At 70.0% G+C, this 56175-nt stretch carries 55 protein-coding genes (2 of these 55 cut by a window edge); 28 read left to right on the top strand and 27 right to left on the bottom strand.

The annotated features are described in order from the left end of the window. A protein-coding gene (locus ACYQPG_RS28505) for a calcineurin-like phosphoesterase C-terminal domain-containing protein (protein ID WP_461232239.1) crosses the window boundary here: on the top strand, positions 1-272 show its 3' portion. Its footprint begins 1387 nt before the window's first position; 272 of the gene's 1659 nt are visible here — the last part of the coding sequence; its start codon lies off the left edge, out of view; its stop codon occupies positions 270-272. Positions 273-276: 4 nt separating this feature from the next. Here ACYQPG_RS28505 and ACYQPG_RS28500 read toward each other — a convergent pair whose 3' ends face one another. Together ACYQPG_RS28500 and ACYQPG_RS28495 are read right to left on the bottom strand one after the other, a co-directional pair. Then, on the bottom strand, positions 277-1302 hold the full coding sequence (locus ACYQPG_RS28500) for a heparan-alpha-glucosaminide N-acetyltransferase domain-containing protein (RefSeq protein ID WP_461232238.1): 1026 nt from the start codon (positions 1300-1302) through the stop codon (positions 277-279). A 362-nt stretch (positions 1303-1664) separates the two neighbouring features. Beyond that, entirely contained in the window at positions 1665-4352 is a 2688-nt protein-coding gene (locus ACYQPG_RS28495) for a PAS domain-containing hybrid sensor histidine kinase/response regulator (protein ID WP_461232237.1), read from the bottom strand. A gap of 245 nt (positions 4353-4597) precedes the next feature. Here ACYQPG_RS28495 and ACYQPG_RS28490 point away from each other — a divergent pair, with 245 nt between their 5' ends. From ACYQPG_RS28490 to ACYQPG_RS28470, 5 genes are all read left to right on the top strand, one after another. Continuing rightward, positions 4598-5317, top strand: a complete 720-nt coding sequence (locus tag ACYQPG_RS28490; protein WP_461232236.1) for a cytochrome c biogenesis CcdA family protein — start codon at positions 4598-4600, stop codon at positions 5315-5317. A 191-nt stretch (positions 5318-5508) separates the two neighbouring features. Then, entirely contained in the window at positions 5509-7494 is a 1986-nt protein-coding gene (locus ACYQPG_RS28485; RefSeq protein WP_461232235.1) for a glycosyltransferase, read from the top strand. Then, on the top strand, positions 7491-8585 hold the full coding sequence (locus ACYQPG_RS28480) for a glycosyltransferase (protein ID WP_419830788.1): 1095 nt from the start codon (positions 7491-7493) through the stop codon (positions 8583-8585). The genes ACYQPG_RS28485 and ACYQPG_RS28480 overlap by 4 nt, the downstream gene beginning before the upstream one ends. Before the next feature lie 282 nt (positions 8586-8867). Next, complete coding sequence (locus ACYQPG_RS28475; protein ID WP_147906265.1) at positions 8868-10343, top strand: GumC family protein; 1476 nt, start codon at positions 8868-8870, stop codon at positions 10341-10343. Continuing rightward, positions 10336-11160, top strand: coding sequence for a WecB/TagA/CpsF family glycosyltransferase (locus ACYQPG_RS28470; RefSeq protein WP_419830787.1), 825 nt, complete (start codon positions 10336-10338; stop codon positions 11158-11160). The genes ACYQPG_RS28475 and ACYQPG_RS28470 overlap by 8 nt, the downstream gene beginning before the upstream one ends. 163 nt (positions 11161-11323) lie before the next feature. On the opposite strand, the gene ACYQPG_RS28465 is transcribed toward ACYQPG_RS28470, so the two are convergent. The 6 genes from ACYQPG_RS28465 to ACYQPG_RS28440 form a co-directional block, all read right to left on the bottom strand. Then, positions 11324-11890 carry an NUDIX domain-containing protein gene (locus ACYQPG_RS28465; protein WP_147855938.1) on the bottom strand — a complete coding sequence of 189 codons (567 nt, stop codon included), beginning with the start codon at positions 11888-11890 and terminating at the stop codon, positions 11324-11326. Positions 11891-11928: 38 nt separating this feature from the next. Further along, positions 11929-12186 (bottom strand): sulfurtransferase TusA family protein, encoded by a 258-nt coding sequence (locus ACYQPG_RS28460; protein ID WP_246692582.1) that lies wholly within the window; start codon positions 12184-12186, stop codon positions 11929-11931. Positions 12187-12232: 46 nt separating this feature from the next. Continuing rightward, on the bottom strand, positions 12233-12565 hold the full coding sequence (locus ACYQPG_RS28455) for a hypothetical protein (protein WP_461232234.1): 333 nt from the start codon (positions 12563-12565) through the stop codon (positions 12233-12235). Between the two features lie 215 nt (positions 12566-12780). Then, positions 12781-13173, bottom strand: coding sequence for a hypothetical protein (locus tag ACYQPG_RS28450; protein ID WP_419830786.1), 393 nt, complete (start codon positions 13171-13173; stop codon positions 12781-12783). Between the two features lie 103 nt (positions 13174-13276). Further along, positions 13277-14644, bottom strand: a complete 1368-nt coding sequence (locus tag ACYQPG_RS28445) for a glutamate--cysteine ligase (RefSeq protein ID WP_461232233.1) — start codon at positions 14642-14644, stop codon at positions 13277-13279. Positions 14645-14948: 304 nt separating this feature from the next. Next, on the bottom strand, positions 14949-15701 hold the full coding sequence (locus ACYQPG_RS28440) for a 16S rRNA (uracil(1498)-N(3))-methyltransferase (RefSeq protein ID WP_461232232.1): 753 nt from the start codon (positions 15699-15701) through the stop codon (positions 14949-14951). 230 nt (positions 15702-15931) lie between these two features. On the opposite strand from ACYQPG_RS28440, the gene ACYQPG_RS28435 reads away from it, so the two are divergent. Together ACYQPG_RS28435 and ubiA are read left to right on the top strand one after the other, a co-directional pair. Further along, positions 15932-16402, top strand: coding sequence for a hypothetical protein (locus ACYQPG_RS28435; protein WP_147854650.1), 471 nt, complete (start codon positions 15932-15934; stop codon positions 16400-16402). A gap of 81 nt (positions 16403-16483) precedes the next feature. Continuing rightward, positions 16484-17431 (top strand): 4-hydroxybenzoate octaprenyltransferase, encoded by a 948-nt coding sequence (gene ubiA, locus ACYQPG_RS28430; RefSeq protein WP_461232231.1) that lies wholly within the window; start codon positions 16484-16486, stop codon positions 17429-17431. A gap of 15 nt (positions 17432-17446) precedes the next feature. Here the strand turns inward: ubiA and ACYQPG_RS28425 are convergent, their stop codons facing one another. Further along, on the bottom strand, positions 17447-17914 hold the full coding sequence (locus ACYQPG_RS28425; RefSeq protein WP_147906256.1) for a DUF6101 family protein: 468 nt from the start codon (positions 17912-17914) through the stop codon (positions 17447-17449). A gap of 422 nt (positions 17915-18336) precedes the next feature. Between ACYQPG_RS28425 and ACYQPG_RS28420 the strand changes: the two genes are divergently transcribed. Next, complete coding sequence (locus tag ACYQPG_RS28420) at positions 18337-19152, top strand: 3'(2'),5'-bisphosphate nucleotidase CysQ (protein ID WP_419830784.1); 816 nt, start codon at positions 18337-18339, stop codon at positions 19150-19152. 231 nt (positions 19153-19383) lie between these two features. On the opposite strand, the gene ACYQPG_RS28415 is transcribed toward ACYQPG_RS28420, so the two are convergent. Then, positions 19384-19620, bottom strand: a complete 237-nt coding sequence (locus tag ACYQPG_RS28415) for an AsnC family transcriptional regulator (RefSeq protein WP_419830783.1) — start codon at positions 19618-19620, stop codon at positions 19384-19386. A gap of 156 nt (positions 19621-19776) precedes the next feature. Beyond that, positions 19777-19986: a cold-shock protein gene (locus ACYQPG_RS28410; protein WP_007565868.1), complete on the bottom strand. Its 210-nt coding sequence runs from the start codon at positions 19984-19986 to the stop codon at positions 19777-19779. Between the two features lie 316 nt (positions 19987-20302). On the opposite strand from ACYQPG_RS28410, the gene ACYQPG_RS28405 reads away from it, so the two are divergent. Next, the gene (locus tag ACYQPG_RS28405) at positions 20303-20692 is read left to right on the top strand and encodes a hypothetical protein (protein ID WP_147854655.1); all 390 of its coding nucleotides are present in this window, start codon (positions 20303-20305) and stop codon (positions 20690-20692) included. A 15-nt stretch (positions 20693-20707) separates the two neighbouring features. Here the strand turns inward: ACYQPG_RS28405 and ACYQPG_RS28400 are convergent, their stop codons facing one another. Continuing rightward, the gene (locus tag ACYQPG_RS28400) at positions 20708-20911 is read right to left on the bottom strand and encodes a hypothetical protein (protein WP_147854656.1); all 204 of its coding nucleotides are present in this window, start codon (positions 20909-20911) and stop codon (positions 20708-20710) included. 144 nt (positions 20912-21055) lie between these two features. Here ACYQPG_RS28400 and ACYQPG_RS28395 point away from each other — a divergent pair, with 144 nt between their 5' ends. The 4 genes from ACYQPG_RS28395 (at position 21056) to ACYQPG_RS28380 (ending at position 22991) form a co-directional block, all read left to right on the top strand. Next, positions 21056-21634, top strand: a complete 579-nt coding sequence (locus ACYQPG_RS28395) for a type 1 glutamine amidotransferase domain-containing protein (protein WP_147906253.1) — start codon at positions 21056-21058, stop codon at positions 21632-21634. A gap of 133 nt (positions 21635-21767) precedes the next feature. Continuing rightward, positions 21768-22277, top strand: coding sequence for a metallophosphoesterase (locus tag ACYQPG_RS28390; protein WP_147906252.1), 510 nt, complete (start codon positions 21768-21770; stop codon positions 22275-22277). Between the two features lie 194 nt (positions 22278-22471). Further along, the gene (locus tag ACYQPG_RS28385; RefSeq protein WP_461232519.1) at positions 22472-22762 is read left to right on the top strand and encodes a hypothetical protein; all 291 of its coding nucleotides are present in this window, start codon (positions 22472-22474) and stop codon (positions 22760-22762) included. Positions 22763-22850: 88 nt separating this feature from the next. Beyond that, the gene (locus ACYQPG_RS28380) at positions 22851-22991 is read left to right on the top strand and encodes a hypothetical protein (protein WP_187193395.1); all 141 of its coding nucleotides are present in this window, start codon (positions 22851-22853) and stop codon (positions 22989-22991) included. 463 nt (positions 22992-23454) lie between these two features. Here the strand turns inward: ACYQPG_RS28380 and pqqA (ACYQPG_RS28375) are convergent, their stop codons facing one another. Together pqqA (ACYQPG_RS28375) and pqqA (ACYQPG_RS28370) are read right to left on the bottom strand one after the other, a co-directional pair. Then, positions 23455-23544 carry a pyrroloquinoline quinone precursor peptide PqqA gene (gene pqqA / locus ACYQPG_RS28375; protein ID WP_007559223.1) on the bottom strand — a complete coding sequence of 30 codons (90 nt, stop codon included), beginning with the start codon at positions 23542-23544 and terminating at the stop codon, positions 23455-23457. A gap of 81 nt (positions 23545-23625) precedes the next feature. Continuing rightward, positions 23626-23715, bottom strand: a complete 90-nt coding sequence (pqqA, locus tag ACYQPG_RS28370) for a pyrroloquinoline quinone precursor peptide PqqA (protein ID WP_007559223.1) — start codon at positions 23713-23715, stop codon at positions 23626-23628. Positions 23716-24148: 433 nt separating this feature from the next. Between pqqA (ACYQPG_RS28370) and mgtE the strand changes: the two genes are divergently transcribed. After that, the gene (gene mgtE, locus ACYQPG_RS28365; protein WP_147906251.1) at positions 24149-25519 is read left to right on the top strand and encodes a magnesium transporter; all 1371 of its coding nucleotides are present in this window, start codon (positions 24149-24151) and stop codon (positions 25517-25519) included. Between the two features lie 109 nt (positions 25520-25628). Here mgtE and ACYQPG_RS28360 read toward each other — a convergent pair whose 3' ends face one another. From ACYQPG_RS28360 to paoA, 4 genes are all read right to left on the bottom strand, one after another. After that, positions 25629-27173 carry an acyl-CoA synthetase gene (locus ACYQPG_RS28360; protein WP_461232230.1) on the bottom strand — a complete coding sequence of 515 codons (1545 nt, stop codon included), beginning with the start codon at positions 27171-27173 and terminating at the stop codon, positions 25629-25631. Positions 27174-27267: 94 nt separating this feature from the next. Next, complete coding sequence (locus ACYQPG_RS28355) at positions 27268-29490, bottom strand: molybdopterin cofactor-binding domain-containing protein (protein ID WP_461232229.1); 2223 nt, start codon at positions 29488-29490, stop codon at positions 27268-27270. 23 nt (positions 29491-29513) lie between these two features. Next, positions 29514-30488, bottom strand: coding sequence for an FAD binding domain-containing protein (locus ACYQPG_RS28350; RefSeq protein WP_419830780.1), 975 nt, complete (start codon positions 30486-30488; stop codon positions 29514-29516). A 10-nt stretch (positions 30489-30498) separates the two neighbouring features. After that, entirely contained in the window at positions 30499-31152 is a 654-nt protein-coding gene (paoA, locus tag ACYQPG_RS28345; RefSeq protein ID WP_419831098.1) for an aldehyde dehydrogenase iron-sulfur subunit PaoA, read from the bottom strand. A gap of 204 nt (positions 31153-31356) precedes the next feature. On the opposite strand from paoA, the gene ACYQPG_RS28340 reads away from it, so the two are divergent. The 9 genes from ACYQPG_RS28340 to lptB all read left to right on the top strand — a co-directional run bounded on the left by ACYQPG_RS28340 (position 31357) and on the right by lptB (position 42343). Beyond that, entirely contained in the window at positions 31357-32187 is an 831-nt protein-coding gene (locus tag ACYQPG_RS28340) for an aldo/keto reductase (RefSeq protein ID WP_147906246.1), read from the top strand. A gap of 139 nt (positions 32188-32326) precedes the next feature. Beyond that, on the top strand, positions 32327-33337 hold the full coding sequence (gene nadA / locus ACYQPG_RS28335) for a quinolinate synthase NadA (RefSeq protein WP_147906245.1): 1011 nt from the start codon (positions 32327-32329) through the stop codon (positions 33335-33337). 2 nt (positions 33338-33339) lie between these two features. Beyond that, a complete protein-coding gene (locus ACYQPG_RS28330; RefSeq protein ID WP_461232228.1) occupies positions 33340-34863 on the top strand; it encodes an L-aspartate oxidase in 1524 nt (507 codons plus the stop codon). After that, positions 34860-35732 (top strand): carboxylating nicotinate-nucleotide diphosphorylase, encoded by an 873-nt coding sequence (nadC, locus tag ACYQPG_RS28325; protein ID WP_461232227.1) that lies wholly within the window; start codon positions 34860-34862, stop codon positions 35730-35732. Before ACYQPG_RS28330 ends, nadC begins: the two co-directional genes overlap by 4 nt. Before the next feature lie 281 nt (positions 35733-36013). Beyond that, a complete protein-coding gene (locus ACYQPG_RS28320) occupies positions 36014-37894 on the top strand; it encodes a potassium transporter Kup (RefSeq protein ID WP_461232518.1) in 1881 nt (626 codons plus the stop codon). 99 nt (positions 37895-37993) lie between these two features. Then, positions 37994-39832: a molecular chaperone HtpG gene (gene htpG, locus ACYQPG_RS28315; RefSeq protein WP_461232226.1), complete on the top strand. Its 1839-nt coding sequence runs from the start codon at positions 37994-37996 to the stop codon at positions 39830-39832. Positions 39833-40092: 260 nt separating this feature from the next. Beyond that, the gene (lptC, locus tag ACYQPG_RS28310; RefSeq protein WP_461232225.1) at positions 40093-40812 is read left to right on the top strand and encodes an LPS export ABC transporter periplasmic protein LptC; all 720 of its coding nucleotides are present in this window, start codon (positions 40093-40095) and stop codon (positions 40810-40812) included. Continuing rightward, complete coding sequence (locus tag ACYQPG_RS28305) at positions 40809-41486, top strand: LptA/OstA family protein (protein WP_419830776.1); 678 nt, start codon at positions 40809-40811, stop codon at positions 41484-41486. Before lptC ends, ACYQPG_RS28305 begins: the two co-directional genes overlap by 4 nt. After that, on the top strand, positions 41483-42343 hold the full coding sequence (lptB, locus tag ACYQPG_RS28300) for an LPS export ABC transporter ATP-binding protein (RefSeq protein WP_147906238.1): 861 nt from the start codon (positions 41483-41485) through the stop codon (positions 42341-42343). The genes ACYQPG_RS28305 and lptB overlap by 4 nt, the downstream gene beginning before the upstream one ends. Positions 42344-42408: 65 nt before the next feature. On the opposite strand, the gene ACYQPG_RS28295 is transcribed toward lptB, so the two are convergent. Continuing rightward, a complete protein-coding gene (locus ACYQPG_RS28295) occupies positions 42409-43560 on the bottom strand; it encodes a dimethylmenaquinone methyltransferase (RefSeq protein ID WP_461232224.1) in 1152 nt (383 codons plus the stop codon). Positions 43561-43755: 195 nt separating this feature from the next. Here ACYQPG_RS28295 and ACYQPG_RS28290 point away from each other — a divergent pair, with 195 nt between their 5' ends. Further along, positions 43756-45069, top strand: a complete 1314-nt coding sequence (locus tag ACYQPG_RS28290; RefSeq protein ID WP_147937968.1) for an MFS transporter — start codon at positions 43756-43758, stop codon at positions 45067-45069. A 7-nt stretch (positions 45070-45076) separates the two neighbouring features. Here the strand turns inward: ACYQPG_RS28290 and ACYQPG_RS28285 are convergent, their stop codons facing one another. Genes ACYQPG_RS28285 through ACYQPG_RS28270 form a run of 4 tightly spaced genes read right to left on the bottom strand, consistent with a single transcriptional unit; the run spans position 45077 to position 49905 of the window. Continuing rightward, a complete protein-coding gene (locus tag ACYQPG_RS28285; RefSeq protein ID WP_461232223.1) occupies positions 45077-46204 on the bottom strand; it encodes a glycosyltransferase family 4 protein in 1128 nt (375 codons plus the stop codon). A gap of 1 nt (position 46205) precedes the next feature. Further along, the gene (locus tag ACYQPG_RS28280) at positions 46206-47573 is read right to left on the bottom strand and encodes a right-handed parallel beta-helix repeat-containing protein (protein ID WP_461232222.1); all 1368 of its coding nucleotides are present in this window, start codon (positions 47571-47573) and stop codon (positions 46206-46208) included. Between the two features lie 11 nt (positions 47574-47584). Further along, the gene (locus ACYQPG_RS28275) at positions 47585-48526 is read right to left on the bottom strand and encodes a glycosyltransferase family 2 protein (protein ID WP_461232221.1); all 942 of its coding nucleotides are present in this window, start codon (positions 48524-48526) and stop codon (positions 47585-47587) included. Beyond that, a complete protein-coding gene (locus tag ACYQPG_RS28270; RefSeq protein ID WP_461232220.1) occupies positions 48523-49905 on the bottom strand; it encodes an oligosaccharide flippase family protein in 1383 nt (460 codons plus the stop codon). Before ACYQPG_RS28270 ends, ACYQPG_RS28275 begins: the two co-directional genes overlap by 4 nt. 320 nt (positions 49906-50225) lie before the next feature. On the opposite strand from ACYQPG_RS28270, the gene ACYQPG_RS28265 reads away from it, so the two are divergent. Beyond that, positions 50226-50747, top strand: a complete 522-nt coding sequence (locus ACYQPG_RS28265; protein WP_461232219.1) for a serine acetyltransferase — start codon at positions 50226-50228, stop codon at positions 50745-50747. Then, positions 50744-51361, top strand: coding sequence for a serine O-acetyltransferase (locus ACYQPG_RS28260; RefSeq protein ID WP_147937972.1), 618 nt, complete (start codon positions 50744-50746; stop codon positions 51359-51361). Before ACYQPG_RS28265 ends, ACYQPG_RS28260 begins: the two co-directional genes overlap by 4 nt. Before the next feature lie 28 nt (positions 51362-51389). Here the strand turns inward: ACYQPG_RS28260 and ACYQPG_RS28255 are convergent, their stop codons facing one another. Then, entirely contained in the window at positions 51390-52571 is a 1182-nt protein-coding gene (locus ACYQPG_RS28255) for a DUF1972 domain-containing protein (RefSeq protein WP_246692586.1), read from the bottom strand. A 36-nt stretch (positions 52572-52607) separates the two neighbouring features. On the opposite strand from ACYQPG_RS28255, the gene ACYQPG_RS28250 reads away from it, so the two are divergent. Further along, entirely contained in the window at positions 52608-53345 is a 738-nt protein-coding gene (locus tag ACYQPG_RS28250; protein WP_147937973.1) for a class I SAM-dependent methyltransferase, read from the top strand. Between the two features lie 13 nt (positions 53346-53358). Here ACYQPG_RS28250 and ACYQPG_RS28245 read toward each other — a convergent pair whose 3' ends face one another. The 3 genes in view from ACYQPG_RS28245 to ACYQPG_RS28235 are tightly spaced (each overlapping or abutting the next) and all read right to left on the bottom strand, a layout consistent with a single transcriptional unit that may run on beyond the window. Continuing rightward, complete coding sequence (locus ACYQPG_RS28245) at positions 53359-54291, bottom strand: glycosyltransferase family 2 protein (RefSeq protein ID WP_147906228.1); 933 nt, start codon at positions 54289-54291, stop codon at positions 53359-53361. Then, positions 54288-55901 carry an O-antigen ligase family protein gene (locus tag ACYQPG_RS28240; protein WP_461232217.1) on the bottom strand — a complete coding sequence of 538 codons (1614 nt, stop codon included), beginning with the start codon at positions 55899-55901 and terminating at the stop codon, positions 54288-54290. The genes ACYQPG_RS28245 and ACYQPG_RS28240 overlap by 4 nt, the downstream gene beginning before the upstream one ends. Beyond that, positions 55898-56175 carry the end of a CpsD/CapB family tyrosine-protein kinase gene (locus ACYQPG_RS28235; protein ID WP_147906227.1) on the bottom strand. Its footprint extends 361 nt past the window's final position, so 278 of the gene's 639 nt are visible here — the last part of the coding sequence; its start codon lies off the right edge, out of view; the stop codon is at positions 55898-55900. Before ACYQPG_RS28235 ends, ACYQPG_RS28240 begins: the two co-directional genes overlap by 4 nt.

Raw genomic sequence — 56175 nt, 5'->3', positions numbered from 1 at the left:
ACCTCGCGATTCGGATCGGCGACCGGGCGCCGGCGCCGATGGCGCGGACGCGCCGGCTCGATCCGTTCGTGACCGAACTCTACGCCCGCTATCCCGAGACCAGGAAGAGCTGGGTGCAGGCGACGCCCTCGACCCACATCTGGACCGCGGGCCTGCCCGACGACCTCGCGCCGGGCGCCCACCGGGTCACGGTCGCGGGCACCGACGAGTACGGCCGGCCGATCCGCGCCTGCGTCGTGCTCGAAGTCACGGGCGACGGCGCGCGCGGTTAGGAGGTCACGTCGGTGCGAGCATGAACGCGGCCTGCGTCGCACGCGTCAACGCCGCGCGGAGGACCGTGATCGCGGCCATCAGGACGATGGTGAGCGCCGCGGCCTCCCACGGGCTTCGAGCGATCGGACCCCAGACGTTTTGGACGGCGAATAGGCTCAAGTTCGACGCGACCAGATAGATCAGGACGTGCCGACCGGGGCTGGTCCAGAGGCGCGGGACCGCGATGCGCCGCACGATCGCCATGCTGGCCGCCCGGTAGAGCAGCAGGAACAGCGCAGGCCCGATCACCCACACGGTCGATGGCGGGAACCGCGAAGGCAGGCTCCCGGTGATCGACGCGACGGTCAGGAGGGCGTAGGTCGCCGACGCGGCGAGGCAGAGATCGATGCCGCCGAAAGGCTCCGTCCTGTCGGCGTAAAAGGCCCCCAGGAACAGCCACATCGCGTACGGGGCGAGTGGGAAATACGTGTTGTCCGGCGCGGGGACGAAGATCGCCAGCCAGGGCAGATCGGGACCGTCGAACGGGAGACATCCGAACGCGGCCGAGGCTGCAACGCACGCCATCAGACAGGCCGGCCTGCGGACGACGTGCCCGAGCCCTCTGCCGAGCCAAACCATCGCGAGGCTCAGGACGAAGAACGAGGCGAGGAATTCGCTGTGGCCCGGCAGGTCCATCAGCGTCACCACGCCGAGGATCCGCGCCGCCGACCACCCGTTGCCGTCGGTCAGGATTACGGCTCCGATCCCGGACAGGTAGAAGGCCAGCAGGATCTTGGCCGGCCCCTGCAGCCGCTCCCACACCGGCCTAACCCGGCCGGACCGGGCGGACAGGGCCGTCCCCCAGCCGAATGCGAACAGAAATCCCGAGAAGCTCACGAGGTTGATGACGTTGGACAGGCCCGCCGTGAACCCGTCGATCGGGGCCTGGACGATCTGGACGACGTGGGCGAACACCATGCCCAGTACGAGGAACGTCTTGAAGACATCGAGTTCGACGCACCGATCCGTGCGGACATTCCGGATGGACAAGACGTGGCCTCGGACTGCGACATCGAAGCGGCGGCGAGGCCACGCTGTGCAGTCCCCATGGTCGTCGGGAAGGGTAAAGATCGCATGCTGTGGGCCTGCCGCGCGATCCCTGGGCAGCTCCGTCGAGGCTGCTGCGCAGCACACGGTCGAAAGATGCGGTCGGATATCCGCCATGACCGGCCTCAGCCGGCCCGGCCGATTGGACCGGAACCCGTCGAAGTCGCGTTGATGGCGACCGTGGCGTTGCGGTCGGGAACGCCGCGACGCCGGGGATCCGACACCGCGGACGCGATGGCGTTCCGCGAGGCCGCATTCCTGGGACGGCAGCCGACGCAACCCGGCGATCACGCCCGCAACGGCCATCAGCGGGCGACGATCAGATCCTTGATCCGCGCGGCGAGCGCCTCCATCGGGAAGGGCTTGGTCAGCACCTGCATGCCGGGCTCCAGGTGGCCGTGCCCCAGCACCGCGTTCTCGGCGTAGCCGGTGATGAACAGAACCTTGAGGTTGGGGCGCCGCTCGCGGCCGGCATCCGCCATCTGCCGGCCGTTCATCCCCCCGGGCAGGCCGACATCGGTGACGAGCAGGTCGATATGCACGTCCGACTGCAGGACCTTGAGCCCCGCGGTGCTGTCGGCCGCCTCGATCGCGGTATAGCCGAGATCCTCCAGCACCTCGGTGACCAGCATCCGCACGGACGGCTCGTCGTCCACGATCAGCACGGTCTCGTCCTGGCCGGCCCGCGCCACGCTGGAGAGCTGCAGGGCGACATCGCCGCCTTCGGCCTCACCGCAATGACGCGGCATGTACAGGCACACGGTCGTGCCCCGGCCGACCTCCGATTCGATCCGCACCTGGCCTCCCGATTGCTGCGCGAAGCCGTGGATCATCGAGAGCCCGAGGCCGGTGCCCTGGCCGATCGGCTTCGTGGTGAAGAACGGCTCGAACACCCGGGCGATCACCTCCGGGGGCATGCCGGTGCCGGTGTCGGTCACGCTCAGCACGAGATACGGGCCTTCGGGGAGGTCGTGCCGGAGGGCCGCGGCCCGATCCAGGTGGGTGTTGGCGGTCTCGATGGTGATGCGCCCGCCCGCCGGCATGGCGTCGCGGGCGTTGATGCACAAGTTTAGGAGCGCGTTCTCGAGCTGGCCCGGATCGATCAGCGCTGGCCACAGCGCCGGAGCTCCTACGACGTCCAGGCCGATCTCCGGCCCGATGGTGCGCCGGATCAATTCCTCCATGCCCAGGATGAGCTGGTTCACGTTGGTCGGCTTGGGGGTCAGCGTCTGCCGGCGCGAGAAGGCGAGCAGGCGGTGGGTCAAGGCGGCCGCGCGCTTGGCCGCCCCCTGGGCCACCGTCATGTAGCGGTCCAGTTCGGCGAACCGGCCCTGGCCCATCCGGGTCTGCATCAGCTCCAGCGCGCCGGAGATGCCAGCCAGCAGGTTGTTGAAGTCGTGGGCCAGGCCGCCGGTGAGCTGGCCGACCGCCTCCATCTTCTGCGATTGCCTCAGGGCCTCCTCGGTCTGGCGCTGGCTGGTCGTGTCGATGCCGACGCCCGTGCGCCGGAGCGGCCGCCCCTCGGCGTCGTGGTAGGTATGGCCGCGGGACAGGACCCAGTGGACGGTGCCGTCCGGGTGGCACAGGCGATACTCGAGTTCGAGGTCGCCGGCATTCGCCAATCCGCCCGCCATGGTCGTCTTGAGCGCCGGGCGGTCGTCGGGGTGGACGTTGGCGAGGAAGTCCGGACGCGGGATGCCCTCCGATCCCCGGTCCGGATCGATCGCGTAGAGCTTGGCGATGGCGGCGTCGTAGAAGAATCGGTCGCTGTCCAGCTCGTAGGTCCAGACGCCGACCCCGCCGACCGCCGACAGGGCGAGGCGCGCGAAGTCCTGGGCGTCGCGCAGGAGGGCGTCGCGCTCCTTCTCGGCCGTGACGTCCCGGCCGGTGGCGTAGAGCATGTCTCCCGCCGGGACCGCGACCCAGGAGATCCAGCGCAGCGACCCGTCCTTGTGGCGGTAGCGATTGACGATCCGCGGCTGGGCGCCCTCAGCCGCCGCGGTGTAGGCGTCGATGGTCTCGGCATGGTCGTCCGGGACCACGAACGCGTTGACGTGGCGGCCCAGGAGTTCCTCGGGCGTGTAGCCGAGCATCTTCGTCCAGGCGGGATTGACCCGCCGGAAGACCCCCGCGAAATCGATGACCAGCAGGAGGTCCGGCGACGTGTCCCAAAGGGTGTTCAGCTCCAGGGTCCGTTCCTGCACCTGCTGCTCGAGCGTGTCGTTGAGCGTCCGGAGTTCCGCTTCCGCGACCTTGCGCGCGGTCACGTCGTTGAAGAAGATCGCGATATGCCGGTCCGCGGGCTCGCCGACCCGGATGGCGCGCACGTCGAACCAGCGCTCGAAGTTGTTGGCGTAGCTCTCGAAGTTGGCCGGCTCCCCCGTCCAGGCGACGCGGCCGTAGGTCTCGAACCAGAACCGCTCCAGGTCGGGGGCGAACTCCGTGACCCATTTTCCGCGCAGGTTGACGCCGGCCTGACGCTCGAAGGCCGGGTTGGCCTCGAGGAAGCGGTAATTCACCGGGTGGTCGCCGTCGAACTTCACCTCGACGATGGCGAAGGCCGTCTCCACCGTGTCCAGCAGCGTCCTGAACAGATCCTCCGTCTTGCGCAGGCGCTCGCCGGCCTCGCGCGGGCCGGTGCGGTCGCGCAGGATCTTAACGTAGCCGTGCCGCGTGCCGTCCTCGCGGCGCAGGGGCATCAACTCGCCGGAGGCCCAGAACTCGGAGCCGTCCTTGCGCACGTGCCACCGCTCGTCGGCGGCGCGGCCCTCGGCGAGGGCGACGTGCATCTCCTCGCGCGGCCGCCCGGCCGCCCGGTCCCGCGCGGTGAAGATGCGGTCGGCCGAGGTACCGAGGATCTCGCCGCTTCGCCAGCCGAAGATGTTCTCCGCGCCGGCGTTCCAGTCGGTGACGATGCCATCCAGGTCGGTGACGACGATCGCGAAATCGATCGCGCTCTCGATGACATGCTGGAGATGGCTGCGTTCGGGCATGACACCGTGTAGCGGCTTCCGCGGCAAAAGTTAGGTCGGCTCCTGGGCTCCGACATCCATTATAAACTGCTCCGTTCGGCGCCTTGCCTAACCCATATTGGTATTCGTTCCTGGGCTCGGCGTGACGGTCCCGACGGACACCTGCGCGGCGATCAAACCGGACCGTGATCGGCATCCCCGTTGACGCCGTCGCCCCCCGGCGCGAAGCCGGCGCGAGGGTTTAAGATCGCGGGAAGGTCGGAACGATGCTGGGGACGGTCGGGTTCGCGTTCCTGGCGGGGCTGCTGTCGGTGCTGTCGCCCTGCGTCCTGCCGCTGGTGCCGATCGTCCTCGGCACCGCGGCGTCGGAGCATCGGCTGGGGCCGGTGGCGTTGGCGCTCGGCCTTGCGCTGTCGTTCACCGCCATCGGGCTGTTCGTGGCCACGATCGGCTTCTCGATCGGGCTCGACGGGGACGTATTCCGCGGTGTCGGCGCCGTGTTGCTCGTCATCCTGGGCGTGGTCCTGACGCTGCCGCGTCTGCAGGCGCGGGTCGCCACCGCGGCGGGACCCGCGGGGGCCTGGGCCGAGGAGCGCTTCGGCGGGTTCGGATCCGGTGGCTTGTCCGGTCAGTTCGGCGTGGGCCTGCTGCTCGGGGCGGCCTGGAGCCCCTGCGTCGGGCCGACTTTGGGCGCAGCGTCGCTGCTGGCGGCCCGGGGCGAGCATCTCGGGGACGTCGCCGCGACCATGCTGGCCTTCGGGATCGGTGCTGCCGCGCCGCTGATGCTGCTCGGCTTCGTCTCGCGCGAGGCGCTGATGCGCTGGCGGGTCGGGCTCGCGGCGGCCGGCACGCGCGTCAAGGCGGCCCTGGGGGTCGTGATGGTGGTGCTCGGCTTGCTCGTCCTCACCGGCACCGACAAGCGCGTCGAGGCCGCGGCTGTGGCGGCCTCGCCGGATTGGCTGAACGCGGTGACAACCCGGTACTGACACGCTCTGCACCGGCGGCCTCGGCCGGAACGGAGCCCCGCTATGACCGACGCGCCCTGTCCGGTCGGCCTATGCCATGGCGGCCCGCACCGCCCGAATCCGCGTCGAGGGCCGACGGATGGCCCGGCCCGAGAGGCAATCTTCATCCTTCACGATCACGGTGCACGCCCCTTCGAACCCACGAACCGCCTTTGACCGACGCCCCCGCATCACCGCCCGCTCACGGGGTCGCCGGCTGGCCGTTCGGGGCCGCCGCGCCCTGGATGCGACGACCGGACACCCTGCCGGACGGACGCCCCTGGCCGCGGATCCGGATCGTGACGGTCGCCGCGGCCGGGGCGGATCTGCACGAGACCGCCGCCTCGGTCCTGCGCCAGGATTATCCCGAGCTGCGGCACGACGTCGTGCCGGCGCATCTCGGGCATGCCCATGTTGCGGCGCTGGTGGCCGATGCCGCCTGCGACGCCGTGCTCTGGCTCGCCGCCGGCGACCTGCTCGCCCCCGGGGCCCTCACCGCGCTGGCGCTCGAGGCCGCGCTGACCGGCGCGGTCGCCGTGGCGGGCCTGCGCGTCCTGTTCACCGACAGGGTGCTGGCGCTCGACACGCCCGGGACGGCATCGTCGGACGCGCCGGACGACCTGCCGTTCACCGGCGGCGAAGTGTTGTGGATGCGTGGTTCCCTAAGCGCGCAGACGATGCTCGACGCGAACGGCCGCTTGAACGCGGCTGCCGCATGGTCGGCGGTGACGGACGCCGTGCGCGGGACCATCGGCCGCCCGGTGCTGCTGCAGCGCGTGGACCGGGCGCCGGCTGAAGCGCCCGATGCCCTGTCGATCGTCTCGCTCACTGGCACCGGTACCCAGGGCGGTGCCGGCGTGGCCCAGCGACGGCTCGCCGAGGCTCTGGCGCTCGCGGGTCACCGGGTGACGCATGTCGCCCTGAGCGACCGACCCGAAGCCGCCGAATGGACCGACGATTTCCCGACGGCCGAGGCCACGGTCGCGGGTGCCGGCCCCGACCTGATCCTTGCCGGCAACCTGCACGGGGCGACCCGCAGCCTCGACGTGGTCGGGCGCCTCGCCCGGGGCGGCCCGGTGGCGCTGGTGCTGCACGATCTCTTTCCACTCACGGGCCGCTGCTGCCATCCGCGCGCCTGCACCCGCGCCATCGCCGGATGCGACGCGACCTGTCCCGGCCCGGACGAGTACCCGCAACTCGCTCCGAACCGGATCGCCGGGATGCACGCTCGCAAGCGTGCCGTCCTGTCCGGTCCCGCCGGGCCGTGGCTGCTGGCCAATTCCGACTGGACTTTGGCTCGCGCGCTGGATCTGGCACCGCCCGGTACCGTGGCCGAACGGATCCGGCTGGCCTTCCCGACCGCCGCGTTCCGTCCCGGCGACCGCGTCGCCCTGCGCCGCCGGCTCGGCCTGCCCGCAGACGATGTGCTGATCCTGGTCTCGGCGGTAATCGTCGATGGGCCCGACAAGGGTTTTTCCGATCTGCGCGACGCGCTCCAGGCCGTGGCGCGCCCGGGCGTCGGCGTCGTGGCGATCGGCCGGCTCGACGATCCCGCCCGGCTCGGCGTGCCGAACCTGTTCGCGCCGGGGCTGATCGCGGACGAGGAGATCCTGGCCGCCTGGTACGGTGCCTGCGACCTCCACGTCACCGCGAGCCGGCATGAGACCCTGGGGCAGACGCCGATCGAGGCCGGCCTGTGCGGGGTGCCGACGCTGGCCTATCGCACGTCCGGCCTGACCTCGTCGGTGATCGACGGCGTGTCCGGCCGCCTCGTCCCGCTCGAGCCCGGCGCCCTGTCCCAGGCCCTCGCCGAGCTGGTGGAGGATTCCAGGGCGCGGGCGCGGCTCGGGGCCTTCGCGCGCATCGCCCTGGAGAGTCGCCATAGCCCGGCGGCCGCCGTCCTGTCGCTCGACCGCATCGTCCGGGCGCGCGGGCTGCTGGCCGGCTCCGGGCGGCCTACCTTCACGCCCGCGATGCTCGGCCATTTCCCGTTCGCGGCGCAGCGGCAGCCGGGTGCGTCCGGCACGGTGCCGGCGCCCTCCCGGCCCCTCGTGCGCCGGCTGCGCCGAGCCAAGCAGATGCTGCTCGGACGGCGCATGCCGTTGTTCGTGCGCCGCTGCCTGTACCTCGCCGGCACCCTGCGGCGGAGCGTTCCGTGAGGCCGAGCCCAGAACCACAGGGCGTCCGGCGGATCTATCTCGACCAGACCCATCTGCGCGGCCACGTCACCGGGATCGAGCGGATCACCCTCGATCTGTTCGCCCCGGACCGGCTCGCGCCGCACGATGTCCGGCCGGTCACCAGCGGCTCGCTGCCCGGAATGATCGCGCAACAGCAGTTCGGCCTGCCGCTGCGCGCTCTGGCCGACCGTGACGCGCTCTTCCTGTTCCCCGGTTTCCCGCCGGGTCCGCTCTGTGCCGTCGCGGCCGAACGCTGCCTGTTCTACGTCCACGACACCTTCCTGCTCGACCGGCCGGAGGATCTGAGCCTGAAGAGCCGGCTCTACATGAGCCCGAGCTTCGCCCGGGCGCTGCGCTGGTGCCCGAACCTGTTCGTGAACAGCCGCACCACCGGACACGCCGTCCGGGCCGTCTGCCCGCCGCACGCACGGGTCGCCCTGCTGAGGCCGTCCGTGCGGGACGCCTTCGGGCTCGCCGACCTGCCGGGGCCGGCATCCTATGGTGCGGGCATGCCGCTGCGCCTGCTGGCGATCGGCACGATCGAGCCGCGCAAGGATTATGCGGCCTCCCTGGAACTGGTCGCCGCGCTCAACCGGGCCGGCATGCCGGCGGAACTGCACCTGGTCGGGCGGGTCGGCTGGGGCCGCCACGCCTTCCTGGACGACCCGCCGCCTTACCTCCACCGGTACGGGTACCTCGCCGACGCGGCGTTGCGGGCGCTGGCCGCCTCCTGCCACCTGCTGCTCTCGACATCGAAAGCCGAGGGGCTCGGCCTGCCCCTGCTGGAGGTCCAGCATGGCGGCTTGCCGGTGGTGGCGCCGGACGCGCAGGTGTTCCGCGAGGTGCTGGGCGCCTCCGCCCTGCTGGTCTCCCCCGAGGATCCGGCGGCCGCGGCGGCGGCGCTCGCCGTCTGGGTCGGCGAAGGCGGCCTCGTCCGGTCGGCGGCGGCAAGCCGCGGGAACGTGGCGCGGTGGAACGCGGCGGCGTCGGAGGACAAGGAGCGCTTCCGCCGCTTCCTGGGAGGGGATCCGGGCGCGTACGCGGAACCGGACACCACGCGAATCGGATGAGTCCGTTTACGTAGTCCCCAACATTTAAAGGCCTGATCGGGCCACAAAATCGTGACAGAGCGTTCTCGTTCTAGCGACGATATCTATACGGTTGCTGCTGCAGGGTGTGCATCAAGGCGAGAGTACTGGTTCGGTATGCTGGTTGCTGGAGTGTCGAGGAAGACACCGCCTCGGTGGAGGTTCTGTCCCGGATCGGCACGGTGGTGACCGGAATGGGGACGGGAGCAGGATGGCGGTGGAAGACGGCACCGGTCGTCGTCCGACAGGTCAGGAGCGAGGCGCATGTTCGACTTCTCGACACGCATGAGCGGTGAGCAGCCCGTCCGCATGGTGCTGCCCCAGGTGGAGTCTCGGCCGGAGCCGCGCGTGATCCTGCGCCGCCTCTGGCGGGGTAGCGGCTTCATCGTGCTGGGCGCCCTGTTCATGGTGGCGGCCGCGGTGGCGCTGCTCGGCCTCATCCCGCCGCGCTACACCTCATCCATCCAGGTCCTGGTGGATCCCAGCGACCTGCGGGTCGTCGAGAACGACGTGAACGCCCGCCAGCCCCAGGCCGATAGCGGCGTCTCCATCGCCGAGAGCCAGGTGCGGGTGATCCAGTCCGACAACGTCCTGCGCCGGGTGATTGCCAAGCTGCATCTCGATCAGGACGACGAGTTCGTGCTGCCCGACGGCAACAATCCGACGATCGCCTGGATCAAGGGGGCGCTCGGCATGATGCCGCCAGCCGCGAGCCGCGACCCAGTCAACATCGCCCTGGATACACTCCAGACCAAGCTCAGCGTCCGCCGGGCCGAGCGGACCTTCGTGATCGACGCTTCGGTGCAGTCGCGCGATCCCGAGAAGGCCGCCCGGATCGCCAACGCCATCGGCGACGCCTACTTCGCCGAGGAAGCCGCCGCCCGGACCGACACGGCCCGACGCGCCTACGACGCGCTGACCGGACGGCTGGGCAGCCTGAAGCGCGACGTCGAGCAGGCGGAGGGCGAGGTGGTGCGCTACCGCGAGGCCCACAAGCTCGTGGCCTCGAGTGGACGCCTGCTGACCGACCAGCAGCTCGGCGACCTGAACCAGCAGCTCGTCACTGCGTCGATCAAGACCGCTGAGGCGAAGTCGCGGCTGGACCAGGCCCGCAAGATGCGCACCTCGGACCCGAGCACCGCCCTCCCGGAGATGCTGCAATCCCTGGAGATGCAGGCGCTGCGGCAGCAATACGCCACGCTCTCGCGCAACACCGCCGAGCTCGCCACCCGGCTCGGCGAGCGCCACCCGGCCATGGCCGAGCAATACGCCCAGCAGCGCGACCTCCAGCGCCTGATCCAGCGCGAGAAAGAGCGGATCATCGATACGACCCAGAAGGATTACGACCGGGCCGCCGCCAGCGAGGCGGCGATCCGCACCAATCTCGACCGGGTGAAGACCGAGACCGTGAGCAGCGACCGCGCCTATGTCGGCCTGCGCGAGCTGGAGCGGACGCTGGAGGCCCGCCGGGGGGTCTACGAGGCCTATTTGAAGCGCGCCCGCGAGGCGAACGAGCAGGAGCGCCTCAACACCACCAACGTCCGGATCATCTCGGTGGCCACGCCCGCCCGCCAGCGGACCTTCCCGCCCTCGCCGAAGATCGTGCTGCCGGTGGCCCTCGTGCTCGGCCTGCTGCTCGGCGGAGCCATCGCGTTGGCGCTCGGCGCCGACAGCGACCGTCGGCGGTTCCGCCGCGCCGTCGCCCGCCCCGGGACCAGCTTCCGGGCCGCCGATGCGTGATGTCGAGGCTCCGAGCCTGGCAGACCCGGAGGCGGCGTTGCGGGACCGGGCTGCGCCGGAGCCGTCCACGACTGTCACACTGTTCGGCTACGGCTTCCACGTCGGCACCGCGTCCGCGATCGTGACCGCGGTGGCGGCACGGCGCTCGGACGGTCCCCGGACGATCGTCACCGCCAACGTCGACCACGTCGTCCAACTCGCCGAGGACGCGGATTTCCGGGGCGCCTACGCGCGCGCCGCTGCCCGGACCCTCGACGGCATGCCTCTGGTCTGGCTCGCCCGTGTCGCGAGCGGCCGGCCGGCGGAACGGATCACCGGCCACGACCTCCTGGCCTGCGTCCTGGCCGACCCGCCGCCCTACGCCCGCCGGGTGTTCTTCGTCGCTGCACGCCAGGACGTCGCCGACACGCTGACCACGCGCCTGCAGGCCGCCGGTCTGCCGGACGGCGCGGTGGCGAGTGCGGTGCCGCCCTTCGGCTTCGAGGACGACGCGTCTTACGGCAGCGCCCTGGCCGAGCGGATCCGCGCCCACGGCACCACCCTGCTGGTGATGGGCGTCGGCGCACCGAAATCGGAAGTGTGGGTCGATCGCCAGGGCCGGGCGCTCGGCAATCCGGTGGTGTTCTGCGTCGGCGACGCTCTGTCGGTCGCGGCCGGCTGCCTCCCCCGCGCCCCGTGGCTTATGCAGCGGCTCGGCCTCGAGTGGGTGTTCCGCTTCCTGTGCGCCCCGCGCCGGCTCTTCCGGCGCTACTTCATCGAATCCTGGCGCTTCATCGGCATCGCCATGCGCGACCGGGTTTCGGGCCGGCGGGATTGAGGGGGCGGGCCGGCGCCGGGTGCGCAAGCCCGATCCCATCGACGCCCAGATCGTCGGCGTGATTGGATGGAGGTTCGTCCGGGTTCGCTGCGCTCGCAATGACGGCGAGAAGCGTGGTCTGTCATTCCAACGTGTCGCGGGCGAGCTTGCGAGCTTCAGTCGGCTACGCAAACAGCTCCGGCCGTCGCAGTTGAAGCGCGAAGAGCAGCAGCAGCGACTTCATGTCGGTGAGGGCGCCGCGGCGGGTCATGGCCAGCAGTTCCGGCAGCGGGATCTCGTGCACGGCCACCGCCTCGCCCTCCGCGGCCAGGCCGCCACCGGCGCCGGTACGGTCGGATTCGCCGTAGGCGGCCAGGAACAGGTCCATCCGCTCGGTCGAGATGCCCGGCATCGTCCAGGCGCTGGCCACGAGGTCGAGGGCGCCGAGGCGCAGTCCGGTCTCCTCGGCGGCCTCGCGCCGAACCTCGTCCTCCGGCGCGCCGTCGTCGAGCAGCCCTGCCGGCACCTCGACATGGCTCGGCGGACCGCCGGAATAGAGCACCGGCGCCCGGAACTGCGAGACCAGCGTCGCCACGCGCCGGACCGGATCGTACGGCAGCACCGCGACGGCGCGGCCGTGATCCTCCATCTCGCGCGTGATGCGCGTGCCATCGTCCTGCATCACCTCGGCCACGAGGTAGCGGGCCCAACCCTCGTGCACGAGGCGCACGCCCCCGATCCGTGGTGCCATGCCGTCTCCGCCCTATCCCTGAGAACCGGACGGATCGCTCAGGAATGCGGCGGCTTCGCGGAGGCGGTCATGCGGAAACACAGGCGATCTCCGCAGCGCTCGGCCGAATCCAGCCGGGCGCCCTCCTCACGCACGAGGTTCGGGATGTCGATCATCGCCATCGGATCCGTGCAGACGACCACCAGGACCCGCCCGGTGCCCAGCGCGCGCAGGGCCTTGCGGGTGCGCAGGACCGGGAGCGGGCATTTCAGCCCGGTCAGGTCGAGTTCGACACGATCCGGTTCGTCGTCCTGCACGAGGTCGGCCTCATCCCGCACCGAGACCCTGGCTCGCGACGACTGACTACCACTCGTGATAGCCGAAGACCGGACCGCGATACGTGTCCGGCGCGAACACATAGTAGGTCGGGCCGTAATAGCCGTATTCCATGCTGCGGCCAGGGGTCGGCGCGTAGCCGTATCCGTAACCGAACGGCGCCGGATAGCCGTACTCGCCGTAATAGCTGTATTCCGGACGGACCGGGACCGCGGCGACGAACCTGCCGCCCACGTGCGGGCGTGCCACCGGGACGGCGCGTTGGGCACGATACGGGCCCAGATCCGCGGCGCAGCAAACGCCGCCGGCCGTCACGGCGGATAATACGCTGGCCGCGAGAGCGACGGTGTGGCGGGTCATGGCGTCGGTCTCCTGACGAGGACGATTCGGCCTCGGGGGGATCCGATCACATGGCCGGCGACAGACTAGCATCGCGGGCCTTGGCCGAAGCTTGCGCCTCCCGTTTAAGGTGATTCGGAGAACGGGCCAGGCCTCGGGCGACCGCGTCCGACAGGCGGCAAAAAAACTCCCGGCCGCGATGGGACCGGGAGTGTGGGGCAGGCTCGAATTCGGGCTTACCAGCCGTAATCGTCGTAGCCGTAAGCTGGGTAGCCATAAGCGGGATAGCCGTAGCTGCGGACCGGGGCGTAGCCGTAGGCCGGATACCCGTAGCCGCTGTCATAGCCGTAGCGGGGAGCCGCACTGGCGGCCAGCGCACCGCCGATGATGCCGAGGGCGGCACCGGCCGCGACGGCGCCGGCGACACGGCCGCCGTAGCCGCGACGGTATCCGTAGCCGCCACCGTCATAGCCCCGGCGCCAGCCGACGGTGTCGATCTGGGTGCTCGGGCCGCCGACCTGCACGGAATTCTGCGCCGGAAGGGGAGCCGCCTCAGCGGCGGTGAATGAACCGGCGATCATGGCCAGGGCCGAGGCGCCGGCGACGAGCGATGTGGTGATGCGAGACATGGAAACTTCCTCCACGCGCTGAACCAACGGCGTGAGGACCGTCAGATATCGCACTTCGTTCCGCGCCACGGTGTGCGGCCGCACGGTCCCGGGAGTTGCCGGTTCAGAACACGCATTCCGAGAAGGCCGGGCGCACGCAGGCACCCCAGCGGCCCTCGTAATCGGCCAGCAGGTCGTCGGCCCGGGTGCGCCCCGCCGTGACGATCGCCTCCAGGGGCTGGAGGTAGACGGTCTCGTCGCGGCCCTCGGCATCGCGGCGGGCCCGGGCGCGCAGACCCGCGCGGGCGATGGCCAGCGCCTCGGCGGCGACCGCGCCCAGCGTGGTGTTGGCGACCGGCGTGGCGAGCCCCAGACGCGGCGCCGTCGCCCGGGCGGCCTCCCGGTTGGCCGGGCTCCAGCCCTTCACCAGGTCGAGGGCCGCGTCGAGGGCCGATTCGTCGTAGAGCAGGCCGGCCCAGAACGCGGCCTGGGCGGCGATCATCCCGGGATCGCCGACATCGGCGCCGCGCATCTCCAGGAAGCGCTTGAGCCGGACTTCCGGGAACGCCGTGGAGGCGTGGTTGGCCCAGTCTGCGACCGTAGCGTACTCGCCCGGGAGCTGCGCCAGCTTGCCGGCCATCAGGGCGCGGAAGGAGGCGCCCGACACGTCGTGATAGATGTCGCCGCGCTTGACGAAGTACATCGGCATGTCGAGCAGCCAGTCGACATAGGCCTCGTAGCCGAAGCCGGATTCGAACGCGAAGGGCAGCATGCCGGTGCGATTGGGATCGGTGTCGCGCCAGATCTCCGAGCGGCGGGACAGGAAGCCGTTGGGCCGCCCGTCGGTGAACGGCGAGTTGGCGAACAAGGCGGTGGCCACCGGCTGCAGCGCCAGGGAGGCGCGCATCTTGCGCACCATGTCGGCCTCGGAGGCGAAGTCGAGATTCACCTGTACGGTGGCGGTGCGCAGCATCATGTCGAGGCCAAGCGAGCCGACCTTCGGCATGTAGCCGGCCATGATCTTGTAGCGGCTCTTGGGCATGACCGGGGTCTCGTCCCGGCGCCAGCGCGGGCTCATGCCCAATGTGAGGAAGCCGATATCGAGGGGATCGGCCGCACGCTTCGTGGCCGCGAGATGGGTGGCGAGTTCGGCCGCGGTGCCGTGCACGTCCGGCAGAGCCGCGCCGGACAGCTCGAACTGTCCACCCGGCTCGATCGAGATCGCCCCGCCTTCCTCGGCCGACAGGCCGATGATCTTGCCGAGGTCGAGGATCGGCTCCCAGCCGGTCTCGCGGGCGAGCCCCTCCAGCAGGGCGCGGATGCCGCGCTCGCCGTCATACGGCACGGGCTCACGGGTCTCCCGGTAGAACGGGATCTTCTCGTGCTCCGTGCCGATGGCGAATCGCGCGCGCGGCTTCTCGCCGGCGGCGAACCAGTCGATCAGTTCAGCGCGCGTGGTGAGCGGCGTGTTGTCGTTGCTGTCGCGCGCCATGCGCTGCCTGCCCGTGCCTGTGAACTATGCCTGGGATGGGAGCGCACCGGACTGCTCCAGCGTGTCCGTCCGGTTCGACCTCGTCCCGCCCCATCCAGCGGGCGGAGTCCGGACGGACACCCGCACCGGCCCTCTGGGGAGAGCGGCGCGGGCGAACATCCGTTCCGGGACATAATCGAGGCGCTCGGAACCGACAACGCGGCGCCGTGGACCCGGACGCCCGTTCGACCCGGTTCGACGGAACAATCCCGCGCCGCACCGCTCCGATGTGCGCCGGCACACATGCGCTCGGTCGGTGGCGACGTCAGCGCGCGTCGCCGAGCACCGCCTGGACCAGGGTCAGCACCACGACCGCGGCCGTGTCGGCACGCAGGATGCGCGGACCCAGCGACAGGGCCACGGTGTTGGGCCGGGCGCGGATCGTCGTCCGCTCCTCCTCGGAGAAACCGCCCTCCGGCCCGACCAGAACGGCCAGCGGCGGCGGTGCGGCGGGGTCGGCGGCCTCCCGGAGCGCCCGCACCGGGTCGCTCACCGGGGCGTCCTCGTCGCAGAACACCACCAGCCGCTCGGGCGCCAGGCCCGCAAGCGCGGGGCCGAGCTTGTCCGGATCGCAACACTCGGGGATCGCCAGGATGCCGCATTGCTCGGCCGCCTCGACGGCATTGGCACGCAGGCGGTCCATGTTGATCCGCTCGCCCTGGGTGTAGCGCGTGATCACCGGATGAATCGTCCCGGCGCCCATCTCAACGGCCTTCTGGGCCAGGTAATCCAGGCGCGCACTCTTCAAGGGCGCGAACAGGTAGTGCAGGTCGGCGCGTGGCGTCTGCGCGCGGGTACGCTCGGCGACGTGGAGGTCCGCGCCCTTCCGGCCGGTCTGGACCAAATGCGCGCGCCACTCGCCGTCCCGTCCGTTGAACACCAGCACGGGATCGTCCGGTCCCCGACGCAGGACGTTGAGCAGGTAATTCGCCTGGGCGCGGTCGAGCGGCAGCACGGTTCCGGCGGCGAGGTCCGGTTCGACGTGGAGGCGCGGGGCGGTGAAGTCGTAGGCCGGCATGGCCGGGTGGTCGCGCGGCCCGGCCGGGCTGTCAACGCACCGCGCCGTCGACCCGCGTCCAACGACATGTTGCCGAAAGGTTACGAGGGCGACTTTTTGGCGCTTCTCCCACACGCGCAACGCCTCGCCAGTTTGCCGCTCGATTGACGCCACATTCCTATGGCGAACCCAACGGAACGGAGTGGAGCCGGCGTCACGCGGGTTCCGGCAGGCGTCGAGGGAGTCGCAGGATGGCACACGGGAGCTTGAGTCTGGGGGCGGCGGCGCTCGTCGGCGGTCTGCTGTTCGGAACGGCGGCCTTCGCGCAGGGTGCCGCGCCGGAATGCGGCACGATCCAGAAGACCCTGGCCGAGCGCAAGGCGCTGGTCTCCCGCGCAAACGCGGCGTCGAACAGCAAGAAGAAGATGACCCCGCAGGAGGCCTGCGCGCTGTTCGGCAAGCTGCAGTCCAACGGCGCAGAAGGCATCAAGTGGATCACCGCCAACAAGGAATGGTGCTCGATCCCGGATTCCTTCGCCGAAGGCTTTAAGGCCGACCACCTGAAGGTCAGCGGCATCCGCACCAAGATCTGCAGCGTCGCCGCTCAGGCCACCAAGATGGAGGCGCAGGCCCGCGCCCAGGCGCAGAACGGCGCCAGCAGCGGCCTGCTCGGTGGACCGGGCTTGACCGGCAGCTTCAAGCTGCCGCAAGGCGCGCTGTAGAGCCGTCCGGGAGAATTGCGGGCGGCGCGACCTCCTCCGGGGCGGGGGGATGCGTACGTGGGACGACCGGAGATCCGACCGATGAGCGGGACGGCAGCGGGGGACGGGCGTCCGGCCGACGCGGTCACCGGACATTGGGTCGAGCGCGCGGCGCCACGGTCCTGGCGGCCCTATCTGCGCCTGGCGCGGATCGACCGGCCGATCGGCTGGTGGCTCCTCCTCCTGCCGTGCTGGTGGTCCTCCGCGCTGGCGGCGATCAAGGCGGACCTGTCCTTTCCCGATCCCTGGCACTGCCTGCTGTTCCTGGTGGGTGCGGTCGCGATGCGCGGGGCGGGTTCGACCTACAACGATATCGCCGACCGCGACCTCGACGCGCAGGTCGAGCGCACGCGCCAACGCCCACTTCCCTCCGGACAGATCCGGCCGCGCCACGCGGCCCTGTTCCTGCTGGCTCAGGCGCTGGTCGGGCTGGCGGTACTGCTGCAGTTCGGCGAGCAGGCCGTGATCGTCGGGCTCTGCTCCCTTCTCCCGGTGGCGATCTATCCGTTCATGAAGCGGGTGATGCCGATGCCACAGGCGGTGCTGGGGCTGGCCTTCGCGTGGGGCGCGCTGATGGGCTGGGCGGCCCTCTTCGCCCGGCTCGATGCCCCGGCGCTGCTGCTCTACGCGGGCACGATCTGCTGGGTGGTGGGCTACGATACGATCTACGCGGTCCAAGACATCGAGGACGACGAGATGGCCGGGATCCACTCCTCGGCCCGGCTGTTCGGCCGGCACGTGAGGGGGGCCGTCGGCCTGTGCTACGCGCTCGCGGCGGCCTTCGTGGCGCTGGCGGCCCGGGATGCGGGGGCTGGACTGGTCGGATCGATCGGGGTCGCCGCCTTCGCGGGGCACCTGGCCTGGCAGGTCCTGTCGTTCCGGGAACGTGACGGGCGCGGGGCGCTCACGCTGTTCCGCTCGAACCGGGACGCCGGCCTGATCCTGTTCGTGGGCCTCGCGGCGGACGCTGTGGTGCGCAGCCTGTCCTGAGTTCCGGCCGGGGTCTCAGGTGCGGGCGATGATCTCGTTCTCACCGCGAAAGATCTGCGGCCGGGCCGGCAGACGGCCGGTCTTGCGGCGGGCGAGGAAGCGCGGCCGACGGGCACCGAGTCCGGCATGCCGGCGGCGGATGCGCACGCGCCCAAGGATCAGCCGGCCGATCTGCTCGGAGACCGGGACCAGGACACCGTCCTCCCGGACGATCATGCGGACCAGCCCGGCCCGGGCGGCGATGTCGCGCCAGACGGCGACCACGTCGTCCTCGTCGAAGCAGCCGAGGCGATCCAGCTCCTCGCCCTCGGCATCGACCAGGATCAGGCTGAACCGGTCGGCGCCGCAGATCTCGGCATCCTCGGTGGCGTAGGCCAGGGCGATTCCAGCGGCCTTGCGGGCGCCGGAGATGCGGCCGATCACCGGAAGCGGCGATGCGACGATGGCGAAATCGGCCAGAGCAGCGGCCCCACGGGCATCCATCGAAGGTCCTTCGCGGCGTTCGTCCGTGAACGAGGAAGTGTTCATCTGTGCGCGTCCCTGGAGCAAGTGGCGACCCGCTCGGGGCCGTCCGTTATGCCAAGCAAAATCGCACCCGAACTCCTCCGCACAGCTTAATCACCGTCGTTAAGCGATTCTGGACGGGGATGTCATTTGAGGAATGCTCAATGCTTCCTTGAATGCTCAACACTTCCTTGCGAAGATCGATCGGTCTTGATCGATCCAGGGGGCAGAGTGCGGATCCTTGTGGCCGTGCCGGCTGCGCCCTACAACGGACGGTACCGGGCGGCATGGCCTTCCGGTACCCAACACCGCCTGCCGAGCCGGCTCACTTCATCCGACCTGCCGGGCGGAGGCCCCGATGTGGCCCGATCCCGGGCCTGACGCATGCCCCGCGGAGCGCGATGCCCGAGCCCATCACCGACGCGGCCGTCTCCGCCCTGATGCCGGACCTGCGCGCGGTCATGCGCGAGGCCGCCGACATCGCTCGCCCGTACTTCAAGCTGGGCGGACAGACCTCCGCGCGGATCTGGTCGAAGGCGGGCGGGTCTCCGGTGACAGAGGCGGATGTCGCGGTCGACACCTTCCTGAAGATTCGCTTGAGCGCCCTGGTGCCCGCGGCCGCGTGGTTGTCCGAGGAGACCGCGGACGATCCGGCGCGCCTCGGCCACGACCTCGTGTGGATCGTCGATCCGATCGACGGCACCCGGGCGTTCCTGTCCGGGCATCCCGACTGGTCGATCGCGGTCGCCCTGCTGGCCGGCGGCCAGCCGCGGATCGGCTTCGTCCACGCCCCGGTGGGGAACGCCGATTACGAGGCCGTTCTCGGACGCGGCGCGACCCGCAACGGCGAGCCGATCCGGGTCGATCCCAAGGAGACGCTTCAGGGCGCGCGCATCACCGGCCCCAAGCCGATGCTCGACCGGCTGTCGCGCGGGGCCGGCGCCGGCGTCGATTTCGAGCGGATCGACCGCATTCCATCACTCGCCCTGCGGCTCGCCCGGGTCGCGGAAGGCTCGGTCGATGTCGGGCTGATCTCTGGCAATGCCCGCGACTGGGACATCGCCGCGGCCGACCTGATCCTGCGCGAGGCGGGCGGAACGGTCTGCGACCTCAAGGGCGAGGCGACCACCTATAATCGGCCGGACCCCGTCCACGGCGAATTGCTGGCCACGCCGGTCGTGCTGCGCGCCCCGGTCCTGGCGGCCTGGGACCGATAAGGTCGAACCGACCCGCACCGGGCGCGACCCCTTTCCCGGACACCCGGCACTTTCGTGGACGGTGATCCGAACCGGCAGGCAAAGCGCTGCATGCGACGGGGAAAGCGACGGCGCGAGAGGAGCAGCGCCGCTGCACGACCTATAGCACGTAAGAAGCCGCGTTCGATCCGAGATCGAACACGGCCCTGTACGTCAGGCGTGCCTGGCAGATCCGCTGAGGAACGTCGGCCCTCAGGCCGCCGCCGCCTCGCGGATGACCACAGCGTTGGGGGCCAGCCCCAGACGCTCGGCCAGATGCCAGCGCAGTTCGCGGGGGGAGTGATAATTGTAGGACCGATCGATCAAGTTGCTCAGATCGGTCTTGGCTCCATTCGCGGAATTGGCCCGTGCCAGCCGACCGACCCGGAAAGTCGATGCATCGGTGACGGGAGAGCGGACGCCGCGGCGCCGCGTGTATTCGAACATCATTATCGCGTGTGTCTTTTCTTTTCTGGACCGAACGTCTGTGTGCGCCCGGCGTCGTTTCTGCTGGTTGCCTCCGACGCCCCTCGACCGAGCGGTCTCGCCCGGATGGAAGCGTCGGAAGGGGGAGCCGCCGCGCGGCCGGTAAGAACCCGCTGGGGTTCAGGCCGCCTGAAGGTTGCCGGCGGCGTCCTTGCCGCTGCGCTTGTCCGTCAGGATCTCGTACGAGAGCCGCTGGCCCTCGACCAAGTTGCGCATCCCAGCCCGCTCTACAGCGGAGATGTGAACGAAAACGTCCTTGCCGCCGTCATCGGGCTGGATGAAGCCGTAGCCCTTGGTCTCGTTATACCACTTCACAGTGCCGGTGTTCACGTAGGATACCTCGTCGTCCATAGGCCATGCGCACGGCGAAAAAGCCGCGCGATGCACCACGGTCTTGCTGGGTTGGCCAGTGTGGCAGGGCGCGAGACGCTGGGCGTTAAAAAGCACCGGTCTCGGTGGGTAAGCCCCCCGAGGCTCTATTTAGGCGTTGGCTGCGGCGGCAACAAGGCGTTTCGGGCACAACTTCTGCGTCGCAGGCCGCGACTGGGCCGGCGCGGCGGCGTGACGCCCCCTGGGATTTCCGCCGGGCCCGATGCATATACGGAACGCGGACAGGCAGTTAAGGCGCGAGGCTCCCGGGCGATACATGGCAGGCATTTCGGTCTCGCTGGACGGTGCGAACATCCAGCTGTCCTTTCAGAAGGACGATCAGGCGACGGCGGTGGTGATGGATGCCCGCGCCGCGCGCGCGCTGGTGCGCGCCGTCGGCCAGCTTCTCACGGCCATCGACGACACGGACGAGCCGGACCTGGGCGATGGCCTGGGCGACGAGGAGATCGCCATGCTGGACGTGACGTCCTCGGCGATCGAGATCGGCACCGACGAGGAGGGCCAGGCTGTCGTTGCGCTCCAGGCGGGCGCGTTGCCGCCGTTCCAGCTGCGCCTGACGGACGAAGAGGCCCGCCACGTGGTGACGAGCCTCTCCGAGATCCTCAGCGCGCCGCGCGACGTACGCACCTCACACGGCGGCCATTGATCACATCCGGGTCGATTACATCCGGGTTCCCGGGTCGGTGGGCGCACCCGGGAAGACATCGGGCTCCGAGCCCGGCCCGCCCGGCTCGCCGATGCCGGGATCGTTCACGGGATAGGGCGAGCGCGGTCCGGTCGGTCCGATATCCGGCTCCTCATCGGGCGTAGGCGGCGGAGGCGGCAGATCGCCGGGCGTAGGCTCGGGGAGGCCTGGATTGGCCATGGCGGTCTCCTGTTGGTTTTCGGGATGCCGGACCAACGGGCCGATTCTCCGGCGGTTCCAGGCGACGGCCTCGCGATCCGCCGCCATCGGAACACGGCCAATCGACCTCGGTTGTCCGGGCAAACCCCCAGAAGGAGGCTCGCCATGCCCGATATCCGCCAGGCCAAGATCCTGATCCTCGCAACGGACGGCTTCGAGGAGAGCGAACTGACCGTTCCGCAAGCCAAGCTGGCCGACGCTGGCGCCTCGGTCGCGGTGTCCGCACCGCAATCGCGCGAGAGCAAGGGCACGATCCGCGGCTGGGACAAGACCGACTGGGGCAAGGAGGTCGCGGTCGACATCGATCTCGAGCGCGTCGATCCTGCCGACTACGACGCCCTGGTGCTTCCGGGCGGCCAGATCAATCCCGACAAGCTGAGGCTCGAGCCCAAGGCTCTTGAGGTGATCCGGAGCTTCTTCACCTCCGGCAAGGTGGTCGCCGCCATCTGTCACGCGCCGTGGCTGCTGATCGAAGCCGGCGCGGCCAAGGGCCGCGACATGACCTCGTTCGCGTCCATCCGAACCGACGTGATCAACGCCGGCGGCCGCTGGCACGACCGGGAGGTCGTGACCGACCAAGGCGTCGTCACCAGCCGCAACCCGGGCGACCTCGATGCTTTCTGCGCGAAGATCGTCGAGGAGATCCAGGAAGGCGGCCACGGCACCCGGCAGCTGGCGGCCTGAGGATTTCGCACGGCGCAGGTCCTGCCGATCCCGCGGCGTGAACGCGGGGTCGGCCGCACCCGATGCGGTTTCCGATGGCCATCGCCATGGTCGGTCGTATGGACATCGGGACGAACGCTGAGGGATCGCACGGGTGGCCACCTTCTTCACGGGCGATACCCATTTCGGCGACCTGCGCGCCCTGCGGTTCGACCACAGGCCCTACCCGGATCTGGACGCCCACGATGCCGGCCTGATCGCCGCCTGGAACGCCGCGGTCGCGCCCGGCGACACAGTCTGGCACCTCGGGGACTTCGCCCTCGGCCCGAGCGGTGCGCGGATCCGCGAGATCCTCGACGGGCTCAACGGCGAAAAGCACCTAATCGTGGGCAACAACGACGGCCCCGACACCCTCGCAGCACCCGGTTGGGCCTCGGTGCGCCATTACGCCGAACGCGTGGTCGACGACCGGATGGTGGTGCTGTGCCACTACGCGTTCCGGACCTGGAACGGGATGGGCCGGGGTGCCCTCAACCTGCACGGCCACAGCCACGGCAAGCTCAAGCCGATGCCGAAGCAGTACGATGTCGGCGTCGACCCGATGGGGCCGGCCCCGGTGGGACTCTCCGCAATCCTCACCTCACGGCTCCGTCGGAAGGCGTAATCCGGCCGGAACCTTCACGCCAGCTTCACCGTTTCAGCGGACAGAGAGGGGGCGGACTTGATCCGCTCCAGAGAAACCCGGCGCCCCGCCTGCGGGGCTACCGAATTGACCGTTCCGTGAGTGATCCCGTGCGTATCCGTTCGGCCTCTCCCAAGACCGGCTTCTCCACCCTGTCCGGCCTCGCCAAGTCGGCGTTGGTCGGGGGTCTGTCTCTCCTCGCTCTGAGCAACGCGGCGCTGGCCCTGCCGGCATGCCTCGACGCTCAGCGCAAGGTGGACGAGGCCAGCGCCCTCCGCTTCCAGGCGCGCCAGGAGGCGCGGCTGGGGAACCATGACCGCGTCTGCGACACGCTGGACGAGGTCGGCGACCGCTACGACGACGCCCGTGACGCCTTCGAGCGCTGCGGCGAGGGCGTGGTGGCCATTGACCTGCGCAGCGAGCTGCGCGGTCTCCGCATCGCCAAGAAGATCAACCGCTGCGACTGATCGGGTGCGTTCGCGCACCGCATACGTTCAGGCCCTGCAGCATCATCCCGACACGAGCGACGCACGTCGCCGACAAGGTTATGCGCCGATGACCACCGCCCTGCTGTCGTCCGACCTCCAGGCGCCCACCGCCAACCGCACCGGACCATCCTTCGCAGCTGCCCTCTGCGGCTTCATCAGCACGACCGTCGCTACGACGATGCTTCTGGTCCTGATCGGCACGCTCTGAGCGCTCGCCGCGGAAGTGGGTACTGGATCGGCGTGCGCGAGTGCGTCGACACAAGGGCTGAGTGCGGTGGCAGCCGCATCACGCTGAACTTGATCGACGGGACGAACAGATTTGGGGCTGGTTCAGTGATCCCCCCATATCTCTGTTCTCACACGTAATATCTGCCTGGTCGGGCGTCAGTACAGACGGTAATGCGCCCTGGAGCGGGCATGGGCGCTGCCTATGCGACCGTTGTGCTGCACCGCGCGTGATGGATTCGAACCACCACTGGCTTTGCCGTTCCGGTTTATCGCGCGCCAGCTTCATCGGAGCAGTACAGGATCCGCTGCCGCGCAAGCTGAAGATCAGGCCGCCTGATGTTCGACAGACCGGTATCCGGCATCCTGACCGTGTGTTGCGCATGAAAAAGGCGCCGCTTCGAGTGAAGCGGCGCCTTCCTTCGTTCTGTCGAACGATAGACGTCTTAGTTGAAGGTGTCGATCTCAGCCGACTCGTAGCTGGTGACTTCCATGCCGACGCAGATTTCGGACACGATGGGGGCGGACCAAGCCATGATGTGACTCCAAAATGGAAATGATGGGACGAAGACGACCTAACTCCCCGGGTGGCAGAGCCAACCCAGGGTAGGGCCTGCTCAGTTGAAGGTGTCGATCTCGGCCGACTCGTAGCTGGTGACTTCCATGCCGACGCAGATCTCAGACACGATGGGGGCGGACCAAGCCATGGCGTTTCTCCTCGTTGTTGCTGAGATCCATATAGGCAATATCTTGGACGCAATACAAGCGAGCACAACACTTATATTTCTCATAGGGAGCTGGGGCGTAGGGCGCGGGTGCCGTCGCGGCTTCTCGGCCACGCCCCGGCGCGATCGTGAAAGCGAACTGGGAACACGCAGTGGTTTCGGCTTGACGGACTATTCCCGTAGGGGCACGAGGCAGCCGCGTCGGGCCTCCATGCGGGTGGCCCGCGCTCCCTTTCAGCATCGACAGCGAAGCGACGTGCCAGACCGATCGTGCCTGCCGTGCCCGGCGACGCGCCGTCATCCCGCCTGAGCCGCTGAGAGGCCCGGCCGCGGGGTGAGCGGCGTGGGCCGCCGGTCGCGGCCCTCAACCAGCAAGACCGGCGGCGCGCCGTCTCGTCATCCGCGAGGCGAGGCCATGAACGAGATCGCCCCCATCGACGCGCGCGTCGACCCCTCCGTGTTGGCCGCACGCCTCTCGGACGAGCGCGCCCCCGACATCGTCGAAGCATTGAACGACGAGGCCCCCGAGGTCGCCGCCGCGATCATCCTTGGCCTGCCGATGGATCGGGCGATCGAGGTGCTGGACCAGCCCGAACTCGATATGGCCGCCGACATCATCGAGATGCTGCCGCGCGACCGGGTGGCGGCCTACCTTTCGGGCATGTCGGCCGACCGGGTCACGGACGTGTTCCGGGAGATCGAGGAACCCGGCCGTTCCGACCTGCGCGCCCGCCTCGACGCCGAGACCCGCGGCGCCGTCGATCGGCTGTCGGCCTACGGCGAGGAGACGGTCGGCTCGCTGATGACCACCGAGTTCGTCACGGTGCCGGGCACCTGGACGGTGGGCCAGACGCTGGAGCACATCCGCCACGTCGAGAAGACCCGCGAGACCATCTACGCGATCTTCGTGCTCGATCCGCGCACCCGGGCGCTGACCAAGGCGGTACCCCTGCGCCGCCTGATCTCGGGCGACCCGAGCGACAACGTGCTCAGCGTCGCCCCGGGGCGGCGGCCGCTGGCGGTGTCGCCCACGGCGAGTCGCGAGGAGGCCGCCCGGCTGATCTCGAAATACGACCTGCTGGCGCTGCCCGTGGTCGACGCGGTCGGGCACCTGATCGGCATTGTCACGGTGGACGACATGATCGACGCCATGGTCGAGAAGCAGACCCAGGACGTGCAGCGCTTCGGCGGCATGGAGGCGCTGCCCGAGCCCTATATGGATATCGGCTTCTTCACGATGATCCGGAAGCGCGCCGGCTGGCTATGCGCGCTGTTCCTCTCCGAAATGCTCACCGCCTCGGCGATGCAGGGTTTTGAAGGCGAACTGGAGAAGGCGATCGTCCTGACCCTGTTCATCCCGCTGATCATGAGCTCGGGCGGCAATTCCGGCTCGCAGGCGACCTCTCTGCTGATCCGGGCACTCGCCCTGCACCAGATCCGCCTCGGCGACTGGTGGCGGGTGGCGCTACGCGAGCTGCCCACCGGCATCGTGCTGGGCAGCATCCTGGGGGTCATCGCAGTGATCCGGATCGTGGCCTGGCAGAAGCTCGGCCTCTACGATTACGGCGAGCATTGGCCGCTGGTGGCCGCCACGGTGGGTTCGGCCCTGATCGGGATTGTGATGTTCGGCTCGCTCGCCGGCTCGATGCTGCCGTTCATTCTGCAACGGATCGGCTTCGACCCCGCCACCGCCTCGGCCCCGTTCGTGGCCACGCTGGTCGATGTGACCGGGCTGGTGATCTACTTCTCCGTGGCGCTGCTGATCCTGCGGGGGACGCTGCTGTAGGGGCGCGTTTGCGGTTGCTTCCGGCCGGGAATGACAGGGCGGATGTCCGGAGCGCTCCGGATGTATTCCTCGGAGCTCTCCTTCCGCGGAGAGGTTTGAAGAGGCCGCTTCACCCCATGGCCTCGGCCAGCCGCTTGCGCTGCACCTTGCCATTGGCCGTTCGGGGCAGCGCGTCCAGGAACCGGATCTCCCGCGGCCGCTTGTAGGCGGCAAGCCGGGCCTCGCACCACGCGAGCAGGGCCTCGGCGTCGGGTTCGGCACCGGGCTGAAGCACCACGAAGCCGCAGATCACCGAGACATCGGCGCGCACCGGCAGCTCGGCCACCCCGACTTCCGCCACGGACGGGTGGGCCGAGAGCACGACCTCGACCTCGTTCGGCGAGACCCGATAGCCCATCGCCTTCATAAGGTCGTTGTTGCGGCCCTCGAACCAGACGTAGCCGTCGGCATCGAGCCGGGCGAGGTCACCGCCGACGAACCAGTCGCCGCGCATCACCTCGGCTTCCTCGTCGGGGCGGTTCCAATAGCCGAGCATCAGCGCGGGCTCCGAGCGGTGGACCGCCAGGAGACCGGTCTCGCCGGCGGGCAGCGGCACGGGCTCCCCCTCCACCGGGAGGATCGCGACGCGCCGGCCGGGCTGCGGCCGGCCCGGGGAGCCGGAGCGCACCGGGATGGTGGGCCCGCTGGAGATGTAGGTCGAGATCTCGCTCATCCCGAGCGCCTCGTAGAGGGGCTTGCCGGTGGCGCGGGTCCAGGCCTTGAGCAGCTCGATCGACAGCGGCTCGCCGGCGGTGCAGCCGTGGCGCAGGCTCGACAGGTCGTGGCTTTCGAGGGCGCCGTACTTCAGGATCTGGCGGTAGAGGGTCGGGACTGCGGCGAACAGGGTGGCCCTGTACGCCGCGATCAGACGCGGCCAGACCGACGGGTCGCGGGGGCCGTTGTAGAGCACCGCGGTGGCACCCACCGACCACGGATCGCTCAGGCCGACGCCCAGCGTGTAGGTCCAGTTCATGGTGCCGGCATGCAGCATCACGTCGGATTCGCCGAGCCCGATCCAGTGCTCGACCATGGGCCAGCGGCCATGGGCGGCCCTGTGGGCATGGAGCACCCCCTTGGGCCGGCTGGTCGTGCCGGAGGTGTAGATCAGCATCGCCGGGTCGTCTGCGGCGGTGTCGGCGTAGTCCGGAAGCGGGGCGGTGCCCTTCAGGGCGGTGATCGCGGCGGCGTCGAGCAGGATGCGGCTGCCCAGGGCCGCGGGCGGCACCGCGCAGCCGCCGCCGACCACGATCGCCCGGGCGCCGGAATTCTCCATCAGGAATTCGGCTTCGCCCTCGGTCAGCTGGGGCGAGGACGGCAGGGCCACCAGGCCGGCCGCTTGGGCGCCGAAGTAGATCAGGACGTAATCGGCCTCGTTGCCCATCCGAATCATCACCCGGTCGCCGGGCGTCAGCCCGAGCCCGAGCAGCCCCGCCGCGATGCTGCGCACCGCGCGGTCGACATCGCCGAAGCTGAGCCGGCTCGCGGTGCCGTCGCCGACCAGCACCAGCGCGGTCTTGTCTGGGCGCAGCCGCGCATTCTCCGCCAGGCAGTACCGGGCCGCGTTGAAGCGGGCCGGGGGATGGCGATGATCATGGAGCCGGAGGGCGTCGGACAAAGGGCGTTCCCCGCGTCTTGGGTTTTGCCCGGGTGTCCCGCATCGGCGCGCCGCCCGTCAACCTCGGGTGAGGCCAGCGCCGATGCGGAGCGCGTCAGGTCCGGCGTTGGGCCTGACCCTCCTGCTCCTCGAACCCTTTGAGCACCTTGTCGAGGGTCATGGGATACGCGCGGATCCGGATGCCGGTGGCATTGTGGATCGCGTTGGCGAGGGCCGCCCCGGCACCGCAGATGCCGAGCTCGCCGAGCCCCTTGCTCTTCAGCGGGTTCGTCTTGTCGTCCAGTTCGGGCAGGAACACCGCGTCGATCACCGGCACATCGGCGTGGACAGGGACGTGGTACTCGGCCAAGTCGTGGTTGACGAAGAAGCTGTAGCGGGAATCCACCACCGCATCCTCCATCAACGCCGCGCCAACGCCGAAGGTCATGCCGCCGATCGCCTGACTTCGCGCCGTCTTCGCATTGAGGATGCGCCCGCCGGTGAAGACGCCCAGCATTCTGCGAAGCCTGATCTCCCCGGTATCGGCATCGACGCCGACTTCCGCGAAGTGTGCGCCGTAGGAGTACTGCGAGAATTTCTGCTTCATCTCCCCCGGCTTGATCTCGCCGGAGGCCTCCAGGCCGGTGCCCGCGAGGTCTTTCAGCGATTCCGTGCGGTTGCCCGAGGTCACGGCGCCGTCCCAGAAGGTCGCGCCCTCCGGGTTCAGGTCGCCCGCCTTCAGCAGCGCCTGCCGGAGGTTGTCGCAGGCGACGTAGAGCGCGGATCCAGCCGATCCGGCCCCGAACGAGCCTCCCGAGCCGGACGCGAACGGGAAGTCGGTATCGCCCATCTCGACCCGGACACGCTCGACCGGAAGCCCCAGCATCTCGCCGGCGATCTGCGTGAGGATCGTGTAGGTGCCGGTGCCGGGATCGGTCATGGCCATGCGGACGACCAGCACCCCGTCGGGCCCAAGCCGCACCTTGGCCGAGGACGGCATCAGGGGGTTGAGCCTGGCGGCGGCCGACATGCCCATGCCGACGAGCCAGTTGCCCTCGCGCCGGCTGCCCGCCGCCTGCCGCTTGTCCCAGCCGAACAGGCGGGCGCCCTCGCGCATGCAGGGCACGAGCTGGCGGGTCGAGAACGGCACCTTCTTCTCGGGGTCCTCGGCGGGCTCGTTGCGCATCCGCAGCTCGACGGGGTCGATCTTCAGGTGCTCGGCCAACTCGTCCATGGCGCATTCGAAGGCGAGCTGCCCCACGGCCTCACCCGGCGCGCGCATGGCCGAGGCGATCGGCATGTTCAGGTTGACGAGCCGATGGCGCGTCACCCGGTTCTGCGCCGCGTAGAGCGAGCGGGTGACGTTGGCGGAGGTCTCGAAGAAGCCGTCGCCCTCGGCGGTGTCGGACCAGGATTCGTGCCCGATCGCCGAGAGACGTCCGTCCTTGTCGGCTCCCAGGCGAATCCGCTGGATCGTGTCCGTGCGGTGGGTCGCGACGTGGAATTCCTGCTGCCGGGTCATCGCGACCTTCACGGGCCGACGGATCACCTTGGAGGCCAGGATCGCCAGGGTCGCCTCGGGCTGCACCTGCAGCTTGGCACCGAAGCCGCCGCCGATATACGGGCTGACAATCCGCACCTTCTCGGGCGGCAGCTTGAGAACCGAGCCGAGGGCCTTCTGGCCGCGGTTCGGCATCTGGTTGGCGGTGTGCAGCACCACGCCGTCATCCTCCCAGGAGGCGATCGTGGCGTGCGGCTCCATCTGGGCGTGGATCTGCGGCGGCGTGGTGTATTCCACGTCGAGCTTCACGGGTGCCGCCGCGAAGGCGGCATCGAAATCGCCGAGCTTCGAGTCCGGGGGCGAGTTGACCGGCTTCGGCTCGTAGGCCGCCGCCATGTTGTCCTTCAGCAGCGCCTTGGGCTTGGCCGCATCGTAGCGGACCTTGACCAGCATGGCGGCGGCCCGGGCCTGCTCAAAGGTCTCAGCGACCACGAACGCCACGGGCTGCCCGTAGAACTTGATGTCGGTGCCCTGGAGCTGCGGCCAGACCTGCTCCTTCTTCTCACCCTGCTCTGGCACGTTCTCGTGGGTCAGGACAAGGATCGTCCCCGGGGCTCGGCGCGCGGCCTCGGCGTCGATCGCCCGGATCGTGCCGGCCGCGATGGTCGCCGGGACGATGTAACCGTAGGCGGGGTTCTTGAGCGCCCTGGTCTCGTAGGCGTAGGGCGCGTGCCCAGTGACCTTCAGCGGTCCGTCGACCCGGTCCAGCGGTTTACCGACGAGGCCGTCGGGACGGTCGTCGAGGGGCGTCCGGCCGATCGGCTGGTTCATCTCCATGGGACTTGTCCTTGCCGGGTTCTCTACGCGCGGGTCGCCTGCGCCATGACGGCGCGCAGGGTCCGCCGCGTCAGCGGGATCTTGAAGTCGTTGGCGCCGTAGCCGCGGGCGCCCTTCAGCACCGCGTCGGCGGCGGCATCGGCGGAGCCGGTCCGTACCAGCACCTCCTCGGCCTCGGCCACGCGCCAGGGTTTGTGCGCCAGGCCACCGAAAGCGAGTCGCGCCGCCGTCGGCTTACCGCCCTCAGCACCCGTGATGATCGCGGCCACCGACACGGTCGCGAAGGCGTAGGACGCCCGGTCGCGGACCTTGCGGTAGATGTGCTGACCGGCCACCGGCTTCGGCAGCGTCACCGCGGTGATGATCTCGCCCTTGCGCAGGTCGGTCTCAATCTGCGGCGTGTCGCCCGGCAGCCGGTGGAAGTCGGCGATCGGGATGGTCCGCGCCTGCCCGGCCGGATCCATGGTCTCGATGGAGGCATCCAGCGCCCGCATCGCGACATTCATGTCGGACGGGTTGGTGGCGATGCAGGCCTCGCTGGCGCCCAGCACGGCCATGATCCGGTTGAACCCGCCGATCGCGGAGCAGCCGGAGCCGGGCTCGCGCTTGTTGCAGGGCATCGCGGTGTCGTAGAAATAATAGCAGCGCGTACGCTGCAGCAGGTTGCCGGCGGTGGTCGCCTTGTTGCGCAGCTGGCCCGAGGCGCCGGCCAGCAGGGCCTTCGCCAGAACCGCGTAATCCTTGCGCACGCGCACGTCCGCGGCGAGGTCGGCGTTGCGCACCAGTGCGCCGATGCGCAGGCCGCCCTCCGGCGTCGCTTCGACTTTGTCGAGGGGCAGCCGGTTGACGTCGATCAGCGTCGCCGGGGTCTCGATCTGAAGCTTCATCAGGTCGAGCAGATTGGTGCCGCCCGCGATGAACTTCGCGTTCGGCCGCTCGGCCGCAAGCTTGGCTGCGTCCTGCACGGTGGCCGGACGCTCGTACGTGAAAGCCTTCATGTCCGCCCCCTCAGAGGTTGCTGGCGGCGGTATCGCGGATCGCCGCGACGATGTTCGGATAGGCACTGCAGCGGCAGATGTTGCCGCTCATCCGCTCCCGGATCTCGTCGTCGCTGAGGCTCGGGGTGGACGCGACGTCTTCGGTGACGTGGCTGGGCCATCCGGCCTTCGCCTCGCTCAGCATGCCCACCGAAGAGCAGATCTGGCCGGGCGTGCAATAGCCGCACTGGAAGCCATCATGCGCGATGAAGGCGGCCTGCATCGGATGGAGCGTGTCCCCGGTCGCCAGTCCCTCGATCGTCGTGACCGCGTCACCGTCGTGCATCGCTGCGAGCGTCAGGCAGGAATTGATCCTCCGGCCATCCACCAGCACCGTACAGGCACCACACTGACCATGGTCACAGCCCTTCTTGGTGCCGGTGAGGGCCAGGTGCTCGCGCAGGGCGTCGAGCAGGGTCGTGCGCGTGTCCAGGACCAAGTCGCGCGCCTCGCCGTTGATCGTGAGGCGCACAGGCATCGTCTGCGCGGCCAGATCGCCGGGGGCCGCGGTTGCGGCGGCCGCCGGCCGGAAGCCGAGGGCGCCGATTGCCCCGGCTGCGGCGCAGCCTTCTACGACAGCACGCCGCGTGAGAGCGAACGGCTTCGTCGGAGTGTCGTCTGTCATGCTGCTATCCCGCCCATGCGCGACGCTCACGGCGAAGCGCAGCCTGGAATTCAGTGTCCCAACGTCAGCGTCCGTAAATTAGATCCGGTCCAGACTGCGCCCCTTCACCGCGGCCATTCCCCGGGGCGTCAGATTTCAACCCTGGTCGATCCCTCGGCTCGATCCAGGTGACGCGGGCGCAACACCTCGTCCGGAGTGCTCAGTATGGCCGTCACAATCCCGACCTTGCCCCTCAACGACGGGCGTCGCATCCCGCAGATCGGCTTCGGATGCTGGCAATTATCGGAGTCACAGGCGCCCGATCTCGTCGGCCACGCGCTCAGGGCCGGGTATCGCCTGATCGACACCGCCGCCGCCTACGGCAACGAGGAAGGCGTCGGCCGTGGTATCCGCGCATCGTCGGTCCCGCGCGAAGACGTGTTTCTCACCACCAAACTGTGGAACGACCGCCAGGGCCGGGATGCGACGCGGCAGGCCTTCGACGAGAGCCTCAAGCGTCTCGGCCAGGATTATGTCGACCTCTACCTGATCCATTGGCCCTGTCCGCAGCGGCGCCTGTTCGTGGAGAGCTGGCGGACCATGATCCAGCTGCGCGACGAAGGCCGCGCGAAGTCGATCGGGGTTTCGAACTTCACCCCGGAGCACATCGTCACGTTGATCGGCGAGACCGGCGTCGCGCCAGCCGTCAACCAGATCGAACTCCACCCGCATTTCCAGCGGAAGGAGCCCCGCGCCGATGATGCCCGGCACACAATCGTCACCGAGTCGTGGAGCCCGCTCGGCCAGGGCAAGGAGCTGAACGACCCGGTCATCGTCGCCATCGCCCAGGCGCACGGCAGGAGCCCGGCCCAGGTGGTGCTGCGCTGGCAGGTGCAGATCGGCTGCGTCGCGATCCCGAAGACCGCCCGACCCGAGCGCATCGTCGAGAACGTCTCGGTGTTCGACTTTGCGCTCAGCGATCAGGAGATGACCCAGATCGCCGCCCTCGACCGGCCCGACGGGCGGATCGGGCCCGATCCTGCGACCTTCTGCTGAGCGCACGAGCCCTTTTGCGCCGCAGCATAACACTGCGCCGCAAAAGATTTATGCTCAAGGCTAGCATATCTAGACAGACGGGTGCGGCGCCCATAAGTTAGACGGCACAATGCTCAAACTGAGCATAATGGAGGACGCCATGACGGCGACCGTGTCACCCGTCTCTCGTACGTTGGTTCCAGGCCTGCCGCTGCCGGAACTCTACGCCCGTGTCAGCCGTCACGTTCCAGCAATCGAATGGCCGGCGCTCGCCCCCGATATCGAGGCGATCCTGCGGCTGAAGCGCGAGCGCAACGCGGTGATCCTGGCGCACAATTACCAGGCGCCGGAGATCTTCCACACGGTGGCCGACATCGTCGGCGACAGCCTGGCGCTGGCGCGCGAGGCGGTGAATGTCGATGCCGACGTGATCGTGTTGGCCGGCGTGCACTTCATGGCCGAGACCGCCAAGCTCCTGAACCCGAGCAAGACCGTACTGATCCCCGACATGGGCGCGGGCTGCTCGCTGGCCGATTCGATCACGGCCGCCGACGTGCGCGGCCTGCGGGCCAAATACCCGGGCGTGCCGATCGTGACCTACGTGAACACGTCGGCCGCCGTGAAGGCCGAATCGGACCTGTGCTGTACGAGCGGCAACGCCGTGGCCGTCGTGCGGTCGCTGAACGCGCCCCGGGTCCTGATGATCCCGGACGAGTTCCTGGCCCAGAACGTCCAGGCCGAGGTTCCCGAGGTCGAAATCCTGACCTGGGCTGGCCATTGCGAGGTGCACGAGCGCTTCACGCCCGCCGACATCCGCGACGTGCGGGACAGCTATCCCGGCGTCACGGTGATCGCGCACCCGGAATGCCCGCCCGACGTCGTGGCCGAATCGGACTTCTCCGGTTCCACCGCGATGATGATGGATTTCGTGCTGCAGAAGCGCCCGAGCCAGGTCGTCTTGGTGACCGAGTGCTCCATGGCCGACAACATCGCGGCGGCAAACCCGGACATCGAGTTCATCAAGCCCTGCAACATGTGCCCGCACATGAAGCGGATGAGCCTGAGCAACATCCGCAGGGCCCTGGAGACGTTGACCCACGAGGTCACCGTCGATCCCGCCTTGGCCGACCGCGCCCGGGCTGCGGTCGAGCGCATGCTGCTGGTGCGCTGACGATGAACGCCGTCACTCCCAACATGGCCGACCGCATCGTCGTGGTCGGCGGCGGCGTCGCCGGCCTCAGCGTCGCGTTGCGGCTCGCGCCGCGCCCCGTGACGCTGATCACTGCTTCGGCCCTGGGCCTCGGCACCGCTACCGGCTGGGCCCAGGGCGGCATCGCCGCCTCAGTCGGCGCCGACGACGCGGCGTCTCTCCACGCCGCCGATACCGTAGCCGCGGGCGCCGGGCTGACCGAGCCCGACGTGGCGCTCCGGGTCGCCCAGGCGGGCCCGGGGCTGATCGACTGGCTGGTGCGGATCGGCGTCCCGTTCGATCGCACCGAGGATGGCGCCCTGGCGCTCGGCCTGGAGGCGGCGCATGGCCGCCGCCGCATCGTCCGCTCGGGCGGTGATGCCACCGGGGCCCGCGTCCTCGAAGGATTGGTGCGCGCGGTCCTGGCCGCGCCGTCTGTGGAGGTGGTCGAAGCCCGTGCCTGCGACCTGCTGCGGGACACGCGCGGCGCGGTCGCCGGCATCGTGGCCGAGCGCGACGGCGCCCGGTTCCGCATCTTGGCGCGCGCCGTGGTGCTGGCCACCGGCGGCGTCGGCGCCCTCTACGCGGCGACCACGAACCCGCCCGGCGCCGTCGGCGGGGGGCTCGCGCTGGCCGCGCGGGCCGGGGCGGTGATGCGCGACATGGAGTTCGTGCAGTTCCACCCCACCGCGATCGCGGCCGGGGCCGATCCGATGCCGCTGGCCACCGAGGCGTTGCGCGGGGAGGGCGCCCGGCTGATCGACGGGGCCGGCGAAGCGGTCATGGCCGGAATCACCGGCGGCGACCTCGCCCCGCGCGACGTGGTTGCCCGGGGCATCTTCCAGGCGCTCCAACGCGGCCGCACGGTCTATCTCGATGCCCGCGGCGCCCTCGGGGCCGCGATGCCGAAGCGGTTCCCGACGGTGGCCGGCCTGTGTGCCGCCGCCGGCATCGATCCCGCCGTTCAGCCGATCCCGGTCCGCCCGGCGGCGCACTACCACATGGGCGGCGTGAAGGTGGATGCGCACGGAGCCACGTCGGTGCCGGGCCTCTATGCCTGCGGCGAGGTCTCCTCCACGGGCCTCCACGGTGCGAACCGGCTCGCGAGCAATTCCCTGCTGGAAGGGCTCGCCTATGCCGGCTTCATCGCCGACGCCCTCGACGTGCCGCTTCCAGGCGCGGTCGCACCCGAGACGATAACTCCCCGTTCGGTCGCGGATCTGTCGTCGATCCGCAGGCTCATGGAGGCCCAGGTCGGCGTGGTCCGCGATGCCGCCGGCCTCGAGCAGGCGGTCGCCACGCTCGAAGCTCACAGCGAGACCTGCGACGCCGCCCTGGTGGCGCTGATGATCGCCCGCGGAGCGCTCACCCGCCGGGAGAGCCGCGGCGCCCACTGGCGCAGCGACTTTCCGCATGTCGCCCCGGCAGCCCACACGGACACGACGCTCGCCACGCTGAACGCCGCGTACCGCGAGACCACGACCGCCGGGACGGAGTTGGCATCATGACGCAATCGGTCCTGACCGAAGAGATCCTGCCCTTGCCGCGGCTCCTGGTGGAGCCGGTGGTGCGTGCCGCCCTGATCGAGGATCTCGGCCGGGCCGGCGACATTACCACCGACGCGATCGTGCCGCCCGGGCAACGGATGCGCGGCGTCATCGCGTCCCGCCAGGACGGGGTAATCTCCGGCACCGACGCCGCCGCGATCGCGTTCGCGCTCATCGACCCGGCCGTGACCGTGACGGTCGAGCGCGGCGACGGGGCCCGGGTCGCGCCCGGCGACGTGGTGTTGCGCCTCGACGGCCCGGCCCGGGCGATCCTGACCGCCGAGCGCGTCGCCCTGAACCTGCTCTGCCGGATGTCGGGGGTCGCGACGGCGACGAACGGCCTCGTGGAGGCGGCTCGCCCGCACGGCAAGGCCTCGATCGTCTGCACCCGCAAGACGACGCCGGGCCTGCGCGCGCTGGAGAAGCACGCCGTGCGGGCCGGGGGCGGTTCGAACCACCGCTTCGGCCTCGACGATGCGGTGTTGATCAAGGACAACCACGTTGCGGTGGCCGGCGGCATCGTGCCGGCGATCCAGCGGGCCCGCGCACGGGCCGGCCACCTCGTGAAAATCGAGTGCGAGGTCGACAGCCTCGACCAGTTGGAAGAGGCGCTCTCGGTCGGGGTCGATGCCGTCTTGCTCGACAATATGGGCCCGGACCTGCTGACCCGTGCGGTGGCGATGATCGACGGCCGTGCCCTCTCGGAAGCCTCCGGCCGCATCACCCGCGAGACCGTGGGCGCGGTCGCGGCCTCGGGCGTGGACCTGATCTCCTGCGGCTGGATCACCCACTCGGCGGCGATCATCGACCTGGGGCTGGACGCCGCCTGATCGACAGAACCCTCTCCCGATGTGCGGGGGAGGGGGCCGCGCGCTTCATGCGGCCGTCATCACGTTTGGGTGACAAGTCTTCACCGTGTTGGTGGCGGCGACGGATCAAGTCTTTCGCACCGCATCCGGCTTGCTAAGGTCGCGCACGTCAGTGCCGCCCTCGACTGGATACGCCCGTGCGCCAAGTCTTCAGTCCCGCGGCTGGTCCTGCGGTCGTTCTGCCTGCTGCGCCGGTGGCGCGAAAGCCGGGCGCCGTTCGGCACGGGCCCGGGCCCGCGCTGATGATGGGGGCGCTCGGCGTCGTCTACGGGGATATCGGCACCAGCCCGCTCTACGCCTTCAAGGAGGCCGTGAAGGCGGCCACCGCCGGAGGCGCCGCGGTGCCGGCTGCGGCGCTCGGGGCCGTGTCGCTGATCCTGTGGTCGCTGATCCTCATCGTGTCGCTGAAATACGCGGTGCTGATCCTGCGCGCGGACAACCGGGGCGAGGGCGGCATCGTCGCCATGCTGGCGCTGCTGGGCGCCCGGCAGGCGCAGCCCGGCACGTGGAAGGCCGTGCTCCTGGTGGTCGGCCTCGTCGGCGCGGCTTTGCTCTACGGCGACGGCGCGATCACCCCGGCGATCTCGGTGCTCTCGGCGATCGAGGGGCTGAAGATCGATGCGCCGGTGCTGACACCGTTCGTGGTGCCGATCACCTTGGTGATCCTGGTCGCGCTGTTCGCCGTGCAGCACAAGGGCGTGGCGGCGATTGGCCGGGTGTTCGGTCCGGTGATGCTCGTCTGGTTCACGGTGCTGGTCCTGCTGGCGATCCCCAGCATCCTGCGGGCGCCGGAGATCCTCGGGGCGGTCAATCCCTGGCGGGCCGTGGACTTCCTGGCCCATGCCGGCTGGCACGTGAGTTTCATGATGCTGGGCGCGGCCTTCCTGGCGGTCACCGGCGGCGAGGCGATGTACGCCGATCTCGGCCATTTCGGCGCACCGGCGATCCGCGCGGCCTGGTTCGGCCTGGTCCTGCCGGCGCTGCTGATCCACTATTGCGGCCAGGGCGCCCTGCTGATCGCCGACCCGGGCGCGATCGAGAACCCGTTCTACCTGCTGGCCCCCGACTGGGCGCATTACCCGCTGGTGGCGCTGGCCACGATGGCCACCGTCATCGCCTCGCAGGCGGTGATCTCGGGCGTCTACTCGCTGACCCAGCAATCGATCCAGCTCGGCTTCATGCCGATGATGCGGGTGGTCCACACCGATCAGGACGAGCGCGGCCAGATCTACGTGCCGGCGGTGAACTGGCTGCTCGCCATCGGCACCCTCACGGCCGTGGTGGTGTTCGGCTCCTCCGATGCGCTGGCCGGCGCCTACGGCATCGCGGTCTCGGCGCTGATGGGCATCACCACCCTGCTGGCCGCCCTGATCGCCCTGCGTTGGGGTTACAACCCGATCCTGGTCGTGGCGGTCAACGGCTTCTTCCTGGCCATCGACGCTTTGTTCTTCGCCGCCAACAGCGTGAAGCTATTCGAGGGCGGCTGGTTTCCCCTGGTGCTGGCCGCGGCGGTCGCGTTCCTGATGCTGACCTGGATGAAGGGCAACCACGTCCTCGAGGCGGTGCGCGAGACCATGCGCCAGCCTGAGGCGACGTTCTTGGCCCGCCTCGCGTCGCACCCTCCGGTCACGCTGCCGGGAACAGCGGCCTTCCTCACCGCAGCCACCGAGGGCATCCCCATGGCCCTGGGCCGGCTGGTCGAACGCAGCCGATGCCTGCACGAGCGCATCCTGCTGATCACCGTGATCTACGAGGAGGCGCCGATGATCCCCGCCGAGGAGCGGGCGCAGGTGACTCTGGTCGCGCAAGGCATCCGCAAGGCGATCTCGCAATACACCCCCGGGATGGAACGCGTCGTGCTGCGCTACGGCTTCATGCAGACCGCCTCGATCCCCGAAGGCCTGCAATGCGCCGTGAGGAGCGGCCTGCTCCCGCCGGAATACCTAGAGGACCTGACCTTCTTCGTCGGCCACGAGGTGGTCATCCCGTCGGCCAAGCCCGGCATGGCGCTGTGGCGCCAGGGGCTGTTCGCCTTCCTGAAGCGCAACGCCGAGCGCACCGGCGCCCATTTCTGCCTGCCGACCCGGCAGATCGTGGAAGTGGGAACAGAAATCGAGATCTGAGCCGCGCGCGTCCCGCCGAACCCGTCGCCGCCTCATTGAAAACGGCCGGCCGGGCGGGCATATCGCCACCGCATTTTCCCCTATGCGGAGGCATTGCCCGTGAGCGAGACGATTGAGCGGCACGAATTCGGGGCGGAGGTGGGTCGGCTCCTCGACCTCGTCGTGCACGCGCTCTATTCCGACCGCGAGATCTTCCTGCGCGAACTCGTCGCCAACGCCGCCGACGCCATGGACCGGCGCCGGTTCGAGGCGCTGACCTCGGCGGCGAGCGCCCTGCCGCCGGACGCCAAGGTCCGGATCGTGCCCGACAAGGAGGCGCGCACCCTGACCGTCTCGGATGCCGGCATCGGCATGACCAAGGAGGATCTGGCGTCCAACCTCGGCACCATCGCCCGCTCCGGGACGCGGGCCTTCTCGCAGACGCTGGATGCGGCCAAGGCCGAGGATCGTCCGAGCCTGATCGGCCAGTTCGGCGTCGGCTTCTACTCGGCCTTCATGGTCGCCGACCGGGTCACGGTCACGTCGCGCCGGGCCGGCAGCGACGAGGCCTGGACTTGGGCGTCCGAGGGCCAGGGCAGCTACACCCTGGAGCTCGCCGATCGGCCTGAGCCCGGCACCGACATCGTGCTGCATCTCAAGGCGGACGCCGACGAGTACCTCGAACCCTACCGCCTCGACCACTTGGTGCGGAAATGGGCCGACTTCATCACCGTGCCGATCGCCATTGCGCGGGATGGCAAGGACGAATCGGCCAACCAGGGCACCGCGCTCTGGCGCAAGCCGAAATCCGAGGTGACCGAGGAACAGTACGAGGCGTTCTACCACGCCCTCGGGATGAACTTCGACAAGCCGTGGGCGACCCTGCACTGGCGCGCCGAGGGCCAGCTGGAATTCTCTGCGCTGTTGTTCGTGCCCGGCGCTAAGCCGTTCCAGGCGCTGGAGAACGACCGGCAGAGCAAGGTCCGCCTCCACGTCCGCCGGATGTTCATCACCGACGAGGCCGAGTTGCTGCCGCCGTGGCTGCGCTTCGTCCAGGGCGTCGTCGACACCGAGGACCTGCCGCTCAACGTCTCCCGTGAGATGCTGCAATCGACGCCGGCGCTCGCCCGGATCCGACGCGCCGTCACGGGCCGCGTCGTGTCCGAGCTGACCACCCGCGCCAAGGATGCCGAGAGCTACCAGAACTTCTGGGAGAATTTCGGCGCGGTGCTCAAGGAGGGCATCTACGAGGATTTCGAGCGCCGCGGCGAGATCGCGCCCCTCCTGCGCTTCCGCTCCTCGGCCGAGGACGGCTGGACCTCCCTGCCGGACTACGTGGCCCGCATGAAGGACGGCCAGGAGGCGATCTACTACCTCGTGGCCGACGATGCCGAGGCGCTGAAATCGTCGCCGCAGCTCGAAGGCTTCAGGGCCCGGGGCCTGGAGGTGCTGCTGCTCTCCGACCACGTCGATGCCTTCTGGCCCGACCAGCTCGGCAACTTCGAGGAGAAGCCGCTCAAGTCGATCACCAAGGGCGGCCTCGACCTGTCGAAATTCGCACCCGAGGGTGAGCAGCCGGAGGCGCCGGAAGGCATCGACGCCTTCGTGGCGGCTGTGAAGGTGGCGCTGGCCGGTGAGGTCTCGGACGTGCGCACCACCGACCGGCTGGTGGACTCGGCCGTGGTGCTCTCGGCCGGTACTGCTGGACCCGACCTGCAGATGCAGCGGCTGATGCGCCGGGCCGGCCGCGGCGGTGCCGGGCAGCCGGTGCTGGAGATCAACCCGCGTCATCCGTTGATCCGGGCGCTTGCGGCCTCTGCCGAATCGGAGATCCCCCAGGAAGCGGGCACGCTGCTTGATCTCGCCCGGATCCAGGACGGCGACAGCCCCCGCGATCCGGCGGCCTTCGCCCGGACCATCGCGGCGGCGCTGGCCGCAGCCCGAAGCACTTCGCGCTGACGGTCCGGTCGCGGCCCGGCATCCGCCCGAGCCGCGGCGCCGGGCTCTTCGCGCCCACGATGCTTCACGATGTGCGTGTGTGCTCACGCACATCGGCGTCGAAAGTTTCTAAGTTCGGTTGATCATTCCGAAACGGGCGAGCCATAACTTCGCCACTGGTCGGGACCATTTCCCGACCGGAGGCGCGGGCGCGGTGGGGGCCGCAGGCGTCTGAGCCGATTCCTCACTCGCGCGCGGCCTGCGCGCCTCACGGACGCTGCATGAACCCGGTCGAGGCTCAAGCCGGCAACGGACAGGCGGTCTTGGCGGCACGCACGCGGGCTCACGCCCGGGCGTACCGCCACAGCGGCCGCGTGCGCACGATGCGCCGACTCATCCCGGTCGCTGCGGGCGGCGCGGTGGCGCTGCTGCTCGCGTACCTGTTCAATCCGTTCGGGACGAGCCTGCCGGGAGTCTCGGTCGGCCCCGTGACGGTGGCCGGCTCCAAGGTCCGCATGGAGAACCCCCGGCTCGCGGGCTTCCGCCAGGGCAACCGCGGGTACGAGGTAACGGCCGATGCTGCCCTGCAGGATGTGCGCAAGCCGAGCCTGATCGAGCTGGAGCGGATGCGCGGCCACCTCGCCACCGACGATCAGGGCGGCGTCGCCCGACTCTCGGCGGCCTCTGGCCTGTTCGACACCGCCCGCGAGGCGCTCGACCTCAAAGACGACATCCGCATTTGGACCGACAAGGGCGAGGAAGCGCGCCTGCGCTCGGCCGCCGTGGTGTTCAAGACCGGCTCGGTGAGCTCCCAGGAGCCGGTCACCGTCTCGACCCCGCGCGCCACCGTGAACGCCAACGCCCTCGACGTGGTCGAGAACGGCAAGCGGATCTCCTTCGTCGGGAACGTGCATGTCGTGATCGCGAACGACGACCCGGCCGACAAGGCGTCCCCGCGCATCCTGACCTCGAACGCCGAGCCCGCGGAAACCGGCCGATGAGCGCGCGTGCAGCCCTCTGCGTGGCCCTGGCCGGTTGCCTGGCACTCGCCGGCCCCGCGCTGGCCGAGAAGCCGGCCAAGAAGGACTCGCCCTTCGGCAATATCGGCGGCGGCGGCAAGGATCCGATCAAGATCGACGCCGACCGCCTCGACGTGTTCGACCGGGAGAACCGGGCGGTGTTCGTCGGCAACGTCGTGGCCGTGCAGGGGGAGAGCACGATCCGCTGCTCGACCATGACGGTCTACTACAAGCGCGGCAAGGACGGCGCCGGCAAGGCCTCCGCGAGCAAGGATGCGGACGGCAAGGCTGCGGACACCGCCGACGAGGCGCCGGCGCCGAAGAATCCGGCCGAGAACGGCATTCAGAAGGTCGATTGCGCCGGTCCGGTCACGGTGGTCCAGAAGGACCAGGTCGCCACCGGCGATCACGCGGTGTTCGATCAGGACGCCAAGCGCATCGTGCTCACCGGCAACGTCGTGCTGAGCCAATGCCAGAACGTCACCCGCGGCCAGCGGCTGGTCTACGACATGGGCACCGGGCGCGCGAACATGGATCCGGTGGCTGGCGGCCGCGTCTCGGCGCTGTTCGTGCCCGGCGAGAAGGCCGACGCCAAGGATGGCAAGGGGAAGGGCTGCGCTCAGCCGCCGGTCAAGCCGCGGGCGCAGGTCAATTGAGCGGCGCGGTTGCGTTCCGGGCGGAGCCGCAGGACGCGGCGGGCCGCCCGACACTGCTCGGTCGCCTGTTCGGCCGTCGCGCGAGCCCGCCTGTCGCGGATGCCGACGAAGTCGCCGCCGCGGAAGAGGGCGGACCCGGCATCCTCAGCGTGCGCGGCCTGCGCAAGAGCTACGGCGCCCGCACCGTCGTGCACGAGGCCGGGCTCACGGTCCGCACCGGCGAGGCGGTCGGGCTGCTCGGGCCCAACGGCGCCGGCAAGACCACGATCTTCTACATGATCACCGGTCTGGTGGTGGCCGATCGCGGCCACATCACCCTGGATGGCCTGCCGATCACCCATCTGCCGATGTATCAGCGGGCGCGCCTCGGCATCGGCTACCTGCCGCAGGAAGCCTCGATCTTCCGCGGGCTGACCGTCGAGGACAACATCCGCGCGGTGCTCGAAGTGGCCGAGCCCGACCGCAAGGCGCGGGCCCGCAAGCTCGATTCCCTGCTCGAGGAGTTCGACATCGCGCGGCTGCGCAAGTCGCCCTCGATCGCCCTGTCGGGCGGTGAGCGGCGGCGCTGCGAGATCGCCCGGGCGCTGGCCTCGTCGCCGACCTTCATGCTGCTCGACGAGCCGTTCGCCGGCATCGACCCGATCGCGGTGGGCGACATCCAGGATCTGGTGAAGCACCTCAAGCAGCGCGGTATCGGCGTGCTGATCACCGACCACAACGTCCGCGAGACCCTGGGCCTGATCGACCGCGCCTACATCGCCCATTCCGGCCGCATCCTCACGGAGGGGACCCCGGAGGAGATCGTGGCGAACCCCGACGCCCGGCGGCTGTATCTCGGCGAGGATTTCAGGCTCTGACAGCCTGGACATGATGCTCGGACGCGGAGCAGATCCGCGACGGTCCTGCTCCGCTCCGAAGCCAATCACCCCTTCCAGTTCTTCAGCGCCGCGAACGGGCTATTGGCCTCCGGGGGCTTGTCCGGGTTCAGCACCGGCTCGACCTGCGCGATGGCGTCCGCCATCGAGAAGACGGATCCACTCTGGAGCCGGCCGCCGGCGGCGTCGCGATGGCCGCCGCCGCGGAACAGGCGGGCGCCGTCGAGGGCCGTGCCGTCGTTCGAGCGGAACGACATGGTGCCCATCCGCTGTACGTTGACGACGCGCTTGGCCCGGCCGGCATCCATGATCAGGTCCGAGACCCGCTGGAACGTGCCCGAATCGAGGGCGAAGGACAGGAGCGTGCCATCCTTGAGCGGGCGGAACAGCGCGTCCGAGCGGGCGAGCGCCCGGGCGAGACGCATGCGCGTTGTGAGCGCCCGGTCGTCGTCCGGCGCGTCGCGCAGGAGGGTCTCGACCACCTCGGAGCGGATCGCCAGGGCACGCCGCTCCAGGTCGGCCGGGGTGGCGCCCTCGCGCAGGGAAACGGCGGCCGCACGCAGCAGCCCGGACATGAAGGCCTCATGCCAGGGATGGCCGACGGGCACGAAGCTCGACACGCTCTCCCAGAACAGCTCGTCCAGTGCCAGGCCCCCCGGGAAGGCTGGGCTGTCCTTGCGCCAGAGGTCCACCGCATCGATCGCCGCCACCAGGGCGGAGAGGTCGGTCTCGGGCTCGTGGGTGGCGAACAGGGCCCGGTGATCGAAGGTCATCCGGGTGGCGCAGACGTTTTCGTCGATCAGCACGACGCAATCCGGATCGCCGAGATCGATCCGGCTCAAGCCCGGACGTTCGGGATCGGCCACGGGCTCCAGTCCCTGGCGGCGCAACTGGTCCAGCGAGGAGGCGTGGTGGTCGAGGACCACGAGCTTATGCTTCCTTCCGTCCTCGCGGCGGCGGTTCATGGCCGCGAACTTCTTCAGGCCCGCGATAGTCTGCTCCTCCAGGCCGAGGTCGGTCATGAGCAGGATCTCGCCCTCGCCCGCCCGGGCCAGGCGTTTGGTCTCGTCCTCGAAGACGGGGCCGACATCGCTGTAGCGGGGTACGTGGACGACGCGCTCGACCGCCGTGCAGGCTGCGGCGACCGTGGCGGCGCCGTAGCCGTCGAGGTCGTGGTGGGTGATCTGGATCAGGCGCACGCGGGGCGGTCTCGGTCGGTGACGGGTGCGAGCGGTCTACGACGCCCGGCGCTGCGACGCGAGGCCCCCGACTGTCAGCCGGCAGCTTCCCCTTGCCGGCATTCGGTGCAGAATATCGCTCGGACGCCGTGAGTCGCGGACGCGCGATCGGTCCCGAAGCACCCTGAAGAGTGCGCGTCAGCCAAGGGGGAAGCAGTGGCTCCAGTCGCAACGCCGCGCGTGAAGCGCATCCAGACGATCTCGCTCGCCCTTCTGGTGACGGCCGGAGTGGTCAATTACGTCGACCGCGCCACGCTGGCGGTGGCCAACCCGCTGATCCGGCAGGATCTCGGCCTGTCGATCCCCGACATGGGATTGCTGCTCTCGGCATTCCTGTGGGCCTATGCCTTCGCGCAGCTCCCGGCCGGCGCCCTGGCCGACCGGCTGGGTCCGCGGCTGACGCTGACCATCGGGCTGAGCTGCTGGTCGCTCGGCCAGATGCTCGGTGGAGCCGTGACCTCGTTCTGGCAGTTCGTCGGCGCGCGTATCGTGCTCGGCCTCGGCGAGGCGCCGCATTTCCCGACCTGCGCCCGGGTCTCGCGGGACTGGTTCAACATCCGCCAGCGCGGCACCGCCACGGGGATCTGGAACTGCGCATCCTCCCTCGGCACCTTCCTGGCCCTGCCGCTGCTTACCTTCCTGATGGTCGCCTTCGGCTGGCGGGCCATGTTCATCATCATGGGTGTGGCCGGGCTGGCGCTCGCCGGGATCGTCTACCTGGTGTTCCGCAACCCGCCGGAGATAGACCTGACCCCGGCCGAGCGCGCCTTCCTGGAGGAGGGCGATGCGCCCAACACCGACCGCCGCGTCACCTGGAACGCGTGGAAGCGGCTGTTCCGCTACCGGACCAGCTGGGGCATGATCATGGGCTACTTCGGCTGCATCTACATGACCTGGCTCTACACGGCCTGGCTGCCGAGCTACCTCGAGATCGAGCGCCACTTTACCCTACAGAAGACCGGAATCGTCGGGGCGATCCCGTTCGCCTTCGGGGTGCTGGGCGGCATCCTCGGCGGCCGGATCGTCGACATCCTGATCCGGCGCGGGGTCGATCCGATCCGGAGCCGCAAGATCCCGATGGTGGTGGGCCTTCTGGCGACCGCGGCCTGCACCGTGGTGGCGGCACTGACGCCGAGCGACACGCTCGCCATCGCGTGCATCTCGGCGTCACTGTTCCTGGTCTACGTGAGTTCGTCGGCCGCCTGGGCGATGGCCTCCGTGGCGGCGCCGGCCAACGCCACCGCTTCGCTCGGCGCCATGCAGAATTTCGGCGGCTATATCGGCGGCGCCCTGGCCCCGATGATCACCGGCTTCATCGTTGGCGGGACCGGTCATTTCTCCATGGCCTTCATCACCGGCGCGGTGATCGCCGTCGTGGCGGCGCTCGGATACTGGACGCTGATCCAGGACCCGATCGCCGCGGAGGCGCCCGCGGAGACCTTCGTCGCCGGGCTCAAGCCGGCCGCTTAGGCGGCGGTCAGCCGCGCAGGTGCGGCACCGGTGCGTGGAGATCGCGCGCCGGCGTCCGGGCCGGGAAATTCCGGCGCATCAGGTCGACGAAGGTCGCGGCGGGCCCGTCCCAGTCGTGCCGGGCGGCATGCGCCCGGGCGGCGCTCGCATCGAACGGCAGCCGCCCGTCGATCGCGGCGCCCATGAGCTCGGCCAGCCGCTCGACCCGGTCCGGGGCGTCCGGATCGAAGTAGCTCGCCGCGCTGCCCCCCGCCTCCGGGATCGCGGTGAGGCTCGAGGCGATCACCGGCGTGCCGCGGGCGAGGCTGTCGAGCACCGGGATCCCCCAGCCTTCGCCGCGGCTCGGGAAGACCAGCGCGGCGGCCCGGCCGTAGAGGTCGGACAGGCCGTTATCATCGATCCCGGCGATGTGCACCGCGTCCGGGGTCCGGGTCAGCCGGTCGAGGGTCTCGGGCCGCTCGCCGTCGCCCTTGCCGACGACGATCAGCCGGGCCGCGCCCTCCGGCAGGCGTGCGAACGCATCGAGCACCAGGCCGAGATTCTTGCGTGGCTCCAGGCGGCCGACCATCAGCAGGTACGGGCGTCCGTCCGCGAGCGGATGCCGCTCGGCCGAAGCCCGTGGCGGGGTCGATCCGCAGCGCACCTCGGCGATCCGGCTGCGATCGATGCCGTAGACCTTCGCGATGGAATCGCGGCTGTAATCGGAGATGGTCAGGACCAGCTTGGCGCGCCGGGCCGAGAGCCGCGTGAGGATGCGGTTCCGCCAGCGCATACGCCACGTGAAGAACTCGGGATGGGTCTCGAACAGGATGTCGTGGACCACCACCACCTGGCGGTCGCCCGGCACCAGCGGCGGGGCGATGTAGGTGGTCAGCAGGGTATCGAGGCGGTCGCGGAAGACCAGCCACGGCCAGATCGCGAGCAGGCGCAGGCTCGCCGGCACCCGCGGCAGCTTCTGGTGCTCGATATTGGCGCCCGAAACGAGGCGGGCGCAGGCCTCCGGGTTTCCGGAATAGACCACGTAGGTCGCGTCCGGATGGCGGGCGGCGGCGCGCCCGATGATGTTCACGAGCCAGGTGCGGCTGCCCTGGGGCTTGCCGGTGAGCACGTGCGCGTCGATGCCGATGCGTAGCATGTTACGGGCTCCTGTAGGCGCCGAAGGTCGGGGCTTCGCCGGCCACGTAGGCTTGACCGGCGAGGTCGCGGGTTGCGCCGAGCGGGATGCCGGCGCGGGCGGGGGGCTTGGTCAGCGCGAGGCCGCCCGAGAGTGGGGCGGCCGGGTCGCGGAAGGCGGGGGTGCCGGTCAGGTCGGGGCCTTGGCCGTGCAGCGGCAGGCTCGCCCCGTCGCTGGTGGTCGTGGCGGCCCAGCGATAGAGCGGCGCGCCGACGCGGCTGCCGATGAAGTTCGGCCCGATGGCGTTCCCGTTGTCGGCGGTGGTCGCCTCGACCGCGATGGCTGCGATGCCGGGCCGGGTGGCGAAGGCGATGTTGTTCAGCACCCGGTTGCCCGCGGTGCGGTCGACCGACTTGGTGTAGTCCGAGGCCAGCACGATCTCGCCGCGGTAGACGTGCTTGCCGCCGGAATCGCGCATGTTGCCGGTGACGGTGTTGTTCACCACCGTGTTCGAGCCGGCGTCGAACAGGTTGATGCCGGCGCCGTCGTTGTCGGTCGCGACGTTGAACGCGACGGTATTGCCGTCGCACCATTGGTCGATCTGGATGCCGTTGCCGTCCTGGCCGGTGGTTTCCTTCTGGCCGGTGACGATGTTGTACCGGATGGTATTGCGGTCGCCCGCGTCCTGGGCTGCATCCTTGGCGTAGACGTGGATGCCGGAGGTGCCCGACATGCCGACGCCGTTGCCCGAGACCCGGTTGCCCTCGACCACGTAGCCGGAGCCGTTGATCTCCATCCCGTGGATGCCGTTGCCGGTCACCGTGTTGGCCAGGATATAGCTCGGATCCTCCGGCGGCACGTTGATCACGTCGATGGCGACGCCGTGGGTCTTGTTGTCGGAGAGCGTGTTGCCGGTGATGCGGTGGCCGGCCCCGGCGCCGTCGCCGATCCAGATGCCGAGACCGGATTTCGACACCGTGGAGTCCGCCACCGTCACGTGGTGCGAGCCGCGGCGGATGATGAAGCCGGAATTGACCGCGCCCTGCACGGTCAGGCCGGTCACCGTGACGTAGGCGGCGTTCTCGAACACTACCGAGTTCGACAGGACCGGCCTGGTCCCGGCGACGGCCGCCACGGTGACCGGTGCCTCGGCGCTGCCGCGGGCGCCGATCACCGCCACGTCGCCGTAGCTGCCGCCGCGGATCAGCACGCTCGATCCGGGCCCGAGGCTCGCGAACGGGACGTCTGCGAGCCGGGCCACCGTGCGGTAGTTTTCCATGGCGCCGCCCGCGGGATCGACCAGGATGCGCTGCTGTGATTGCGCATCGGCCGCGCCGCAGGCGGCAAGCGCCGGTAGCAGCAGGGCGGCGAAAAGGTTCTGAGCGTGCATCCGGGAGCCGCTCACGCCGCCAGCGCCCGGGCGATGGCGAGGCGCTTCTGGCGCTGGAACAGGCGGCGCCAGACCGTGCGGCCGGCCTCGGGACTGATCCGAGTGAGGACACGTGCCGCCATCTGCCAGCCGGGCAGCAGCGCCGTGGGCATCGCCAGGTCGGCGACGCGGTGGCGCGGGGCGGCGGCCAGCGGCGGCGGGCCGACGAGGCCGAGCCGGGTGAGATCGGGCGCGAGGTCCGGGCGCTTCCGGTACCACAGCACCAGCGCCGCCCCCTCGCGCTCGGCGATGCGCAGGTAGGCCGTCTCGTCCAGGAGGTGGTGGTGATAGGCCAGCGCCTCCGGCTCATAGAACAGGTGCATGCCGCGCCGGGCCAGCCGCTCGCCGAGTTCGATGTCCTCATGCCAGGTCAGGCGCGGATCGAAGCCGCCCGCCTCTTCGAGCAGCCGGCGATCGACGCTGACGTTGCAGGTCAGGAAGGCGTCCCAGCCCACTTCCACCCGGCCCGCGAGCGAGTCGTACGACGCGTCGTGGTGCAGGGCGGAGAACGGCGAGAACGGCAGAGCCGGGTCGATGGTCATGCGCCCGAGGATCGCGGTCTCGCGTCCGCCCCGCCTGGCATGGGCGGCGAGATGCGCATCGACGAGGCTGGGGGCCGGGATCGTGTCGTCGTTGACGATCAGGAGCCGCGCGCCCCGGGCCAACGCGATCGCCCGGTTCCTGGCCGCGTTGGCGCCGGCATTCTCCTGGCGCAGGTGCACGACCGGGATGCGGCCGGTGGCGACCGCGTGGCTGATCACCGTGCCGGTGGCGTCGGCGGAGCCGTCGTCGCAGACGACGATCTCGAACGGCCGGTCGGTCGTCTGTCGGTCGAAGGCCCGCAGGCACAGGCGCAGCGTGTCGGCGCGGTTGTAGGTCGGGATGATGACCGAGAGCACGGGGACGTCGCTCATGACGAAGCTTCCGGGATCGAGAGGGGGAGGGGAGCGGCGGTGGAGCGGCCGCGCAGGCACAGCCAAGCCGCCACCGCAGCGGAGAGGACGGCGGCGAAAGGCACCGTGATCGGCGCGAGCGTCGCCGGGCCGGCGGCCCAGGCGAGGGCGGTGACGAGGCCGGGGCCCAGCACGGTCGGGGCATCGCCGGGCGCCAGTGGTGCGCCGGCTTCGCGCCAGAAGGCGTGGGCGACCACCGCCAGCATCGCGACCTCGGCCAGGAGGGCGGCCCAGGCCGCGCCGAGCAGCGGATCCAGGGGGATCAGCACCGCGCAAGCGGCCAAATTCGTGGCGCAGGCGGCCGCACTGCCGCGCACCGCGAAGCCGGTCCGACCGAGGGGAACCAGACCGGCGAACAGCACCGTGGCGGTGATCAGCAGGGCGCTCATCGCGGCTGCGATGCGCAGGACCGGCGCGGCCGCAGCGAAATCCGGCCCGAAGATCACACGCACCAGGGGATCGGCGACCGCGCAGGCCGCCACGGTTCCGGCCCCCGCGGCCGCCAGGATCACGATCAGTGCGGGGCGCACGCTGGCGCGCAGCCGATCGGTGCCGGAACGTGTCGGGCCGGCATCGATGGCGCCGACTGCCCGGCCGAACACGGGCACGAGCGGCGCGCACAGGGTGATCGCCACCGCGGCGCCGAGCTCGAAGAACCGGAAGCCCGCGGTGAACTGGCCGAGCTCCGCCGCACCCGCCAGCGCCGCCAGCATGATCAAGCTGATGCGGCCGTTGAGTGAGCCGAGGGCGTTCGAGATCCCGACGCCGGCCGCGGCCCGGATCGTCGCCCAGCCCTGCGACAGGGAAGCGGGACGCAGAGGCAGAAGCTTGGCGGCCAGGATCAGCCCGACCACGCCGTAGACGATGCCCGAGGCCACCGCGACGATGCTCAGGGCCGCCTCGGGGAGCTGCAACCAGAGCGCGAGTGCCGTGCCGCCGACCAGGACCACGGCGTTGGCCAGGGACGGCCAGACCGACCAGCCCGGCTTCCCGCAGACCTGGAACAGGGAATCCTGGAAGCGCGCGGCCGCGAGCGGCATCAGCACGGCGGCGAGGGCCAGCGCCGGCCGGATCTCCCCGGGCAGCAGCGGCAGGGCGCCGAGCAGCAGCAATCCGGTGCCGCCGCCGAGGAGCAGCCGGGCCGATATCATGCGGCCGAATTCCGCCGCCCGCATCTCCGGCGCGCCGGCGCCGAGGCGTGACCCGAAGGTCAGCGTGGTACCGAAATCGGCCGCGATGAGCGCCACCGCCAGCACCGCGAGGGCCAAGCCGTAGCGGCCGAGCGCCGCCGGGCCGACGCCGTGCCCGACCATCACGAAGGCGGCGAAGCCGGCGGCCAAGTAAACCCCGCGGCCCGCGGCCTGTCCAAGCAGATTGGCGCCGTACCGCATGCCGCCCGGGCGGCCACGTCCGCGCAATCGATTTACCAAGCGGACCATCTCTCGGTGGAGCCTTACTGAAAACCGCGACCTACGATTGCATCGTGGCAGGGTGCGTATGGCTTGCAACCGTATCTTCAATTTATGGTTGCAGAGATAAAGCGTCTGAGGAAACCGGAGGACTGCGTATGTCCGAGCGCGCAGAGACTGACGCCGCCCGAGGGATCCCCCTTGCGGGCGCATCGAAATCCGCAGACGGGCGGCGACAATGCTGGGCACAGATGCGCATGGCGCTCGCGGCCGACCGTGCCCACTGGCATCGCCGGGGCCACGGTTCGGCGCGACTGTACCGGGGCTATCACGCGGTCTGGCTCTATCGGCTCTCGCGCTACAGCCACGAGCGCGGCTGGCGCATGGCGGCCTGGCTGCTGTGGATTGTCAACGGCTGGTGGACCGGCTCCGATATCCCCCCCTCGAGCCGGATCGCCGGGGGATTGTTCCTCCCGTATCCGTTCGGCGCGGTCATCGCGGGCGCCGTTGGGCGTGACGCGGCCTTCGGCGTGCAGGCCTCGATCGGCGGCCTGTTGAAGGAGCCCGATCAGGATATCGGCGGGGGCCCCGGCTTGCCGCTGCTGGGCGACGGCGTGGTGCTGGAGGCCGGCGCGATCGTGCTCGGTGCGGTGCGGATCGGCGATCGGGCCCGGCTCGGCCCCCGCACCACCATCCTCAAGGACGTCGAGCCCGGCGAGACGGTGATGCCCCAGCCCTGGCGTGCCCTCCCGGGCCGGGGAGCCGCGGCATGACCGGCGCCGTCGTGAACACCGATCCGCACGGTCCGACCGGCTACGCGGAGGTGCGCCGGCTGCTCTCGGCCGACTTCGCCCGCGTCCTGCGCCAGACCACGGGCGGCAAGCCGACCTCCCGGCTGCGACGCCTGATGCACCTGACGCTGCCCGCCATGCAGGTCGCGATCTTCCACCGCGTGGCGCATCTGCTGCACGGACACGGCTGGCGGCGATGCGCGGCCGCCGTCTCGAACCTGTCGCTGCGGTTGACCGGCGCGAGCCTGCATCCCGGATCGCCGATCGGGCCGGGCCTGTTCGTGCCCCACCCGGCCCGCATCGTTTTCTGCGGCAGCGCGGGGATCGACCTGGTGCTGCTTCCCGGGACGCTCGTGGGGCCGCGGGATTGGGTTTTCCCCGGCGCGCCATTCCCCGCGGACGCGCCGCGCCTCGGGGACAATGCCGTGGTCGGGGCCCACGCGGCCGTCCAGGGTGCTGTCACGGTCGGGGCCGGAGCCACGATCGGGATCGGCGTGTGCAGCCTGCGGGACGTCCCCGCCGGCACCGTCACGATGGTGGCGCAGCGGCAGATCCGCAGCCGCTCCGATGTTCCGGAGGGCGGCGATGCAGTTTAGCGCCCACCCTCCAACGTCGGCCCGCCGGTCAGGCCGGCCCGTGCTCGTGTCGGCGGATGGCTTCCCGGCCTCCGCGGGCGGCGCGCCGGGACGGGAGCTGACGGCGGAGCACACCCTCGTAGGCATCGACGATGCCGCGCCAGCCGAACGCGTCCGCGTGCCGGTCGCGAGAGGCCGCCGACATCGCGTCGAGCCGGCTCGGCGCAGCGCGCACAAGGTTCAGGATGCCCCGGCGCAACTCGGTCTCGTCGCCGAAGAACACGGCGCCGTCGCCCGCCACCCAACGGTTGAACGGATTGTCGTGGGCCAGGATCGGCGAGCCGGCGCCGAGGGCCTCGACCAGGGACGGGTTGGTGCCGCCAACCGTGTGGCCGTGGATGTGGAAGCGGGCGTGGAAACGGAGGGCGGACACCCGGTCGGCCTCGTAGATCGCGCCCGCGAAGATCACGTCCGGCCCGCCCGCGGCCTTCACGGCACGGTGGTAGGAATCCGAGTCCATCAGCTTGCCGAGTACGACGAGGGGCAGGCCGGGGCGGATCTCGCTCCAGGCGCGGACGATCTGGAGCACCAGGTTTTCGGGCACGACCCGGGCGATCAGCAGCCCGTAGTCGCGGGGGCGTACGCCGAACGCGGACAGCGGCGTCGTCGGCGCCTCCAGCACCGGGTCGGCGCCGTACGCGATCGTGGTGATCCGCTTCGCCGCGGTGTTGCGGGCGAGGTGCTTCGCGATCTCCGGATGGTCCGCGACCAGATGCGTGGAGAACAGGCTGCCGAGGCGCTCGTTCAGCCAGAACCACGCCTTTGCGGGCTTCGACCAGCGGTCGCGCTTCCACTCGATCCCGTCCATGTTCATCACGCTGCGCTTGCCCGTGAGGCGGTAAAGGATCGAGAACAGGGCCGTGTTGTAGCCGAGCACCAGCGGCAGGGCCGGCCGGAACGCCGCCCGCAGGGTGCATTTGAGGTCAAACACGATCGTGGCGAAGGCGCCGTCGCCCCGCACCGCGACCGGGATCAGCGCAACGCCGCGCCAGACGCTCGGCAGGGTCGGCGTGCTCACCTGGCAATAGACCTCGACCCGCCAGCCCCGCTCGACGAGATCCAGCGCCAGACGCTCGGCCAGAGTCTCGAAGCCCCCATGCGCGGCCGGCACCCCGCGGGTGCCGAGGATCGCCACCGCCGGGCGCCCGTCCGGCCCATCCCAATTCACCACTCCGGCGCGCGTCGCGTCCTCAGAGGAGCCTGAAGTATGGTCACCGTCGAACAGCGCCTGTTCCGGGAGATGGGGGCCGGGGGTTACTCCCGGCAGGACCACCGGATGGAGTACATCGTGCGCGTCAACGCGCTGCTCCGGCCGGATATGCGGGTGATGGAGTTCGGGGCCGGGCGCGGCAAGTGGACCGATGACCCGGTTCCACTGCGCCGGCACCTCGGCGACTTCCGCGGGCGCTGCGCCCACGTCATGGCCTGCGACGTGGACGAGGCGGTCCTCGAGAACAAGTCGGCCGACGAGGTCCGTCTGATCGGCCACGACGGGATCCTTCCATTCCCGGATGGGAGCTTCGACCTGATCTCGGCGTTCTCGGTCCTCGAACATATCGAGCATGCCGATGTCACCGCGGCCGAGCTCGGCCGGGTCCTCGCTCCGGGGGGCTGGCTCTGCGCCTGGACTCCCAACCGCTGGGGCTATGTCGGGGTCGGCGCGCGGCTCATCCCGAAGCGCCTGCACGCACAGGTCCTGCGCTGGGTCGAGCCGCGGCGGGTCGAGATCGACTCGTTCGTGCCGCTCTACACGATGAACACGGAGGCGGCGCGGAAGCGGCTTTTCCCAACTGATCGGTTCGAGCACTTCACCTACAGTTTTGACGGGCAGCCGTTCTATCATGGCGAGAACATCGTCCTGGGCAAGTTCTGGGAGCTGCTGTTCCGGCTCACGCCGGGTCCGTTGAAAGGCTACCACATGGTTTTCATCCGCAAGAAGCCGTGAGCATTTGACGGGATCAAATTCGAAGACTGCGCAGGTGGTTGGAAAACCTGCGCATGTCCTCGGCTTTGCGGGCGAGTTCCGGCTGCCGTTTCAGGCGGCCGGCGAGGCCGTAGGCCAGCGCCCGCAGCGTGAAGCCGAGGCGCAGCGGGGCTACGAAGAAGGCCGGAGAGGACAGGAGCCGGCCGGCGTTGCGCAGGCGGTAGATCCCCGCCAGACCGTCGAGCCAGCGGGCCGAGCGCGTGCCGGCCGAGCCGCCTTGGAGGTGGACGACCGCGATCCCCGGCAGGTAGGCGACCCGCCAGCCGGCATCGCGCAGGCGGCAGCCCCAATCGACGTCCTCGCCGTAGAGGAACAGCGCGCTTTCCAGGCCACCGATCGCCTCGATCGCCTTCCGACGCATCAGGATGAACGCGCCGCAGACCCAGTCCACGTCCAGGGCCTCGCGCCCCCGGGCCTGCCGGCTCGCGAGGTAGAGGCCGCGCAGGCCGAAGCGCCCGGACAGACCGGCGGCATGGACCAGGGTCGAGAGCGGGCGCGGCTCGTAGCCGGCATCGCCGACCTGATGGCGGCCGTCCGGGAAGATCAGGCGCGGACCGACTGCGCCGACATCGGGGTGCGCGTCGAGATGGGTAAGCGTTCCGGCCAGCGCCTCCGGGTCGCGCAGGAACGCGTCGGGGTTCAGAAGCAGGATCGTGTCGCCCCGCGCCGCAGCCAGCGCGACGGCATTTCCCCCAGCGAAGCCGTGATTGGTCCGCTCTGCGATGAGCCGTACCCACGGGAAGGTACCGGCGATCCGCTCCGGCGTCCCGTCCGACGAGGCGTTGTCGACGACGATCACCTCGTAGGATCGGTCGATCCGGCTGGCCGCCAGCAGGCGCAGGCAGGTCTCGATGTCGGCGCCAGTGTTGTAGGTGACGATCAGGACGCTGAGGCCGATGCCGCTCATTGTCGATCTCTCCGCGCTCTGACAGCTGGGCGGTTATGGGCAGCGGACGGTCTCGGACGGATACCCAACGCGGTCGCGGCTCCTTGCTCCTGCGCCGAGAGGGAGCGCGTCGCGCTGCCGATCTCCGCAGCGGCACGGCGCTGCGCCGCCCGCACGCCCGCGATCAGCCCGAGGCCGGTGTAGAGCAGTTCGGCGATGCCGAGGTTCAGGCGGAAGCCCGGGTCGACGAGCCCGTGCAGCAGGTGGGCGATGAGGCCGACCGCACAGGCGGCCGCGATGGCCGCCAGCGGATCGCCCACCGGTTCGCGCCACGCCGCCCGGAACCCGCGGAAAATCCCGACCGAAAAGACCAGCGCGAAGGCGGTGTAGCCGACGATCCCGACCTCGGTGAGGATCAGGATGTGCAGGTTGTGCACGACGTGGTTCGAGCGGTCGAACAGGCCGGCGAGGCGGGACAGGCCGGTCTGATCGAGCACCGCGAACTGGTTGCCGAAATTGTTCAGCCCGACGCCGAAGATCGGGAATTGCGCGAACAGCGCCAGGGCGGCCGCGTTGAGCGGTCCACGTTGCGCCGCCGAGCCGCCGTCATCCGCGGTCAGGCGTTCCCAGACCAGCGGCCCGGCATAGATCGCCCCGATCCCGGCCGCGACGACCAGAAGGGCGAACACGATCAGGCTCGCCCGGGTGAACAGCCGGTCCCGGTAGACCAGCAGGATCACCAGGGTCGCCGAGAGCGGATAGGTCAGCCAGGAGGCGCGCGACAGGGTCAGCACCACGCCGACGACGGCCGAACCGGCCCCGGCGGCGCCGACGAGGCGCAGGAGTTTCGGGCCCCGAGAGAGGGCTAGCGCCAGTGCCAGCGGCCAAACGAACTCGTAATAGTACCCAAGAATATTCGGGTGGACCTTCAGACCGCCGGCGCGGCGCTGCGCGGAGAAGTTGATGTTCTCCTCGACGATCTGCTCCTCGCCGAGCACGGAAAGGCCGAGTTCGGACCCGGAGACGTATTGCAGCCCCGCCACCGCAGTCTGCACCAGGCACAACGCGCAGATCGCCAGCGCGAGGGTGCGGATATCGGCGCCGGACAGGTTCGAGACGGCCACCGAGACGAGGAGCAGTCCGAGGAACCGCCACGCATCGAACCACAGGTAGGTGGTGTCGGTGGCGTTGGCCAGCGAGAGCAGGCCGGCGGTCAGGAAGGCGAGCTGCGTGAGCACGAGCGGCCGGTCGAGGCGCAGCCCCGAGACCCGCTCCCCGATGCCTGTGACCTTCGAGAGGATCAGCGTCAGCGCCACCAGGAGCGCCACGCTCACGGTCAGTCCGGCACCGCCGCCGATGCTCGGCAGGTATTGGCCGACGGCTTCGAAATGCTGGAAGAAGCTGACATCCAGCTTCACGGTCAGCCCGACCGCGAGGGCGACCAGCAGCAGGGGCGTCAGGCGGTAGCGCTGCCCGGCGATCAGGGCGCCGACCCCGCCGAAGGCCGCGGCCAACCCGACCACGGCGAACTTCAGCGGTGCAGCGCTCAGCGCCACGGCACCGGCCGCCGCCGCGAGGCCGAGGCCGGCCACCGGCAGTGCGCGGAGTGCGCGAACCGGGGCGCCGCTCATCCGAGCCACCGGTACAGCCATTTCGGGATCGGCCGCCGGGTCCCGTTGAGGACGATGCCGAGCGGTGCGCCGCCCGCGGCCTTGAGGTCGGCAAGCGCCCGCTGGGCCACGGCTCGGCGCGTCCGCTCGGCGCCGATCACCACGACGAACCCATCCACGAAGGGCGAGAGCGCCGCCGCGTCGCCGATCTCGGTGATCGGTTCGCAATCCAAGATGGCGAGGTCGAAGCGGTCGTCGACCAGTGCCAGGAAGTCCTCGACGCGGCCGTCGTCAA

It is taken from the genome of Methylobacterium sp. CM6246 (assembly GCF_054818005.1).
This window is presented reverse-complemented; position numbering and strand designations above follow the sequence as displayed.

Coding starts and splice junctions, on each gene's coding strand:
- ACYQPG_RS28420 (WP_419830784.1), top strand. CDS start 18,337: ATGCCCGAGCCCATCACCGACGCGGCCGTCTCCGCCCTGATGCCGGAC.
- ACYQPG_RS28400 (WP_147854656.1), bottom strand. CDS start 20,911: ATGGCCAATCCAGGCCTCCCCGAGCCTACGCCCGGCGATCTGCCGCCT.
- ubiA (WP_461232231.1), top strand. CDS start 16,484: ATGAGCGGGACGGCAGCGGGGGACGGGCGTCCGGCCGACGCGGTCACC.
- ACYQPG_RS28455 (WP_461232234.1), bottom strand. CDS start 12,565: ATGACCCGCCACACCGTCGCTCTCGCGGCCAGCGTATTATCCGCCGTG.
- paoA (WP_419831098.1), bottom strand. CDS start 31,152: ATGACAGACGACACTCCGACGAAGCCGTTCGCTCTCACGCGGCGTGCT.
- ACYQPG_RS28445 (WP_461232233.1), bottom strand. CDS start 14,644: ATGGCGCGCGACAGCAACGACAACACGCCGCTCACCACGCGCGCTGAA.
- lptC (WP_461232225.1), top strand. CDS start 40,093: ATGAACCCGGTCGAGGCTCAAGCCGGCAACGGACAGGCGGTCTTGGCG.
- ACYQPG_RS28475 (WP_147906265.1), top strand. CDS start 8,868: ATGTTCGACTTCTCGACACGCATGAGCGGTGAGCAGCCCGTCCGCATG.
- ACYQPG_RS28330 (WP_461232228.1), top strand. CDS start 33,340: ATGAACGCCGTCACTCCCAACATGGCCGACCGCATCGTCGTGGTCGGC.
- ACYQPG_RS28250 (WP_147937973.1), top strand. CDS start 52,608: ATGGTCACCGTCGAACAGCGCCTGTTCCGGGAGATGGGGGCCGGGGGT.
- nadC (WP_461232227.1), top strand. CDS start 34,860: ATGACGCAATCGGTCCTGACCGAAGAGATCCTGCCCTTGCCGCGGCTC.
- ACYQPG_RS28435 (WP_147854650.1), top strand. CDS start 15,932: ATGGCACACGGGAGCTTGAGTCTGGGGGCGGCGGCGCTCGTCGGCGGT.
- ACYQPG_RS28265 (WP_461232219.1), top strand. CDS start 50,226: ATGCGCATGGCGCTCGCGGCCGACCGTGCCCACTGGCATCGCCGGGGC.
- ACYQPG_RS28380 (WP_187193395.1), top strand. CDS start 22,851: ATGACCACCGCCCTGCTGTCGTCCGACCTCCAGGCGCCCACCGCCAAC.
- ACYQPG_RS28350 (WP_419830780.1), bottom strand. CDS start 30,488: ATGAAGGCTTTCACGTACGAGCGTCCGGCCACCGTGCAGGACGCAGCC.
- ACYQPG_RS28305 (WP_419830776.1), top strand. CDS start 40,809: ATGAGCGCGCGTGCAGCCCTCTGCGTGGCCCTGGCCGGTTGCCTGGCA.
- ACYQPG_RS28280 (WP_461232222.1), bottom strand. CDS start 47,573: ATGCACGCTCAGAACCTTTTCGCCGCCCTGCTGCTACCGGCGCTTGCC.
- ACYQPG_RS28490 (WP_461232236.1), top strand. CDS start 4,598: ATGCTGGGGACGGTCGGGTTCGCGTTCCTGGCGGGGCTGCTGTCGGTG.
- mgtE (WP_147906251.1), top strand. CDS start 24,149: ATGAACGAGATCGCCCCCATCGACGCGCGCGTCGACCCCTCCGTGTTG.
- ACYQPG_RS28495 (WP_461232237.1), bottom strand. CDS start 4,352: ATGCCCGAACGCAGCCATCTCCAGCATGTCATCGAGAGCGCGATCGAT.
- ACYQPG_RS28425 (WP_147906256.1), bottom strand. CDS start 17,914: ATGGATGCCCGTGGGGCCGCTGCTCTGGCCGATTTCGCCATCGTCGCA.
- ACYQPG_RS28285 (WP_461232223.1), bottom strand. CDS start 46,204: ATGCTACGCATCGGCATCGACGCGCACGTGCTCACCGGCAAGCCCCAG.
- ACYQPG_RS28415 (WP_419830783.1), bottom strand. CDS start 19,620: ATGATGTTCGAATACACGCGGCGCCGCGGCGTCCGCTCTCCCGTCACC.
- ACYQPG_RS28275 (WP_461232221.1), bottom strand. CDS start 48,526: ATGAGCGACGTCCCCGTGCTCTCGGTCATCATCCCGACCTACAACCGC.
- ACYQPG_RS28320 (WP_461232518.1), top strand. CDS start 36,014: ATGATGGGGGCGCTCGGCGTCGTCTACGGGGATATCGGCACCAGCCCG.
- ACYQPG_RS28395 (WP_147906253.1), top strand. CDS start 21,056: ATGCCCGATATCCGCCAGGCCAAGATCCTGATCCTCGCAACGGACGGC.
- ACYQPG_RS28470 (WP_419830787.1), top strand. CDS start 10,336: ATGCGTGATGTCGAGGCTCCGAGCCTGGCAGACCCGGAGGCGGCGTTG.
- ACYQPG_RS28405 (WP_147854655.1), top strand. CDS start 20,303: ATGGCAGGCATTTCGGTCTCGCTGGACGGTGCGAACATCCAGCTGTCC.
- ACYQPG_RS28240 (WP_461232217.1), bottom strand. CDS start 55,901: ATGAGCGGCGCCCCGGTTCGCGCACTCCGCGCACTGCCGGTGGCCGGC.
- ACYQPG_RS28245 (WP_147906228.1), bottom strand. CDS start 54,291: ATGAGCGGCATCGGCCTCAGCGTCCTGATCGTCACCTACAACACTGGC.
- pqqA (WP_007559223.1), bottom strand. CDS start 23,715: ATGGCTTGGTCCGCCCCCATCGTGTCTGAGATCTGCGTCGGCATGGAA.
- ACYQPG_RS28440 (WP_461232232.1), bottom strand. CDS start 15,701: ATGCCGGCCTACGACTTCACCGCCCCGCGCCTCCACGTCGAACCGGAC.
- ACYQPG_RS28355 (WP_461232229.1), bottom strand. CDS start 29,490: ATGGAGATGAACCAGCCGATCGGCCGGACGCCCCTCGACGACCGTCCC.
- nadA (WP_147906245.1), top strand. CDS start 32,327: ATGACGGCGACCGTGTCACCCGTCTCTCGTACGTTGGTTCCAGGCCTG.
- ACYQPG_RS28465 (WP_147855938.1), bottom strand. CDS start 11,890: ATGGCACCACGGATCGGGGGCGTGCGCCTCGTGCACGAGGGTTGGGCC.
- pqqA (WP_007559223.1), bottom strand. CDS start 23,544: ATGGCTTGGTCCGCCCCCATCGTGTCCGAAATCTGCGTCGGCATGGAA.
- ACYQPG_RS28450 (WP_419830786.1), bottom strand. CDS start 13,173: ATGTCTCGCATCACCACATCGCTCGTCGCCGGCGCCTCGGCCCTGGCC.
- ACYQPG_RS28260 (WP_147937972.1), top strand. CDS start 50,744: ATGACCGGCGCCGTCGTGAACACCGATCCGCACGGTCCGACCGGCTAC.
- ACYQPG_RS28340 (WP_147906246.1), top strand. CDS start 31,357: ATGGCCGTCACAATCCCGACCTTGCCCCTCAACGACGGGCGTCGCATC.